This window comes from Metabacillus litoralis, from assembly GCF_020524045.1.
GTDB lineage: Bacteria > Bacillota > Bacilli > Bacillales > Bacillaceae > Metabacillus > Metabacillus litoralis_C.
This window is the reverse complement of record NZ_JAIVKL010000005.1, coordinates 230,687-288,357: the sequence shown is the minus strand read 5'-3', so window position 1 is coordinate 288,357 and position 57,671 is coordinate 230,687. Positions and strand designations below refer to the sequence as shown.

The window sequence follows — 57,671 nt, the reverse complement described above, 5'->3', positions numbered from 1 at the left end:
CACAAATAGCACATTGCTTTCTTTACATACGTTGAATGCTTCTTTAAGAAAACCATCTTCAGGAATATTAATACCAGCTTCACCTTGAATTGGTTCAAAAATAAAGCCTGCTGTTTCTGGTGTAATAGCTGCTTTTAGCGCCTCTACATCACCATAAGGAATGAGTTTAATTCCTGGTAACATTGGCCCAAATCCTCTACGATATTCCTCCTCAGAAGATAATGAAACAGCAGACATTGTACGACCATGAAAATTCCCTTCACATGCAATAATTTCTGCTTTGTTATTTTCAATACCTTTTACTTCATATCCCCAACGTCTAATTGCTTTAATCGCTGTTTCTACAGCTTCCGCACCTGTGTTCATTGGTAAAGCCATTTCTTTTTTCGTCATTCGTGAAATTCTTTCATACCAAGGACCTAACTGATCATTATGAAAAGCACGAGATGTTAATGTTACACGATCAGCTTGATCTTTTAACGCTTTAATTATTTTTGGATGTCTATGACCTTGGTTTACTGCAGAATAGGCACTTAACATATCTAAATATTTATTACCCTCAGGATCTTCTACCCAAATTCCATCAGCTTGTGAGATAACGATTGGTAAGGGATTATAATTATTCGCACCAAATTGTTCTGTTTGATTAATAACTTTTTCTGATACATTTTTCATATACATTCCTCCTATTTTAATTTAATTAGTTTCACAAAATATAATTAGCAGGTTTCAGGAAAACTTTAGGAATGAAAGCGCCTTATTTAGATTCGATTTGGTTTAATACTTAAATAACTCCTGAGTGGCTTATAACATACATCAAGACGCTAGTTAATGAACCTATTCCTATCCCATTTATTCCTAGTTTAGTAGATTACAATAAATCATGAATACTTGAAGTAATAATTAACCAAGATGGATGACGATTATCTAACTACTATAGAAAAAATTCATTATCTATTAATGATGTATATCCAATTTATACTCCTAGTAAACAAATTATTTGTGCATTCTAGGTTGAAAAGGATATAACAACGCTGAACAAATCATTCGAAATAATATTCTAAAAAAAGGAGTTATTAAATGCACATTTTATTCTATTATTGTAAGAACATAATCATAATAACTCCCAAGCTGCAAAAACAAATATATTAGTAGGTAAATTCAACTTAAAATAAACTTTTTATAAGTCTTTCCTCACCATCTTTTATGAAGGTAGGATCTGCTACTTACCTTACAGTAATTTTTCTCCGAATAAAGATCCCATTAATGCTACAGCAACAGTTGCTGTACTATTTCCATGGTCTAAAATGGGATTAACTTCAACAAATTCTGCTGATGTAATTATTTTAGATTCCTCAAGAATTTCCATTGCTAAATGACTTTCTCGATAGCTAATTCCACCTAATACAGGTGTTCCCACTCCAGGTGCATCACTTGGATCTAATCCATCTAAATCTAGGGATAAATGAACTCCATCTGTTTTGTCTTTTAAATAATCAATTGCTTCTTCCATCACCCTAGTCATCCCAAGGCGATCAATTTCGTGCATTGTATAAACCTTTATACCTTTTTCACGAATAAGTATTCTTTCTCCTTCATCAAGGGAACGTGCTCCAATAATCACTATATTCTCTGGTTTTACTTTAGGCATATAGCCTGCAATGTTGGTTAAAGTTGGATGCCCAATACCTAAACTAACTGCCAAAGGCATACCATGTATATTTCCTGTTGGAGATGTTTCAGCCGTATTCAAATCTCCATGTGCGTCATACCATATCACGCCTAAATTATTGTAATGCTTTGAAACACCAGCTAACGTTCCAATGGCGATACTATGATCACCACCAAACACAAGTGGAAAAGATCCTTCCTCTATCACTTCATCAACAGCCGAAGCTAGCTTTTCACTCGCATTTGATACAGCACTCAAAAATTTAAGATTTCCATCTGAAGCTTGTTCATCTTTACCAGGTCTACCAATCTCAATATCACCTTTATCATGAATCTCGTACTCTAGCTCTTCCAATCGTTCAACAACACCTGCATAACGAATGGCACTTGGCCCCATATCTACACCACGTCTAGATTGCCCTAAATCCATTGGTACTCCAATAATCGATATATGTTTATTTTTCACGTTAATCTCCCCCTTAAATCAATTGTATCTTATGCTTTGATAATGACTCAACTCGACATTCTTATGTATATTTATTCGTATATATACAAAAATAATTATACTGAAAAACTTATTTTAACAACAAAATCAAGTTAAAACTATTTTTTTATGTCAATAATAGATATTTCAGTAAAATAAATGAAAAACAATTTTAACCTATTTCCAACCTAATTTTATAGAGATTTTTTTCTTTCTTTAGCTGGTGTGTTTATTAACAACTAATAACTTTCCGAAAAACTACATAAGTTCCTGTTTCACTCTTATTAGGTCTCTCTTTGACATTTTTTATTAAGGCTCTTTTCTGAAAGATTGTTGCTATGTAACCAAAATTTATAGTGAAAACAGTGTTTTTCACTATAAGGGTACTATTTTATGAAGAAAAGATGCCACTAGACTTAATACAGTGCTGATTGCTTAAGGTATTTAAAAGCAACAAAGTTTGCGAAAACAGCCTTTATTAATTAGGTTAGGAATTCAAAAAACCGCTTATATCTTCAATGTGTAAAAACATGATAGAAGTTTAGATGAACTAGTGATAAACCTCACGTTTAGAATTTCTTTTTTAAAGTAAGATATAGGTATTAGAAAAGAATCAATGGAGTGTGAATTACATTGGAACAAGAAGCATTATTACTTGTTGAGGAATTAGCAAATAAAAAAAAGAAAATTTACGAAAATAGTCCATTAAGATATATACTACGATCAATTCTGGCTAGTATGTTTATCGGATTTGGAGTAATCGTCGCATTTAAAGCAGGAAATTTCTTTTATATCGAGCATTCTCCATTCGCTTACCCAATTGCAGCTTTAACCTTTGGTGCTGCTATTATTTTAATAGCATATGGTGGGGGAGATTTATTTACTGGAAATACTTTTTATTATTCTTACACAGCTTTCCGGAAAAAGATGAAATGGCCAATCGCAATAAAACTTTGGATAACAAGTTATATTGGAAACATAATTGGAGCTTGCTTTTTTGCCTTTTTCATATATTCAACTGGTTTGTTTTCTGATGCATCAACTACTAGTTTTTTATTAAGTGTAGCAGATAAAAAAGTGCATCTACCAACATCCGAATTATTTTTTAGAGGTATACTTTGTAACTGGCTCGTTTGTCTTGCTTTCTTTATACCTATGAGATTAAAAGGCGATGGGGCGAAGCTATTTACAATGATGCTATTTGTTTTTTGCTTTTTCATTTCAGGTTATGAACACAGTATTGCCAATATGTGTACGTTTGCTATTGCATTTGTGTCAAATCCTCCTGACAGCTTTACATTACAAGGTGTTATTCATAACCTTATCCCAGTTACACTTGGTAATTTAATCGGTGGTGCAGTTTTAATGGGCTGGATGTATCACTTTGTTAACAAACCTTTTATAAAAGACAAATAATTTCATTTATTTTCTAACCAAAATATTTGTAGTTGTCCGATATGTCTTTTAAAGATATAACTGTATAGGAAAGAGGCTGGGAAATAAGTATTAAAGCTAATGAAAAACCCGAATTATTAGGTGATATATCAATTAATCATTCGCCTAATAGTTCGGGTTTTTATTTGTTGTCTACAATAGATTTTTTGATTTTAGAAACCACTTTTAAGAACTAGTGGAAAGGAGCGGAAGACACTCGACTCCTACGGGAATTGAGGAAAGGCTGAGACCCCGCAGGCGCTTGCGTCGAGGAGGCTCAGCTTCCTCCCCATGGAAAGCAAGTGTCTGCAGCGCAATGAAACGAACTTGTTTCTTTCAGCTTAACTGAATTTCGATTTATTTATTCGTCTTTTTGTATGACATCTTTAATTATGTCCCAGCCTCTTTCCTATGTTGCTAATGGAGTGATATTCTTTCAATTTGTTTCAGTATGATCCCACGAAATAAAATACAGTTATTTAAGGCTCTTTTTTGAAAGATTGTGGCTAATTGCCCTAATATTGCAGTTTAAACATTGTTCTTATTACATAATAAGTACTAGTCTATTAAGAAAAGATGCCACCATGCTTGATAAAGTGCTGTTTACTTGGAGTTGTTAAAAGCAACAAAGTTTACGAAAACAGCCTTATTTAAAAACACCAAATGGCTTCCCAACTGGTAAAATCACTTTTCCAAACTGATTATTTAAAACAACTGCCGCAGATCCATAGAAAGATAATAATGCGATAATAAGCTCTGCAATAGCCGCTATCATATGAGTTGTTTCAGGCATTACTCCAAGTGTACTTAAAGATAAGCCAATAAATAAGAAATCTATAAATACAAAAATAAAGAATAATACCTTATGTGTTGCCATCGCTCCAACAGTCATAAAAACACTGAAAATTAAATAGCCGATAAATGCAACACCTAGCTGTTTAGAATCGGCATTAGCAGCTAGCTCTTCACCAAAAGCACCTAATTGAATCAACCATGTCATTCCAACACCAAACCAAAACAAACCAAATGCACCAAATGCAGTTGTTCCAAAGGTATTGTTATGTTTAGAATCCAAGATACTTGCAAATAGTTGAGCTAGTCCACCTAAGAAAAATGCCCATGGTAATATTAATGAAGTACCTTCTGTTAAACCTAATTTCTGTGAAGATGCCACAAGAGTAACCATCGCTAGCCCAAATAGACCCAAAGCTGATGGATCTGCTGTTACAATTTTCACTTGTTGTGTATTCTGATTACTCATAATTTCCTCCTAATAAAAAACATACTTACATAAGATACATAAGTTAGAATCGACTGTCAATCTCTTTTGCAGAAGTCTAATAATTGCAAAAAAGCCCTTAAAACAAAGGTTTCTTGGTACTATTGACTTGTAATCGCAATCATTTAAATTAGTTTTATAAAAAGGAGAATTCTATATCTGCGGATTTTCAAAAAATGTGAGGCACTAAAAAGTTGCTAGAGTATTTTCCATGCTATTATTCTTCTGTTTTTCATTATTATTCATACTTCCAACTCATTTTTTTCTGTTATTTGCTGTTTTTGACTATATATTTGCTGATTCGTTACATTTATTTGCTGTTGTGTTTGATTTATTTGCGGTTTTCACCATTTTATTTGCTATTTTCATGATTATATTAGTTTTTCGACAAAATCCGCCCTACTCACCCCAAAATTTTCACGAGAAAAAAGATGGAGCAGCTAAAGCCCCATCTTATCTTTGAAACTGTACTCGATGTAAATTAGCGAAAATACCGTCTTGCTTAATAAGTTCTTCATGATTTCCTTGTTCAGCAATGCCATCCTCTGTGACAACAACAATTTTATCGGCATTTCTAATCGTTGCTAATCGATGGGCAATAACAAGAGTGGTGCGATCTTTAGCAAGGTCTGTTAAAGCTCTTTGGATAATCATTTCTGTTTCTGTATCCAAAGCAGATGTTGCTTCATCCAAAATTAGTATAGGTGGATTTTTTAGGAACATCCTTGCAATAGCTATTCTTTGCTTTTGACCACCCGACAGCTTTAATCCTCTTTCACCAATTTGCGTATCATAACCGAATGGAAGTGATTCGATAAAGCTTTCTAAATGTGCTTTTTTCGCAGCTTCCTCAATTTCTTCCTGTGTGCTATCAAGTTTTCCATAAGCAATATTTTCTCTAAGTGTACCGGTAAATAAGAACACATCTTGTTGGACAATACCAATGTGTGATCTTAGTGATTGTTTGGCCATGTCTCGAATATCTATACCATCAATTTTAATTGATCCTTCATCAACATCATAAAAACGTGGTATCAGAGAACAAATGGTTGTTTTACCTGCACCCGATGGTCCAACAAAGGCTATGGTTTCACCTGAAGATATCGCCAAATCTATTCCGTTAAGAACTTGTTTATGCTCATCATAACCAAATGAAACATTTGAAAACGTAATATTTCCTTGAAGTGTATTGACTTCAACCGCATCCTTCACATCAAGAACATCTGGATCTACATCTAATAGCTCTGTAAAACGTTTAAAGCCAGCCATACCTTTAGGATACAGCTCCATTAAAGCACTGATTTTATCTATAGGTTTGAATAAGACGTTGATATATAAAACAAAACCTACTAGCTCTCCATAAGAAAGCTGTCCCGTGTAGCTTAACCATGCACCAAATACAAGCACAGCTAATGTGACAAACCTTGTCATCATATAAATACCAGATAAACTAAATGACATGACCTTATATCCACCTAGTTTAGCTTTCCGGAATTTTAAATTATTTACTGAGAAGCGATTGTTTTCAAACTCTTCATTTGTAAAAGATTGAACAACACGTACTCCTGAGACACTATCCTCTACTCTAGCATTCACATCTGCAATTTCAGTAAACATCTTCTTCCAAGCACGATTCATTTTTAAGTTACTTACGATCATAAGTAAAGCTAGAAATGGTAAGACAATTAGTGCCACTAAAGCAAGCTTTGCATTCACTGTGAACATAATCCAGAAAGCACCGATAAATGTCATAATAGAAATAAACAAATCTTCTGGTCCATGATGTGCAAGCTCACCAATATCCATCAAATCATTTGTTATTCGACTCATAATATTCCCTGTTTTTGTGTTGTCGAAAAATTTAAAGGATTGCTTTTGAACATGCTGAAATAGCTGTTTCCTCATATCGGTTTCAATATTAATTCCTAACTTATGTCCCCAATAATTAACAACAAATTGTAAAAATGTACTTATAAGATACAGCACTAACAGTCCAATACTCACCGACACAATTGCTGACCAATTTTCACTTGGAAGCAAAGAATCTATAAACCATTGAACAGCAAGTGGAAAAGCTAATTCCAAGATTGCCACTATAATTGCACTGCTAAAATCAAAGATAAAAAGCTTTTTATGTGGTATATAATACGAATAAAAACGTTTTAACATCTTCTTGTTCTCCTTTTTCAATTTTCATAAATACTATTATATTAGTAAATGATAGTAAATTGATAGCTTAAATTGTTGTTGACTCTTGCAAACAAACGATATAATGGAAAATAGCACATGATGAAAGGAGTATTTATCTTGCCAAAATTAATCGGTTATATTGGTACATACACAAAAGGAGATAGTCAGGGTGTCTATAGCTTTACATTAGATACAGATTCAGCAAAACTTGGAGATATTAAAGCTGTAGCTGAATTAGACAATCCTACATACGTAAATCTTAGTAAAGATAACAAATCTCTTTATGCCGTTGTCAAAGAAGGTGATAAAGGTGGTGTTGCTGCTTATCAAATTAACCAGCAAACAGGTGATTTAACAGCAACAAATCGAGAACTTCTAGACGGTTCTTCACCTTGTCATGTTAGTGTTGATTCTAAGAATAATCAAGTTGTAACGGCTAACTATCATTTAGGAACAATAGTTTCTCATAAAATAAATGAGGATAACACCATATCACCAGCATTATCAGTTATGCAACATGAAGGTACAGGACCTCACGAAAGACAAGAAAAACCACATGCTCACTATTCTGGATTCACTCCTGATGAAAAATATGTAGTTGCTGTTGACTTAGGAATTGATAAAATTGTGACATATAAGATCTCTGAAGGAAAATTAGAGGAGATACATAGCCTACTTGTTAAAGCTGGTAGTGGACCAAGACATATTACTTTCCACCCGAACGGAAAGTACGCTTATGTGATGACAGAATTAAGTAATGAAGTAATAACATTAAGCTACAATTCAGAAACTGGAATACTTACTGAGCTTCAGTATATTCCTGCAATTCCAGCTGACTTTACAGAAAATAGTCAGGGAAGTGCTATTCATATTTCCTCTGACGGACGCTTTGTCTATGCAGGAAATCGCGGACATGACAGTATCGCAATATACCGTGTAAATGAAGAAACCGGAGAATTATCATTTGTTGAATACACATCAACAGAAGGAAATTGGCCACGTGATTTTGCATTAGACCCAACAGAAAAATTCTTGATCGCTTCAAATCAAGAAAGCAGTAATCTTGTTTTATTCTCAAGAGATACACTAACAGGAAAACTGACTTTATTGCAGTCAGATGTAACAGTACCTGACCCTGTTTGTGTGAAGTTTTTAAATGTATAAATAGAAAATAAAAACGGATGATATCTGTATACTCATCCGTTTTTATTACTTTAAATATTAACTTATTTTAACTGGCAACCCTGTTTCAGCGGACTTTAATGCTGCAACTGTTATTTCTTGAGTTTTATATGCATCTTCATAATTTGATAAAATTTTTGATGAATCTCCAGTTTTAACCGCATGAAGAAATGCTTGATTTTCTTTTAAATAAGGGTCGGTAGAATCAACAATTGATGATTTTTTCCCTTCTTTCGATATGTCCAAAGAATGAAATCCCAACTGAAAGATTCCTTTATTAGTATAAAAATCTAACCCAACACTAGAATCTCCTTCAGGAAGTATACATGTGTTTGAAAGATTTGCTATTTCTCCATTTCTAAATTTAAGTGTCACTGTTCCAATATCTGAAACTGTTACATTATCATATTGAGTTGATAACGATCTACTTCCATAAGCTGCATAGACTTCTTCTACTTCTCCAACAGTATAGCGAAGCAAATCAACCAAATGTGTTGTTTGTTCAATAAATTGACCTCCTGATGTTTGTTGATTTCTCCACCAGGAAACCGTAGGCATAGATCCCATCCATTCACCAGTCACCATACCAAGTGTACTTTGATCAAGTTCATTTCTTAACGATTCAACAGATTCACGATAGCGAAAATGATAACCAACTGATGTAATCACTTTCTGAGCTTTTAGCTTTGTTATGACTTCATAAGGGATATCAAGATCAACACTTAGTGGTTTTTCCACTAAAAAAGGAATTCCTCTTTTTATTAACTCTAGCTCTATTTCACCATGTGCAAAGGGTGGAATACATATGTAGACTGCATTGAGATCTTCACTATCTAACATCTCTTTTACATCTCCATATCCAGTTGCATCGGGATAGTTACTAGCATATTTCTCTGCTTTATCTTTACTTGTGCCGCAAATCCCCTTAATTTGAATGTCTTCCATCTGGTTAAGAATATTTGCGTGAACTCCACTAAACCAACCTGTACCGATAATTCCTATTTTTAGCATCTGTTCGTCTCCTTTCTATTCCTCTTTTTTATCTTATTTATGTAAACACTTACAATCTTACTATAAGTTTTCTCATTACAGACTACAAAAAATATTGTTTGATTTACACTGCTTTTTTTCTCGAAGTATTATTTTCTCACATACCACGCTTTAATTTCTACACACTTACATAGATTCAAAAACTTTACTAACAAGCTGATCAAACAAATCCTCTTTACTGACAAAGTTTTTGTAAATATTACCAATTAATATATTAGCTGATTCAGCTATTTTTCTCATTGATGCTTTTTGATAGCCATGAGAAAGAAATTCTTTTTTAGCTTCCCTAATAATACTTCTTTTACTTCTTGTTTTAGGACTTGAACCATTGAATCTTCTCCTAAAGTTAATAGTAAATCTATTTTTATATGAGTCATAAATCTCCCATAAGATTTACTTTTCTACTTATAACTTAAAAAATACTTACTCTTTAAACGATCTCTAAAATATCACTTGGTTTTTTTACCATATAATCAGGATCTGCAGATTTAACGACATCTATCCCATCGTACCCCCATTCTACCCAAATCACTTTAACATTACTTTTCTTGCAAGCGATAATATCTCTGTGTTCATCACCAATATATATCATTTCTGAAGGCTCCAATTTTTTTCTCTTTAGAAATTGATTTATTGTTTTATCTTTACCAAAAATTCTCTTTGCACTAATAACATCTGTAATTAAAGTATCCGCATGGTTTCTTTTTAAAACATACTTGATATTTTCTTCTGAATTCGAAGAAATGATTGCTATCTTATATCCTTTTTTATGTAAATTTTCTAATAAATTTTTAATACCAGGAAATAAAGTAATTTCCACAACTGAATTTTTATATTGCTTAATAAGTTCAGGCATAACAATTGGTATTTTATATAAAGGAAAATTCAAAAGGATACTGCGCTCTCTCATATTTAATTTTTTAATTGTTTCTAATTGATCTAGCTCTATTTTTTTATAACGATATTTATCCGCCAGATAATTCCAGGCATACATAAAAACTTTAGTTGTATCTGCTATTGTTCCATCAAAATCAAATACTACATATTTAGTTGTCATTACTAACCTCTCCTATGAATATAATTTTCTCTTTACGTTCAGCAAAGTTAAGTATTAAGGAACAATAAAACCTTGTAGTTTCAACATCTATAAATCACATAATTGGATAATATATACAGATTATTTAAAATCTATCCAAAAGTAAACAGTTGTTTATCTTAAGGGTGAACTAAAAGGATAACTCTTAGTGAAAGCTTTCTCCACTGAGTTATCCTTAAGTCTAAAGTATTATTTTTTTAGTGCTTTCTGCTCTACATTAAATTCAATTAAATTAAAATCAGGATCATTACAAAAAATCTGTGCAAAACCACTTTTACTATTTGGCTTTTCACTAACTTCAAGATTTCTTTCTTTTAAATAAGCTAATGTTTGATCATAATCTTTTACACGAATTGCAAAATGTCCATCTCTTGAATTCAATTCATTACTTTTACGTAATGTCGTGGAATCTTCGTGTTGGATCAAGTGAAGCTGTTGATTTCCGACTTGATACCATGCTCCGGGAAAGTCAAAGTTTGGACGATCTAGTTCTTGAAAACCTAATATATTACCATAAAAATATTTTGATTTCTGCACATCAGTTACAGATAAGCTTACATGATGGATATTTTCTATATGTAACATAAACACATCTCCTTTGGTTATGAATGTTTTATTCGATAGATAATAGCAGCAAGAATATTAGCAAGTAAAAATAATGGATTTCCTTGCGCATTTTCATGCAGCATTGATTCTCCTGGATTCATTTTTTCATACATTTCTCCTTGAGTTGTTCCTTTTGTCTTGTTTTTTGCTTCCGTTTCTTTTAAAGAAACAAGGTAACGGTATTGCATTGGCAAAATAACAAGTGAAATAAGTAAATAAACGGCAATAATAATTAATATAAAACTTAAGATCATTTCTTATTACACCTCAACTACGATTTATTGTTAGCTTTTGCTTTCTTCATGTATTTTACGATCAAATCCTCCGTACCTTGTTCCCTGGAAAGTCAAAATTCCAACATCGCCTTCTGCAAGTTGACCATATTCCTTACCAGAAACTATAAATTCACTACGATCACCACTTGAAAATTCAAAGGTTACATAGTAAGAAGTATGTGAGTGATGATTTTGACCACCTGATCTTACTGAAGTACGTTTCGTTTTTAATTCTGCTGGCACAGATATTCTTGGTGACTGCTCATTTTTACTGTATGTACTAATTCCTTTTACTATATTAATAATGAAAAAACTGATAACGACAACAAAAATAATTCCAATAAATATTGGGACGATTTGAAACATCAAATCTCCCATAAAAAAGGGCTCTCCCACAACCAATTCCTCCAAATTCTTTATCTATATGTTTTTATACGATTAAAGTGGATGTAAAGTTCCATTAAGTTAAGGAATATAAATGGAGTAATTCGCATCTTCTTGTTTTTCACTATCCATCTTTCGCTTCACCCAAAGATGGCGAAAATCTGGCATTCCATATCCTGAAACTGTAATTCCATTTAAAGCTTTATGGTAGTTTTGTTCTTCTAAAGTATGATAAGTTTGGATAATGATGGCTAAATCCTTTAACCACTTCTCAACTAAGTAAAAGTGTTCAATCCTAGTTTTTAAGTCTCTTTCTACCATTATTTTTTTTAACTTACCATCAATTTTTAAACAACTTTCTTTATTTAGTACACTTCGAAGTATACTGTTTTCACTTGAATATAGCATATACAAACTCAATACTTCATTCTCTTCAAACGTTTCTCCAGTATAGATAATGTCATAACAATCAAAACGATTATTTTCATAAATATCTGTAGACTTTATCGTTGTAATCTCTATATTTAATCCTATTGAATCACATCGTCTTTTTAACCAACTCATATCCTCTATAGCTTCTTTAAATTCAAATGTAGCCAACTTCAAGAGCTCTCCCTTGTACTTACTCGCTTGAAGTATTTGTTTTGCTTTCGTTATTGAAGTTTCTAAACAATGATGGTTATTACTTTTTTCATAAATAAAACTATAAGCAGGCATTTTTCTAGGAAAGCCTAAATCCTCAACAAGCTGTTGTGAATCTATAAGTTGCTGAAATGCTAATCGAATAAATTGTTCTTGATGTGGTCCATCCTTCTGCATATTAAATACAAAGAAAAAACTACCAAGCTCCTGAAACGTTTTTAAATCATGTTCTTCAATATTAACAAGTTCATTTCGATGGATTTCATTATTTAACATTTCTGGCATATGCCAAATTTCAATTGTATCTAGAAAGGCTCTTCCTTGAAAATAGTATGGAAACACATCCAGTACTAAAAGATGTTCATCATTTTTTTCGACCTTATAAGGTCCTGTGCCAATAGGTTTCATCCTATCTATTTCACAATCATATGGAAGGATTGATGCAAAAAAGCTACTCATTATATCTAAAAACATATAATTAACTTCATCTAGAACAAACTTTATCGTAATTTCGTCAATAATTACTATGTTCTTTATGCAGCTAAATAAAGAATGATAGGGAATTTCTTTGTTATTTAAATTCCGTTGTATAGTATATTGAACATCTTTAGCAACTAACAATCGACCATGATGAAATAAGACGCCTTTACGCAAATAAAATGTCCATTCTGTTCCACCCTTTCCCTCATCCCAAGCAAGTGCAATGCCCGAAGAATAGGATTTACTGCTTTTATCATATCGAACTAGTGTATCAAAAATATGATATGCAATATGTGCTTCGTGAACGATTCCAATAAATGCAGGATCAAGTGTGTGAATTTTCGTTTGCTGAGGTATTTTCAGTGTGTCTTTTCTACCACTTGAGCGTGTTATAGATTGCAGTCCGAATTCACTCTGAATTCCATTAAGCAGAGTTTCTTTTGTCGATTGAGAAAACTTGGTTTCCATTATATATGTATATGCCTCTTCAAAACTCTTTTCTTTTAACAGACGTTTTATATTTAACGTAGCTGCATCATTTAAAGGTAAGTGAAAGATAAGTGTGGATTTCCTTCCTCTTCCTTTTTGTGGGATCCAATTCAAAAAGCCTTTCTCACTCATTTTATTAATTAAATGGTTTGTGTTCCTCATCGTGCACGAAAGATAATCAGAAATACAAGCAGTAGTGGTTTCAATTATTTCTTCTTCTTCAACATTCATAAACGCCAACCGCAAATTAATGTAATGCTCAATAACGTTCATTGCTGCCTCCTAAAATACGAAATTTCCATAATCTGATTTACGGTTTTTCTTCTCGTTTTATTTATTATAATGTAAGTATCAGAAAGAAGGTATAAGACAAATGAAATTTCGTGATTTACATCAAACTATAAAAATTAGAATTATAACAGATTTTTTTACTGATATTACTCAAATGTCAATTCTGCCTTTTATGGCAATTTACTTTAGTAGTCATGTGGGAGCAGGGGTTGCAGGAATATTGTTAATGATGAATATAATCATTTCAATCATTGTAGGGCTGTACTCTGGTTATTTATCAGATCGTATTGGCCGTAAGAAAATGCTGGTCATTGCACAAATTATCCAGGTGATTGCTTTAACTGTAATGTCTATCGTAAACTCACCCTTGATTACATCAGTATGGATGACATACTTGATGTTTATTTTTAGCAATGTTAGCTCAAGTTTAATAGGTCCTGCAGCAAGTGCAATGATTATTGATGTTAGTTCTGAAAAAGAACGACCTTATATTTATGGACTTGGGTATTGGACTGGAAACATTGCGATTGCACTTGGAGCAACACTTGGAGGATTACTTTTTGAAGAGTATAAGTTTCTATTATTTTTGATGTTTTTAATTGTAAGTATTGCCACATTGATCATCATTGTATTTTTTATAAAAGAATCATTAATAGAGGTTGATACTAATCATAATGAGCAGCCAATAAAACTTGGAATATATAAAAACTATCTAAATGTATTAAACGACCGAGGCTTTATGTTATTTGTGCTTGCAACAGTATGCATTATGTCATTAGAATTCCAGCTTGATAAATATATCGCAGTAAGATTAAAAGATCAGTTCTCTACTACTTTTTTATCATTCGAAATAACTGGGATTAAAATGTTCAGTATCATTATGTTAATTAATACTGTTACAATTGTTGTTGCAACACTACAGATCTCCAAATGGCTAGGAAGATTTAATGCAAAAGCTGTCTTAACAATAGGACTTGCTATTTATTCAGTAAGCTTTACAACATTCGCTTATAGCAATTCATTTCTTTTATTGATTATTGCCGCACTACTATTTACGTTAGGTGAATTAATGTATTCTCCAATTAGGCAAACGATATTAGCAGGAATCGTTAATGATAAATCACGCGCCTCCTACATGGCGATCGATAATCTTTCCTATAATGTTGCTATGTTAATTGGAAGTGTTGGTTTGACTTTAGGGGCATGGCTTCCTTCAAGTGTGATGAGCATTCTTTATTTTGGGTTAGGAATAAGCGGTCTCATTTGTTATCGAAAAGCTATAAAAGTAAAAGATCAACAAAAACCATCTGATAAACAAGTTCTTCAAGTTAATTAATTTCATATTTTTAATAATTCCAAAAGTTGGGACATAATTGAAAAAATCATCCTTAAAGACGATAAATTTCTAGTAATCTGTTAAGCTGAAAAATAGTTTCGTTCCATTGTGCTGATAACACTCGATTCCCCTGGGAGGAAGATGAGCCTGCATAGGCCTTAAAATCTTCCTCTAGTTCACCTAGGATTCGAGTGTCTGTCATTAAAATACAGTTAAGAAAAACTTTAATTCTTAAAAACTTACTTCCTTATTTTTTATAAAATTGATAATTTGTTGAACATTTTCTGCATTTTTTCCATAGTCAACTAATGTTGTAGGTACACGTGGTCTACTATGAATTGATATTTTCGTACTACTTGGATTTATCTCATTTAACGCAATTTCTACAACGTCTCCCCATGTTCTCCAGTTGATACCAGTCTTGAAAATTAACAAACCCTTTTCTTGATTTTCATAAGTAATTTTCGCACTGTTTAAAACTGAAACAGTTTGCTTACATAACTGAAATGCTTCACTAACAGAAAGCTGTAACTCATATGTATTTTTTTGATGGACCCCATTATCCATATCTTCCCCAATTGACTTTTTAGAGTGACGATCTATGATTGTCAGAATTAAAGCCATCAATAATCCGAAAACTAATCCCATCATAATATATAAAGCCATGCTTGGTTCATCTTTCAATAACAAAGCTTGTAAATACATAAAAAATCCGAATGGAATAGAAGTGAAGACGAAAATTTTAAAGAATGTTTTCATGTTGTTTGTACTCCTTTATTTAGTGATAACCTAGTAATATTTTACCATATCGCCCATTAATTTATCTTCTTTTTTTTACTGTATAGTTTTTTAATAAGTAACAAATTCAAACGACAATTCTAGATTCTGTGAGGAGATCGAGTAAAGAAATACCTTCAAGCGCACTTTAATTATTAAGCTTAAGCATTTGATACCGTTGTAAGAAAAATTTTTGATATAGCTACCATTAAATAAGTAAAATTCGCTTTTTCTTAGTTATTTCATAAATTTTAATCAAAAATTGTATGACTTTACCTTTTTTGATGAAAACTAACATGAGGAGGTTATTAACTTGAAGCATTCCACCCTATTATTAATTAAATTTATTACTTGTGTCATAGCATTTGGTCTTGGACTTGATTTGTTTTTTGAAGCAACGATTGTTGACATCCTTTCATTTAGTTTGTTTGTTACAGTGACATCGTACATTGTTGGAGAGTTAATTATTTTACCTCAACTAGGAAAACGTGCTGCTGCTGTTGTTGATTTTTTATTAACTTATTTAAGTGTATGGGTATTCGGAAGTATTTTATTTGAAAGCTATTTGCAAATAGCTTGGGGCAGTATTATTTCGGCACTACTTATAACTGCTGCAGAAATTTTCATTCATTTATTAGTAGAGGAAAGAGGTCCAGCAGCTAAATATTTTGAAAATAGAGGATCTATTGTGAAGCCTACCTTGGTTTACGGTACAGAATTTGCTGAAGATGAAAATGTGTCCGATCTAGCCAAAAAGGTTCAGAAAAAGTTGGAAGATGAATAATTTAACATCAAAAAAAGGAATCCACCAGAAAAAGAAGGGATTCCTTTTTTGCACCTATTTCACTTCTACTACAAATGGATATGCTGTCACCCTTCCATTTACTTGAAACTCTGCCCATAATTTATAAATACCAGCATGTGAAAATTCAGTTTGAAATACTGGTTCGTTTACATTTGGTGGATGCACATGTAAATATTCCTCTGCTTTTTCATCCAATATGACCACATGTCCCATCGCACCTAAATACGGCTCTAGTTCTGCACCGTGAACATCAAACGTTAATGTAACTGGTTCACCGACTACTAAATCGGTTGTTGTAAGTGTTACTTTGTTCTCATTGATTATCTTTTCTAATTTTTTATCAATTTCTAATGAAGCATGGTTATGTTCATTTGTTGAAGGTTTTCCTACTTTAAATGGTACAGGTTTCACTTCATAAGATAAACTCTTTGAATTTATATCTACAAACGCTTTATAATTTCCCTCTTTGAGTGGGCTTTTTACTGTAAACTGACCAGATGTTATTTCTTCTGGATGTAAATGATAATATTGATCAAGATGTTCATCAACCACAATTAAATGCAATAACTTTTCGTGATTAATTTCTAAATCATCTACAGAATGTCCTGCTAAGTCCTCTAACGTAATGATGATGTCTTTATTAGATTCCTGTACATCAACATTTATTTCATTATCTGAACTTACTTCACTTTCATGTTTATGAAGTTCATTTGATTTCTCACTTTTTAACTCACCATGTGTGTCATGATCTTCTGTTTTACTGTCTGCTGCTTTATGTTCTTCACTATGCGCTTGTTTACCTTCTAAGTTAGCAAATGAATCGTAGGCAATATAGGCAAGTACAACAATCGTTAAGTAGGCAAGAGCTGAAATTATCCATTTTTTCATCATATTGATATCCCTTCATTAAAGTTTTACTCGTTGTAATCGCAATGCATTTAAAACAACAGATACTGAACTAAATGCCATTGCAGCTCCAGCTAACCAAGGTGCTAGGAAGCCTAATGCTGCTACAGGAATTCCAAGAGTATTGTAGGCAAAAGCCCAAAATAAATTTTGTTTAATGTTTCTGATTGTTCTTTTACTCATGAAGATTGCATCAACGATACTGTTTAAATCACCGCGCATTAAGGTAATGTCAGCTGCTTCCATCGCTACGTCTGTACCAGTTCCAATTGCCATGCCAATATCAGCAGTTGCGAGGGCTGGTGCATCATTGATTCCATCCCCAACCATCGCAACGATTTTACCTTGTTTTTGTAATTTTTTTACTTCTTCTGCTTTTCCTTCTGGCAACACTTCTGCGATCACTTGATCAATGCCTGCTTCCTTAGCAATTGCTTCAGCAGTGAGTTTATTGTCACCTGTAATCATTACCACTTCAAGACCCATATCCTGTAAACGTTTGACTGCTGACTTTGAAGTATCTTTAATCGTATCAGCAACCGCTACTAAACCTGCATACTTATTATTGATGCTAATTACCATAGCAGTTTTTCCATTTGCCTCAAGCTGCTCCATCGTTTGTTGAGCTTTTTCAATCGACACGCCGAACTTAGTCATTAACTTTCTTGTACCAGCTAAAACGATCTGACCATTCACTTTAGCTTTAATGCCATAACCTGGTATTGCTTCAAATTCTTCAACTTCAACAAGCGTAATATTTTTTTCTTGAATTCCTGACACGATTGCTTGTGCTAGTGGATGTTCAGATTGCTTTTCTGCAGAACCCACTATTGCTAAAAACTCTTTCTCATCAACGTCTTTTTCAACTAAAATATCTGTTAACACAGGTTGACCATTAGTAACAGTGCCTGTTTTATCTAACAATATGGTTGTTAAACGATGTGTTCTTTCTAGATGTTCTCCACCTTTAAAGAGTATGCCGAATTCAGCAGCTCTTCCTGACCCAGCCATAATCGAAGTTGGTGTTGCAAGTCCTAAAGCACAAGGACATGCAATGACTAATACTGCGATTAACTTCTCCAATGCTTCAGCAAAATCTCCTGGAGCAACAAAGAAAAACCATACTAAAAATGTAATAAAAGCAATTGCTACAACAATTGGTACGAAAATACCTGAAATTTGGTCAGCTAAACGTTGAATTGGAGCTTTTGATCCTTGAGCCTCTTCTACAACCTTAATAATTTGTGATAGTGCTGTATCACGTCCTACTTTTGTTGCTTTAACCTTTAAAAATCCATTCTTATTAATTGTGGCTCCTATGACAGAATCACCGATTGTCTTATCAACAGGTACACTTTCACCAGTTAACATGGATTCATCTAAAGCTGATCGACCATCTATAATGACTCCATCAACTGGGACTTTTTCACCTGGTTTTACATAAACAAGATCTCCAACTAATACATCTTCAAGAGCAACTTCTATTTCAGCACCATTTCTTTCAACTAAAGCGGTTTTCGCTTGTAGGCCCATTAGCTTTTTAATAGCTTCTGAAGAACGTCCTTTTGCTTTAACTTCAAATAATTTACCTAAAATAATTAATGTAATTAAAACGGCACTTGTTTCATAATAAAGTTCAACCATGTGAGCGTTACTTCCAATTGAGATTATCGATAAATATAAGCTATAAAAATATGCTGCAGATGTTCCTAATGCAACAAGTACATCCATATTTGCACTTTTATTTCTTAACGCTTTAAAAGCACCTACATAAAACTGCTTTCCTACAATAAATTGAACTGGAGTAGCTAATGCTAACTGAACCCAAGGATTCATAAACATCTCTGGTAAATAAATAAATGATGTAAAGCTAAAATGACTAACCATAGCCCATAATAACGGAATAGATAAAATCAGTGAGAATATAAATTTGCCTTTTTGTGTTTCTAATTCTTTTGCTTTAAGATCTGCTATGTCTTCTTTTTTCTCACCTTTTTGATTGGCTTGATATCCTAACTTTTCAACTTTTTGAATCATTTGTTCAACACTTGTTTGAGCAGGATCATACTCGACTGTCGCACTCTCTAATGCTAAATTCACTGAAGCATTCATCACACCATCCAATTTGTTTAGACCTTTTTCAATTCTTGTTGAACAAGCTGCACATGTCATACCGATAATATTTAACTCGACCCTTTCATCTAATACCTCATATCCTAAATTCTTTATCTTCTTCTTTATTACATCGACATTTGCTATAGTTGAATCATATTTAATCAATGTTTTCTCAAGAGCAAAATTCACAGTTGCTTCTTCTACTCCTTCAATCTTGTTAAGTCCTTTTTCTATTCTTACAGCACATGACGCACAAGTCATTCCTGCTATAGGTAATGTAGTTTCCTTTATTGTTTGAGCCAAAATTAACCCTCCTTATACCTTTCATCTGTCCATTCAATGAATCTCAAATGCTATCTGATACAAGCATTTATCACTTTACACCATACCCCTGATCTTCAATTACTTCCTTTATCTCAACTAATGAAACAGAAGTAGTATCATATTCTACATTTACTTTTCCTTCACTTAATAAAACCTCTACATTTGATACTCCAACCAAGTCGCCGACACTGCCTTCAATTGATTTTACACAATGTCCACAAGACATTCCCTCTACAACTAACATTGTTTTTTCCATAATTTATTCTCTCCTTTATTTTCTAATTAATTTATGAATTGTTCCAAGCAATTCTTTCTTTGGTTGATCATAATGAACGCTTATTTTCTCAATATGAGTAAGAACAGAACTCTATCTCCAGTGTGTCATTTTCGTTAGCAATTTTCATTTATATTGCCTCCTTGAATATAATATACTATACCCCCCCTTACCTATGTAAAGTGTTTTTCTAGAAATTTTACCCAACATTTCTATTTAAAAAAAGATTGTTTAGTAAGCACTTTGTTGATTAAGCTATTAGAAAGGTATATTAAATGGAGAAACACTGACACAAGCTTACGATGGAGGCGCCCTGACCTAAGAAGAATTGTACTTTGAAAAAGCCGCTAATTTGGCTTTTTCATTATTCTTCCACTTGGAAAAAATGGGGCTATTTTTTCCAAAGGATTAATTGCACGAACAGATGTGGAACTTTCAATTAAATGAATTCTTACTAGCACATACGGCTTAAGTCTTACATACATTTAAAGCTATCGTACATTGATGCCTTAATTGGTTTTCTATAGAATTAACTTATATTAAGTGAATTTCTTTGAGAGAGGGTATATATAATGAAAAAATTTGTATTGTTTTTATTTTTTGCAGGTGGTTTATTGCTTTTAATTTTCACAAACACAGCATTGGGAGAAAAAGATAAAGAGCGAGCGGTATCAGATAATATAAACACCATTAACATTGATGTATCAGGTATAAGTACTACGATTATTCCAGATAATCGAGACTCGATTAAGGCTGAGTTAAAAGGAAAAGGAGAGATGACTATAAGAGAAACAGGTAATACAATAAAAGTAGAATATAAATCAAAAAATTGGTTCAATGGTCTTTCAATCTTTGATAAAAGTAAATTAACAATTTATATTCCAAAAAACTATAATCAAAACCTGTTAATTGACAGTGGATCTGGAAGTATGACGTTTGATGGAAATCACATGGAATTGAAAGAATTACTTGTTAACTTGAGTTCAGGTCATATACAACTAAGTGATTTTAAAACGAATCTATTTAAAATTGATGGCTCATCCGGTAATGTAAATATTGACTCATTAACAACGAATAAAGGTGAATTTGAAATAAATTCAGGAAATTTAGATGTGAAGGATTATAGCGGTGAAGTAAAAGTAGAGCTTTCTTCAGGTAACATGGATATGGAAATAGTGAAATTAATTAGCACAGTTGATATAAAAGTAAACTCTGGATTTGTTGAACTTGATTTACCTTCAGAAGCTAATTTCAAAATAGACGGTAAAATTGGTAGTGGAAACATCACCTCAACATTTAACTTAAGTAACTCTGAAACTACTAAACATAAAATGATGGGAGTTCATGGATCTGGAGAACATGAAGTGAAATTAGATGTTTCAAGCGGTAAAATTGAAATTAAATAACCTATCAACAATAGGATATCTTTAAGACTACCTCTTTTAGATATCCTTTCTTCTTTATTGAATACTTCATAAACAGACTACATTTAAAACAAACACAAATTTAACATAATTTAAGAGCTATAATTAATTTTCTTTTCTGGTACCCCCATTTTTCAAATTCTTGAAGTTTATTGAAGAAAACTCTCTAATAATTTCACATGTTGTCTATCTTTATCTAAGATGTTTTCAATTAGCTTTCTACTTTCTGCATCTAAGTCTCCTCGTACTAACTCTTCAGACAAGTCAATTCCATAATAACTTTCACCTTTACGAGCATTATCTATAATACCTTGAACAGAATCCGGAATCATCATTTGACTTATATAACCTTGTACTGACCCGATTAACCCTTCAGAATCAACAGGTGTTCCTCCAAGATTTTGGATTCTTTCTGCTACTAGTAGAGCATGCTGCTTATGATCTTGTTGAATTTCTTGAAACTGATTTTTTATAGATAAATCTTCAAGCTTCTCTATATAATGTTCATAAGCATGGATACCCATGTATTGTCCTTTTAAAAATTTATTTAACGTGTTTAAAACAACCTTAGAATTTTCCACATAAATATCTCCTTAATTGACCATTAATAAGGCTCTTTTCTGAAAAATTGTTGCTATTTAACCTAATTTCCTGTTAGTAACTATTTTTTTATCATATATAAGTACTATTCTAAGAAGAAAAGATGCCACTAGACTTTTTACAGTGTTGATTTCTTTATATGACTAAAAGCAACAAACTTTACGAAAACAGCCATTAATAATGACATTTTTTAAAAAGTTAACCCACTTCTTTATTATCAAAGGCTCTTTTCCGAACGATTGTTACTAAATTCTCTAATATAGCCGTTAAACATTGTTCTTATTGCATAATAAGTATTATTGCATTAAGAAAAGATGCCACCATGCTTGATAAACTGCTGTTAGTTGGAGTTGTTAAAACAAAAAAGTTTACGAAACAGCCTTATCAAAAAATTGATCCTTTAAATATTGAAAGAAATATAACAGAAGTGATTTAATCATAAACAATAATGATAAATTAATCCTTTTTAGACGAACCAAGGAACCAAGTCCCAATTTCTGAAAGATATTCATAAAATAATACGTGAATAGAGAATCGATAATTAAATTAACGATAATAAATCTCGTGAATTTTCCATATGTAAATTTCAATATCCAAAGTGAACCAATAAAGAAAGGTCCAACAATTAGTGGGATATCTCTACTAATCTTCGGGTGTACACTCTCATAAAACCACCACCACTTGCGTTTTTTTGCTATATACCCTTCGATTTTAACAACTATTGAAATGAGCAAGCTTGCAGGAAGATATCTTTTAAATGACTTTTTATCAAAAAATACGATAGAAAACCAAGGAATAATCATTACTAATGATAAAATTAACTTAGGATATTTATACATAAAGAATCTCCCCCCTATTCAGGTATAATATCTCCTGAATAGAGGATTATTATGTCACTTTTGGTTATTTTTTTATACAGTGCACCAAAGCTATGTTTAAAAAACACTAGAAGGCAAGAATTTTACAACATTAGTTCTTGCAATATTAAGACGTTTTATGTAGCCTATTTTAGAAAAGCTTCTAAATGGCTTTTTTTCTTTTTTAACAGCTGTTGATCAATCTCTGGAAAGGAGTTTATATCAATTTTCTCAAGTATATATTCACTAAATTCAACCGATTTTGTGATAATTGTTTCAGTATTACATTCTGAAATCTCCAACAATGCATCAAATATTGCTACTAAGATGGAAATGTCTTTTTGCCCATAATGACAAATTTGATAAAAGGACGACCTTACAATGTCTTCAAATGGCCTTTGTGGTATACAAAGCACGGGTCGTTTTTCATCATAATATGCCATAAAACTCCCATCAAGTTTGCTTACTTCCTTTAAACATAAACTTAAATGCCTTATACAATCTATAGCAGTATTTGGATCATTAATTCCAGGCGAAATAGCTCTAAGTGCTATCTCTGTTAATTGTTGTAATCCAAAATCTACATCTTGCATTGTAGTCCTTTCATTACCAAGTGTGATCTCTTCTAAACCCTTTTCACCTATTTCTCCATTATAATGAATGGTGATTACTTTTTTATCTAATGATAAAAAACTCCCTATTTGGTGATGAATTTCTATAAAATAATCCTCTTCACACGCATTTTTACACAGAGTTTCCTCATCAATTAGTTGTATATAACCAATAATATCCTTGTTTTTGATTTCTAATGTTTTAGAATATTGATTATGTAGTGGAACATTCTTTACAATTGATATGCCCTCATTATTTTCAATTTTTCGCTTTTGCATATGTATTGTTTTACGCACATCATCTGTCAGCTTTTCAATTAATTTACTTACCCTAACTGATGATGCAACATGATGTATGAAATATGCAAAAATACCAACACAAATAGACGCAATTACAACACTGCTTGTTGCTGCTAATACATAACTCTCCGATTTTTCCTTCATAAATAGTAACGAGAAAATTGAATAAACAAATCCCCCTATAAAAATTCCCAGTACGCGCATTGTTACCCGATCTCGTATAAAATTCTGAAGAGTTCTAGGGGAAAATTGAGATGAATATGTTGTAAGTACAACCATGATTGTTGAAAATGTAATTGTTGTCATTGTAAGAAGAGAGCCTGCAATTGTTGATAATATCGTTTTAGCAAGATCGCTATTAATTGAAAGGTATTCTTTTAAAATGGTAGTATTATGTAGAAAGCTGAACTGATCCAGAAATGACACTAATGCAGCTAAAAAAAATGCTACTATTGAAAATAGAGTTGGTAAAAGCCAAACTCTACTTTTTACAAATAAAAAAAGTTTATTAAACACTATTTTCCTCCAATTACCTTCATTTTTCTAATTCAATACCCTATTATCTCTATATTGAAACTTACCTTCTTTTTAAGAATTGGCTCTGTTAAACTTTGTTGTTGATTTTCATTGAAGGCATTCGCTTTCCCGTGAAAAAGTACCTCTTTTCCTAGGGAAGAATAATGAAAAAGCCCAACTTCCTGCTTTTTCAAAATCGTTCATTAAGTCATCATTATTCTATAAACAAAACAAACCTTTTATGTGAGAACTCAAAAAAAAGTGTACCCATAAAGAGTACACTTTTTTACGCGCCTTAGAGGATTCGAACCTCTGACCGACGGCTTAGAAGGCCGTTGCTCTATCCTGCTGAGCTAAAGGCGCAATATGAGATTTTAAAAAGTCTTTTTTGACATAAAAATGGCTCCGCAGGTAGGACTCGAACCTACGACCGATCGGTTAACAGCCGATAGCTCTACCACTGAGCTACTGCGGAACAAATAAATATGTAAAATGGTGGGCCTAAATGGACTCGAACCATCGACCTCACGCTTATCAGGCGTGCGCTCTAACCAGCTGAGCTATAGGCCCAATTATCATAATTGGAGCGGGTGAAGGGAATCGAACCCTCATCATCAGCTTGGAAGGCTGAGGTTTTACCACTAAACTACACCCGCATTTAAATTGGAGGCACCACCCGGATTTGAACCGGGGATAAAGGTTTTGCAGACCTCTGCCTTACCACTTGGCTATGATGCCTAAAGTATGGCTGGGCTAGCTGGATTCGAACCAACGCATGTCGCAGTCAAAGTGCGATGCCTTACCGCTTGGCTATAGCCCATTAAAATCTTTAAATTTATAAGTACATAAAAAATGGGGCGACTGATGGGAATCGAACCCACGAATGCCTGAACCACAATCAGGTGCGTTAACCACTTCGCCACAACCGCCACAATATATTAATGTTTAATTGGCAGGGGCAGTAGGAATCGAACCCACATCAAAGGTTTTGGAGACCTCTATTCTACCGTTAAACTATGCCCCTAAAGTATATCATTTCTTCCACTAATGAATGTTATTTTCGCTTCGCGGTACAAGATTAAATGTATGTTATTTTCGCTTCGCGAAAAAACATTGGTGGAGGGGGGCAGATTCGAACTGCCGAACCCTAAGGAGCGGATTTACAGTCCGCCGCGTTTAGCCACTTCGCTACCCCTCCATATTTGTTTCATAAAAATGGCGGTCCGGACGGGACTCGAACCCGCGACCTCCTGCGTGACAGGCAGGCATTCTAACCAACTGAACTACCGGACCAAGTTTTTTTCACAAAGTGAAAATAAACATCCTTGCACTTATAATTCGAAACTAAAGTGAAAATAAACACCCTTGCACTTCCAATTCAAAACCGAAGTGAGAAGAAATTGGTTGCGGGAACAGGATTTGAACCTGCGACCTTCGGGTTATGAGCCCGACGAGCTACCAGACTGCTCCACCCCGCGATAATATAATTAAAAAATCATCAAGTAATATATATTATAGATATCAAGATATATTTTGTGACTAATTACTTGAATTTATTATGGAGGAGGAAGGGGGATTCGAACCCCCGCGGGTTTTGACACCCCTGTCGGTTTTCAAGACCGATCCCTTCAGCCGGACTTGGGTATTCCTCCGTATAAATGGACCCTGTAGGACTCGAACCTACGACCGGACGGTTATGAGCCGTCTGCTCTAACCAGCTGAGCTAAGGGTCCAGTTTAAATAAGAACATAAAATTTTTTAAAATAGCGGCGGAGGGAGTCGAACCCACGACCTCACGGGTATGAACCGTACGCTCTAGCCAGCTGAGCTACACCGCCAAGGCTAATATGAATTTCTTTTCACTTTCATTGGTGGAGCCTAGCGGGATCGAACCGCTGACCTCCTGCGTGCAAGGCAGGCGCTCTCCCAGCTGAGCTAAGGCCCCATTAATATGGGAACTTTAGAATGGTCGGGAAGACAGGATTCGAACCTGCGACCCCTTGGTCCCAAACCAAGTGCTCTACCAAGCTGAGCTACTTCCCGTTATTAACAAGCAACTTTTGGCGCGCCCGAGAGGAGTCGAACCCCTAACCTTTTGATCCGTAGTCAAACGCTCTATCCAATTGAGCTACGGGCGCTAAGATCTTAAATTTTCTTACAAAAAACGCTTATTATTAAGGATTTCATTTCAAAAACATAGCGTTATTTTCGCTTCGCATATTAATGTACGTTATTTTCGCTTTGCGAAAAAACGTTGGTGCCGAGGACCGGAATCGAACCGGTACGGTAGTCACCTACCGCAGGATTTTAAGTCCTGTGCGTCTGCCAGTTCCGCCACCCCGGCACTATTTTTTATAGCTTTTTTGGTGCGGGTGAAGGGACTTGAACCCCCACGTCATAAAGACACTAGATCCTAAGTCTAGCGCGTCTGCCAATTCCGCCACACCCGCATGGTGTTTTTTTATTCATTCAGTTATTTTCCACTTCCGTGAAAGAAAACATGGTGGAGGATGACGGGATCGAACCGCCGACCCTCTGCTTGTAAGGCAGATGCTCTCCCAGCTGAGCTAATCCTCCATTATTTATTTATAAATATTAGTAAAACCGCCTGGCAATGTCCTACTCTCACAGGGGGAATCCCCCAACTACCATCGGCGCTGAAGAGCTTAACTTCCGTGTTCGGCATGGGAACGGGTGTGACCTCTTCGCCATCATTACCAGACAATTATTAGCGACAAATAATATTATAATTTGTTCTTAGAAAAAATCAAGAGTTTTTTTAAAAACATTTTTGAAAGCCACCATTTCGTGGCAGGAATAACAATGTACCATTTCAAGTTGAAAGTGTCAACACGTTTTCGAAATTAGCTCTTCTATTCTATTTTGTGCAAATCATCAGCAATATTTATCTTAACATCTCTTACTCTAGAGATAAAGTTCCTTTTTATCATATCTAATAAAAATAATGAAAAAACTTTATTAGGGTAAAAATATCGTTATAAGTTATGGAGGAGATTACTATGATTAACCAACATGAAAGAGATTTAATAACAGTCGTAGATGAAAAAGGAAATGAAAAACAACTGATCGTTGAGGCTTTATTTAATTTGGAAAATGAAACTTATGCTTTATTTCAAGAAAGTGAGGATTTCAATCATACGTTTATCATGCAAGTCGAAGATGAAGAAGATGGGCAGTATCTTGTTCATATAAACGATTTTAATAAAAAAAATCTCATACTAGATGCCTATGAAATAGCTGTTGATGCTAATCCAGCTGATTAGAGTTGGGAGGAATCATGAAAGAAGATAACAAAGTTATTGATGTAATTGATGAACAACTCAAAAAAAGAAAAGACAATGAAATCAATGGAATGTTTTTCACTAAAAATTTTAGATCTCCTACCGCTGAGGAATGGTATATCTTTTTACCAAGTTACAAAGATCCTTTAACAGGTGGTGCGCCAGGTAAAACAATTATCCATTACAATCTTTTCGATACAAAACATATCTTTATTAACACAACAATTATTTTTGATGACCCTGAACTACATAAAAGTCATCTCCATCATCTCGTTTACTCGATTTCAGACGAAATTGTTAATCGATTAGTTGGTTATGCTGATACTCTTTTGTCTGTTCACTCTGGAGAAAATTCCTACAACGCACTATATAAACAATAACCAGAAAAAGGTGAAAGATAGTGAACCAGAATTTAATTCAATCTATTAAAGATCATGCTGTGCCATTAAAAACTGTAAATGATTATGATGTTTTATTAACCGAAGTTACTGAACAAACTCTCGTTTTATTAGGTGAATCTTCACATGGCACTTCAGAATACTATAAAGAAAGAACCAAGATTTCAAAAAAACTAATTACTGAAAAAGGATTTACTTTCCTTGCAGTTGAAGGTGATTGGCCAGCTTGTCATAAAGTAAACAGATATATAAAAGGTTATGACAAAGAATCGACAAATGCTCGGGACGTATTAAAGTCATTTAATCGTTGGCCAACTTGGATGTGGGCAAATGAAGAAATGGTTGAATTAATTGAATGGTTAAAACAATACAATCTCACCCAACCAGCTGAAATGAAAGTTGGTTTTTATGGAATCGATATTTACTCTTTATGGGAATCGATGGATGAAATCATTTCCTATTTAGAAAAAGCGAACTCCCCCCTTATTGAAGCTGCTAAACAAGCTTTTTCTTGTTTCGAACCATTTAATCGAAAACCTGAAAAATATGGAATATCTGCTTCTTTTTATTCAGAAGGATGTCACGATGAGGTCATAAAGCTTTTAAGTGAAATCTCTTTAACTAAAACTCAAATTAAAGATAAAGAAGAAAACTCGTTAAGTCTAGAAATAAATACACTAATTACTGCAAATGCTGAAAATTACTATCGTACAATGGTTATAGATGATAATCAGTCTTGGAATATTCGTGATCAGCATATGGTACAAGTAATAAATAAAATTAGGGAATTTCAAGGTGCAAATGCAAAAGGGATTGTATGGGAACATAATACTCATGTAGGAGACGCACGTGCAACAGATATGCTAAGTGAAGGTATTGTGAATGTTGGACAGTTATTACGTGAACAAAAAGGGAATGAAAAGGTGCTAATTGTAGGATTTGGTACTCATCGTGGGACGGTAACAGCTGCTGAACAGTGGGGAGTTGACACAAAAAGCATGATCACCCCTCCTGCACAAGAAGGAAGTTGGGAAGATGCAATGCATAAAGCTGGTCCATTCGATAAAATTCTACTGTTCAACCAAGGTAATAGGGCTCTTTTCAATCAAACAATAGGACATAGGGCAATCGGGGTTGTCTATAACCCCCAATATGAACAATACGGAAACTATGTACCATCGGTCATGTCAGAACGATATGATGCTTTTATATACATTAACAACACGAAAGCTCTTCAACCATTGGAATTCGAGGAAGTTTTCTTATAATGGATTTTAGAAATGTTCCATTTTACTCCCTAATTTTTCAAAAGTAAAGTCTAGAAATAAAATCTCACCTTGTTATAATGCATATTAGATATATTAAAGCAAAAGGTGGGCACTTATGGGGAACACATGTAGGTATGTTGTTAATGCGGTTGGTAAATGTGGCGAAACATACTATACCCAAATTAATTCAAAACAAGAATTACAAAGCTGGATAAAAGATCATAGAGAAAAACTATTAATGGATGAATTAAAAATTGTCGATCGAAAAATGCCACCACTAATAAATTGGCTTTTCCGCGCTAGAGGATAAAAGAACATAAACGCAATCGCCTTGAACCTCTGGCAATCATTCAATGTAGAATTAAAATCGCTCTTTGCCTTCAATTCCAAATTGGCCCATAACCTAGGAGAGATTGCACTTTGAATTAGCTAGCTCTTAATTTCTATTATTTTCTTAGAAAAAAAGTGTTAGTTTCCCTCCTAGAGGCGCTAGGCACTGAAGATCAGTTCCAAAACTAAGTACAATTTTTCAAAATACTTTTAGTGCACAAGTCGCTTAATATTCTATTTTATTATATTAGATATCAACTCTTCTAATATTAGATATCAACTCTTCTAAAATATACAAAAGAACCGATAAATCCTACTAATGAGGTACATGCAATAATAAGATAAGATACTAAAGGATCGTAAGTAGGTAAAAGTGTATTGTTTGATATATCACCTGCAGCAGCCCACGGAAACAATCCTCTTTGTTCTGAACTGCCTCCCATCACGTTTAACATCGTAATAACAATTGTAAAAATAATCGTTGGAACATAGTTTTTTGACACTAACGTAACAAAGATGATTGGTGAGGATAAGATAAATAATAGACCTGCTCCACTACTAAATTGTCTGATGGACTTAAATAGTAGGTTAATGGTCAATCCTTCAAATTGAAAAATCACTCCTAGACTGAGCGTTAAGATCCAAGAAATGAAGGTTAACAAACATATCCATGTAAATAACAAGGTAATTTTACTTACTAAAAAACTTGTACGTGATACAGGAATGGTTAAAAGATTTTTTAACGTATCTTCCATATACTCACGTGTGATAAGGTAGGCTGTTACAACACCATACAATGGTACTCCTAGTACCAAAACAGTGTATAAATTTGTTTGATAAAATAGCTCCTCAAATGCTACATAAACATCTGCTTTTGTCTGCATATAAATATAGGAGGCAACAACAACCATAAATGGTGCCACAGCAGCACCAATTATACTTAATAAAAACATCTTTGATCGCTTTAACTTTAATAGTTCTGTCCATAATAAATTAACCAATTGTGCCACCTCCTACTAATTTTGTAAAATACTCTTCTAATCGATCTTCACTCATTGTTAATTTTGTCACTTCTATCTGATGAGCGATAAGCATAGTGTTTATTTTTCCTTGCATACCTAAATGTGAATAGATACGAATGATAGCATCATCATGGACCTCATAATCTTTTATTTCAAACTCTTTTTCTAGGAGCAACGCGGTTTTATTTTCATCATTCACTTGAAATTCCATGTATTTTCGATTCCTTTTTCTAAGCTGTTCAAAAGAAACCTCTTCAAGAAGCTTACCTTCATGAATAATTCCCATACAATCAACTAGCTGTTCAACTTCTGATAATATGTGACTAGATATAAAAATTGTCATATTTCTTTCTGTTGCTAACGTTTTAATAAGCTTGCGCATTTCTTTAATTCCAATTGGATCTAAGCCATTCGTTGGTTCATCTAAGACTAATAGTTCTGGATAATGTAATAATGCTCTAGCAATACCTAGTCTTTGTTTCATTCCCAGAGAATAGTTACCGACTAACTTTTTTGGCTCTTTTTGTAAGCTTACAATTTCTAACGCTTCTTCAATCGCATGTTTTTTGTGAACACCCATAATTTTTGCATTAATTAATAAGTTTTCTTTCGCTGTCAGATTTTCATAAAAACCTGGTACCTCAACAATCGAACCAATTCTTCTTAATATTTGTTTCTTATTCTTCTCTAACTTTTCTCCAAAAAGCTCAACTTCCCCAAATGATGGTTTTATTAATCCTAGAAGCATACGAATAGTTGTTGTTTTACCCGCTCCATTTCTACCAAGAAATCCATAAATATCGCCTTTATTAACCGTTAAATTAAGTGAGTCAACAGATTTCTGTTTTCCATAAACTTTCGTTAAATTCATTGTTTTAATAATAGTTTCCATAAGTTACCTGCTTTCTATTAGCTTATGATTTTAGTATAAGCAGGAGTTTTTAACTGCCCTTTAACTAATTCTTAACTGTTTCTTAATTTCTCTATTTTTCACACTTTGGCAAAGCAATAGCAAAGGTTGTTAAAACAGATGGAATACTTTCTGCCCAAATACGACCATTATTTTTTTCGATCAATGCCTTTGCAATAGCAAGCCCTAGGCCACTTCCGCCAGAGGAAAGGTTTCTTGAGGAATCCACTCGATACATTTTTTCAAATACATACTCTAAATCGGTTGTTGTTAAGCCTGGTCCTCTATCCCATATGATCAACTGGTATTCCTCATCATCTTCAAATAATTTTACACCAAGGACATTTCCAGACTTTCCATAGGTAATAGCATTTTTAATTAAATTCGATACAATTCTTACTACACTAAAATAATCTGCTTCTACTAAATAAACGGAGTCAGGAATTTCAATTTCAACCTTTAACTCTAAATTCTTTATTTGTGGTAGAAATTCAATAAGTATTTCTCTCGTTAGTTCCGTAAAATCAATTTGTTCCATTTTCATCGTTAGTTCATCTGCATCTAGTTTTGCAAGATTGAATAATTCTTCGATTAGACTCTTTAAATTGTTTGACTTTCTCGAGACAATCTCTAGATATTTCTCCTTTTCAGATTGTGTTGTGGCAATATCTTGTTTAATGGCATCAACATAACCAATGATCGATGTAAGTGGAGTACGAATATCGTGTGAGATACTGGAGAGAAGACTTTTTCTTGACGCTTCAGATTTAGCTTTATCCGACTGAAGATTCTCCAATTTTTCAATAAGATCATTTACTGAAAAAATAATTTCGTTAACAATCGGATCATCGTTAGCTAAAAGTTTTGTATGATAATTGCCACTTCTTGCTCTCTTTATTTCTGCATCTAATTGTTTCAACCTCTTCCTGAATTGGAAATGTATGTATACTAAAACAGATGATACAAAACTTACAATGATATATAGAAAAATTGTTAGTATGCTAACTTCTTTATACATGACAAAAAGGATCGTAATAACGATCCATTGAACACTTAGTAATATACCAATTACATTAAAATTCATTTTTTTCACCTACAAACTTGTACCCTATTCCCCACACTGTTTGAATATATTGTGGATTTGAGGGATCATCCTCGATTTTTTTTCGAAGTTTTCGAATATGTACCATAACGGTATTATCATCTTCTATATAGTTGCTATCCCATACTTGACGGAATAGTTGTTTTTTTGTAAATACCTGCTCTGGGTGGGACATGAAAAGCTTCAGTAATTCAAGTTCTTTTGCAGTTAGAGATATTTCTTGATTTTTAACACGGATCGTATATTTTTTCAAATCAATAGATAACCCTTTATAACTTAAAAGACTTTCCAATGGAGTGTTTTCACTACCTAAGACTAAAAACCTTCTCATTAACGCTTTTACTCTTGCTACAACTTCATTCATACTAAATGGCTTTGTAATATAATCATCGGCCCCTATTGTAAGACCTAAAATTTTATCAATTTCATTGTCCTTAGCCGTCAACATCAAAATCGGCACATTTGAGTGACTTCTTATTTGTTGACATACTTGTATTCCATCAAGCTTTGGCATCATCACATCTAAAATAAGCAGGTTATATGATGCTCGATCAAAGTATGTTAATGCTTCTTCACCATCACCAACAACATCCACTTGAAAAAATTCCCGCTCAAGATAAGCTTTTAGTAAATCTCGTATCTCTTTTTCATCATCAGCAATTAGCACTCGTATATTAGACATTTCTCCACCTGTTTCTACTCTCTTATTAAACTATATTACCTCTCATTTTACCGTAATTATCCACCAAGATAAGAGTGTAAATATTCGACAAATTTCGATCTGTTATCAGTAAACTCTAATTTTCTAAAGGATACGTAAGAGCTAGTTATTACATTTTTCTAAGCCATTAATTTACAATATTTTATACTTTTACTTCTTTGTCTTCCCTTTTATAATGACAAAATGGAGGTGAAACGAATGGCGGATATAAAATATTTCGTCTTTTTCGATTTTGAAATGCTATGCTCTGATAAAGGAATGTCATACGAAATGATGGAAGCCATTCGTTTAGGTGCGGTAAAATATGATCATGAAACAGAGAAAATTGACTATTTTGATCAATTTATTAAACCAATAAATACAGAGCCTCTATCAGATTTTTGTAAATCACTAACTGGTATTCAAGATGAACAATTAGCTAACGCAAATGATTTCAAAGCAGTTTTTTCTGATTTTCTTAATTGGATTGGTGGGATGAAAAAAGCCAGATATTTCTCTTGGTCTACAAGTGATTTATCAAGATTAAGATTTGATTCCATATCCCATGAAATTCCACCAGGTACAATTAGAAAAATAGAGAATAACTATATCGACTTTCAAGCGACGTTTAAGAAGAGAGTATCAAAAGGAAATATATCTGTAGAAAATGCTTTATCACTTTATCATTTACCTTTTATTGGAGAAGCACATAATCCGATGTATGATGCTTATAATACATTGCGCATTTATCTCTCGTTCTTAAATAATCCAATTGAATCTGACTTTATTATGTTCAAGCACTTCTTTAATGAAGAAATCGAACAAAAGCTAATTAACATAGAAAACATCAATATTAATCTAGCTGAGCATTTAGTGAAAGACTCTTCTATGTTAGTTAATCAATTAAGAGATACTTATCGTTTGAAAGACGCAAAGAAGTTATTAAAGCCCATAAAACGAATTGTAGAAAAATATGAAAATATCATCGTAAATCGTAGCGGAATGTTTACAAAGGAAAACATTGAATATGCAGAGCTGTTAAAAACTTTATACCATGAAGTTCTCACTCAATACGAAGAACATTATTCCTATAATTCTAGAATCATCATTTTTCATGACCATCTACTTAGCTCACTCAATCACAAATCGCATCAATAAAATAAGGCTGATGATGATCTCACCAGCCTTACTTCATTTTTTCAATGATTGCATGATAAAAACCTGTAGCATCATCTGGGCGTATATGAACTTTAGATACTTTATTTTTAAAACCGTACATATATTTGGCCTCAATAGGTTTGTAAAATTCTATTTCAAATGCAGGTTTTTCTTTAGTCAAATCAGGTAGAACCGCATCAAAGACTGTTTTACTTTCTTTTGAAGATAGTTTCTCAGGTCCATCATACGGATGTATAGACTTTATACTTTCAAACGGTACTGTTAATCTTTTTCCTAAACCTACTTGTAAATATAGATAGTTGTTTGTTATAACTACTGGATTTAAACGGATCGCTTGAATTTCCCCTATAAAATAAATAAGGGCATATATATTTAAAAATAATAAAATGTAAGCGAATATTGCATTCCAAGAATGGAATAAAAAATGTAAACCAACAGATTCAATAACAAGGGCATGTAAAAGCATAATATATAACGCAATCACACTTGTTTTTTCATGTAAAGTAAATACTTGTTGATTACTATTGAATACAACTCGTTTTGTTTTCCAAGAAAAAAAGCTATAATAAAACATCGAAATCTCTGAGGAGATAATATCTAATAAGCGGGATGGTTTTAATTGTTTAGAAAAAGATTGCTCTAAATTATTTTGGAAAAATGGCACCTGCAATTTTGTCATACGAATATGACTGATAATAGAAGGTAAATGTCTAATCAATTTGAAAATAACATAAACTTCAACGAATAAAAATGCCCCTTCTCCAGCTAATACGATATATTTCACAAAAGAGTATGATTCAAGATGTCCATAAGGAATGATTAGTAGTGCTGCACCATAGCCAACTAATGCCATTGGTAACATGTATTTCAATGAATACTTTTTTCTCATTAAAAAGAAGTAAATGATGAGGGGAATCACGATCATAAGATCTATTAATGATCCTAGTGCTATTTCATTTGGTAGCGGTTGCATAAAATCCAGACGATAAATCAGTGTATTAGACAAAACGATAAGTGCTATTACAAAAACAACTAACCACCATTTCTTTTTTTGTAAAGCAAGCATATAAAATTCCTCCTTACATAATTCTTTATAGCTTAATTATACCTTAGGTAGGTAGCGAAAAATGGAAGGAAGATTACAACTTTTTTACAATATTATGTCTTTTTTTCTATTCGTTTAAAATAGAATTTCATTCTATTCACATCACCCTTGAATTTCTATAATCGTCTCATGAAGGATTGAGGTAATTTTCTTTATTTCTTCAGAGTTAATGATAAGTGGTGGAGCTATAACAACAGTGTCCTGTCCATCAAAGGTAACAGACCGACATATAAGTCCTTTTTTCTGTGAATTTTCTACGATTAACGGGGATAAAAGATTCCTACAATTATTTTCAAATTCAATTGCTCCCATCAAACCTAACCCTCTTACCTGTTTAACAATCTTATTGTTAATTTTTAACGCTTGAAGTTCTTTAATAAGGAGGATGCCCATCATCTTAGCATTTTCCACTAAGTTTTCTTTCTCAATTAATTCAATGTTTTTTAATGCTACAGCGCAAGCCATCGGATGCCCACTATACGTATATCCATGTAAAAATGTTCCTGTTGATTGTTGCTTAAACGTATGAAAAATATCTTCTGAAATCATAACACCCCCTAGCTGTGCATACCCACTTGTCACTCCTTTCGCAAAGCACATCACATCAGGCACAACACCATAGTGATTAATTCCGAACCAGCTCCCGGTTCTTCCGAAGCCTGTAATAACTTCATCTGTTATAAATAAGATTTCATGCTCATTGCAGATTTTCCTTATTTCTTTAAAATAATTTTCATTAGCAATATGAACACCACCAGCTCCTTGAACAGGCTCTGCAATAAATGCGGCAATTGTATCAGGCCCTTCTCTTTCTATTAGTTCTTTTAATGCTTCAGATTTTAGAGAATCAACATGGAGAAAATCTGGTGCTAAAGATGTTGTGAAATCACGAAAAGGCTTTAAACCAGTGGCGCTCGTTGCACCTAATGCAACACCATGATAGGATTTGGATCTAGAAATAATCTTCTTTCGCTCAGGTTTTCCCTTTAGGAGCCAATAATGACGTGCCAATTTGTATGCAGTATCATTCGCCTCAGATCCACCAGAGGTGAAAAAAGTCGCAGTTAGATCACCTGGAGCTAATTTTGCAAGCTTATTGGCAAGTCGTATTGCAGGTTCGTGGCTAAAATTCGCAAAACAAGAACTATAAGCAAGCTTTGACATTTGTTGCTTTGCCACTTCACCAAGCTCGTTTCTGCCATGCCCAATATTCACATTCCAAAGAGAGGACATACCATCTATCAGTAGATTTCCTTTGATATCTTCAAGATAAATACCTTTTCCAGTCTTAAAGATAAATGTAGGACCAAACTTTTGTTGCTGTTCAATAGAAGAAGTCGGATGCAAAAAATATTTCTTATCGAGCTCCTCTAGCTCATGATTATAATCCATCTAATATCACTCTTTCTCTACAATGTTAGTCAATTTACATTTCGACAAAAAGAGACAAATACCAGGACGTGACAGGCACTGAGCATCAACTACACCATTCGACTATTGTTAAAGCGATTATTTCTGCTGCTTCAAACACTTTATCGATTTCGATGTATTCATTTGGATAATGGGCTTTTTCTGTAATTCCTGGACCAAATACGATTGTTGGTGTGTTTGCTACATTTGTGAGTAGGCCACCATCGGTTCCCCAGGGTGATGCCTCTATTTTTGCTTGTTCACCTGTAACTTCATGAAAGCAGGTAGATAAACAATTCATTAACTCGTGATCGATATTTATTGAACCTGGAATCCATCTTGCACCAAACCATTCTAATTCAACTGGACTTTCGTCAAACCATAGATTTATTTCACGAAGTTTTTTTAGCCAATCAGTCATTTCTTTTTTTGCTTCTTCCATTGTTTCATCAGGAGAGATTCCTATTCTTCCTTCCACCTTCACTATATCAGCTACTGAAGATGGCCAATCCCCACCTTCAATTTTCCCTACATTAATGGGAATTGGAATGGGGATATTTTCATAGAGTATATCCGTTATCTTATTATTTCTTTGTTTTTCTAATTCTCCAATATGATTGACAACTAGAAATGACTTTTCAATTGCACTTACCCCTTCATAACGAGTACCTCCATGGGCAGAACGACCATGGATAGTTATCCTAAACCATAATGAGCCTTGTTGCTTTGGGAATATTTTCATATTTGTAGGCTCAGGAATAATAGCTGCATCAGCTCTATACCCTCTTTCTATTGCTGCAAGAGTACCTAGTCCCCCACTCTCTTCTTCTATTACACTTTGAAAGATAACATCCCCTTTTAATGGTATACCTAATTCACGAATAGCAGAAATGGCTAATAATAGAGCAACATTTCCACCTTTCATATCTGTTGAGCCACGACCAAAAAGCTTTCCATCAATAATTTCTCCACTAAATGGATCATGAATCCATTGGGCAATATCTCCTTCCGGAACAACATCTATATGTCCATTTAAAATGATCGACTTTCCTCCACCAGATCCTTTCAAAACTCCAACTACATTTGGACTTTCTTTAAAATTTATTCGTGAACAAGCAAAGTAAGGATGCTTTTGCAGTTTCTCCCCATCTGGTTCCCACACATCTATTTCTAACCCGATTTTTTCTAAAGTCTTGATAACAATGTCCTGCGAGTCTTTTTCATTTTTTTGAGTACTCTTAGCTTGCACCAAGGCTTTTAATAAATTGATACCATCTTCTTGGTTTGATGTTAACCATTTGTTAATCATATCCTTTATATTTTTTCGCTGTGAGTTCAAATGAAAACACCTCTTTTCTTCATAAGCTAGTGGATGATTTTTATATTTTCAGAGATTTGCAAAGAAGCTTCTGTGCTTAAAATTACATCTTCTATAGTATTCGGACTCAACACTTCCTTTAAAAGTAGTCCCTGGTTTGTTACTTCAATGACTGCCATATCTGTCATAATCATACTTACACATCTCTTTGCTGTTAAAGGTAACGAACAGGTTTGCAGTATTTTCGGTTCACCTTTTTTATTACAGTGGTTCATAACAACTATTACTTTCTTTGCCTTTTTTGCTAGCTCCATTGCCCCACCGATTCCAGGAACTCTTTTTCCTGGAACAATCCAATTTGCTAAATCTCCTTTCTCACTAACCTCAAGTCCACCCAGAATTGTAAGATCAAGATAACCTGATCGAATCATCCCAAAAGCTGTCGCACTATCAAAAAAAGATACACCAGGAATCGTCGTAACAGGAAAACCTCCAGCATTACAAAGCATCGGGTCCTCTAACCCTTTTTGAGGAGACTTCCCTATCCCAAGAATCCCATTTTCCGAATGAAACATAACCTTGATATGTTGCGGGAGGTGATCTGGCACAAGTGAAGGTATCCCAATACCCAAATTCACAATCATACCATCCTGAATTTCTTCAGCAGCTCGCTTTGCAATTCGATTTCTTATATCATGTTTATCAATCACTTCTTACACCTCCCTTTAATTAGGCTAGTTCAACAAAAACCGGGGCGTGACAGTCACCACACCTATTGCCAAGCCCATTTCCAATCTATCCCCTTGCTCTGAATAACAAGGTCTATATATACGCCTGGTGTGATGATTGCTTCTGGATCTAGCTCACCTAATTCAACGATTTCTTCTACTTCTGCAATTGTGTAGCGACCAGCCATTGCGACAAGTGGATTCGTGTTCCTTGCACTAGTTTCATAGATAAGGTTTCCGAATGTATCAGCTTTTTTCGCGTAAACAATTGAAACATCTGCAGTTAATGCAGTTTCTATTAAATACTCTTTTTCAAGGATCATTACTTTTTGTTTTCCTTGCTCAACTATACTATCAAGACCAACATCTGTTATAATCCCTGCAATTCCTACACCACCAGCTCTAATTCGTTCAGCTAATGTACCTTGTGGACTAAACTCAACTGATAGTTTATTCTCAAGCATTAATTGACCAGCAACTGGATTTGAGCCAATATGCGAAACAATTAACTTCTTTGCTCTTCCTTGACTTACTAACTTACCTATACCAATACTAGGAAACCCCGCATCATTCCCAATTAACGTTAAATTCCTAACTCCTTTATCAAATATAGCTTTTATGAGTGTTGGTGGATTTCCAATCCCACCAAATCCACCAAACATTAATGAGGAAGAATCATTGATATGAACTAATGCTCGATCTAAGCTTCCTATTTTATTTCCGCTCACTTTTCTTCCCTCCTTAATTGGTCCAGTTCGTTTTGCACATCCAAAACAGCCTCTATAAAAATAGCAATAAGCTGATCAATTTCATGTTTTTTGATAATAAACGGAGGAGCTAGAATAACCGCGTCTCCATAAGCTCCTTCTTTTCCTGCTGCAGAAGGATAGACAAGCAGTCCTTTCTCTTTTGCTTTTTTCACGACAGAATTTGTTATTGAAATGCTTTTACTAAAGGATTGTTTTTTTTCTTTATTTGAAACAAATTCAACACCTATTAATAGGCCTATACCTCGTACCTCTCCTATTATTTCAATCACTTTTGAAGCTGTCTTTAGCTTTTCAAGCATATACTCTCCATTTGTTTTCACTAAATCTATTAAAGAATGATTTTCTATAAACTCAAGGACTGCTAAAGCAACTGCTGCTGATTGAGGATTAGCACTATACGTATGACCGCTCATAATTGAATTAGAACCTTTTATTATCGGATCCATAACTTTATCACTTACAAGTGTCGCAGCAATAGGTGCATAGCCAGCACTCATTCCCTTTCCAAGAGCAATAATATCTGCATCGACACACCAATGATCTAATCCAAGCATTTTTCCTGTTCGACCAATTCCTGTCATCACTTCATCAGATATAAACAAAATCTGATGATTATCACATATCTCCCTTATCTTCTGGTAGTAACCTTTAGGAGGAATAATCACTCCTCCTGCAGCGCCAACAATGGGCTCCACGATAAAAGCAGCTATATTTTCAGCACCCTCCCGCAATATTGCTGTTTCTAATTCTTTTGCACAAGCTAATTGGCAAGATGGGTGTGTTAAATTTAATGAACATTGATAACAGTAAGGAGCCGGGACTGTAGGATAATCTTCTAAAAGAGCTACAAAACGTTCACGTCTGCTCACATGTCCTGACATTGATAAAGCACCGATCGTGATGCCATGGTAACTAACCCAACGTGAAAGAATCTTTTGCTTTTTATTTTTTCCTTGTTCTTGCCAATACTGAAGTGCAACCTTAAGTGCTGTTTCAGTTGCTTCAGATCCACTATTAACAAAAAAAGACCAATAATCCTCATTTGCACCAACAAGTTGATTTAATTTTAAAGCAAGCTTTTCTGCTGGATCTGATGTGAATTGAGAACGATAAACAAAAGAAACATTTTTAGCTTGATCAATCATGGCCTCAATAATCTCAGGAATGGCGTGACCTATACAAGCTGTGACAGCACCAGACGATCCATCTATATACTGTTTGCCTGTATCATCATAAAGATAAATCCCCTTTCCATGTGTTGCAATGGGATATACCTCGTTCAAATTTGGCTTAATTAAAAATGACTTCACTAAAAAACCACCTCTTTTCTCCATACATCATAAATTGTTTTTCTACGTGGTATTCATAGCTTTTTTAGTCAATATGGTTTTGTAGGAAACTAATATAGATAACTTCTGCTAGAAAATCCCTTCTACCGATAACCAACAAGCTAGCGAACCTTGGGTGGTTGTTGCTACAGAAAACTATCCTTAGCACAAAGCAAAAATACACATTAAAATTTAAAATAATTTCTTTTTAATAATCTTGGCTGACTCATAAGAGATTCATATGAAATGACTTTATCAATCTTAGAAGTATCAATTAAATAAAGCTGGTCTTCAAGCTCTTCAATCATTTCTTCTGTTTGATACTGCATTCCACATACTAAGCAGCTTTTTGCAGGAGTTTCCTTAATTTCAATGGCACGAGTACCATCAGGAAGCTCCCAATAAACTGTATTCGTCATTTCTGTTAGATTTGATTCTCCACACCACTCGCATTCCATTTCATTGTCTCCTCTCTTATTTAGAAAAGTTAAAGTACATTGTTCAACCACAAGCAATAAGACAATTTGAAATAGAAGAAGTACTTTCCCTTCAATTCTAAATTGGCTTTTTAGTCTAGGAAAAAGAGTATTACTTCCCACTTGGGGCTATAACTGTTGAGAAATTTATACTATTTTGCATCTAAGAAATTATTCTTTGTTCTGCTTTTTTAATTGAGCTTGATATTTCTTTTCCTTCAACTCATCTCGCTTTTCTCGTTTTTCTTTTAGGCTAGAGTATGTTGAGCTTTCCTGAAAACTTTGTCTGCGATCATACCTTTGAAGTGAATTTGGGAGTAGATTTAATTTTTCATCATTTAATAATGAACTGATACCAGTTTGTGATAAACTCATATCATGATTTTGATAAATTTGTTGGAAATATTCATCACCACGACCTGAAACATAATTTTCTGGTTCTGGATATGTTGTGATAACACCTTCAAAATTGCGGAGAACTGTTTTTGTCGGACTTTGAGAAATTAGGTAATTTGGTTGTAGAGTGATTTTTCCTCCGCCACCAGGAGCATCAACAACAAATGTAGGGACCGCATATCCACTCGTATGTCCTCTTAATCCTTCAATTATTTCTAATCCTTTTGAAATTGGTGCTCTAAAATGACCGATTCCTTCAGATAAATCACATTGATAGATATAGTAAGGACGAACACGAATTTTCACTAAATCATGCATAAGCTTTTTCATTATCGCAACACTATCGTTGATACCAGCCAATATCACAGCTTGATTTCCTACAGGAACCCCTGCATCGACAAGCATTTCACAAGCACGTTTTGATTCTTCTGTTATTTCTATTGACGTATTAAAATGAGTATTTAACCAGACTGGATGATACTTTTTCAAAATATTGCATAGATTTTCTGTTATTCGTTGAGGAAAAACAACTGGGGCTCTTGTTCCAATTCTGATAATTTCCACATGTGGAATGTCTCGTAAATTCTTTAAAATATATTCAAGAATATTGTCATTAATTAATAAACCATCACCACCTGAAAGTAGAACATCACGTACCTCTGGAGTACTTCTAATATATTCGATGGCTCCATCCAATTGTTTTTTCGGAACACCCATTCCAATTTGACCCGAGAAACGTCGGCGGGTACAATATCGGCAATACATAGAGCATTGGTTTGTTACAAGGAATAAAACGCGATCAGGATAACGATGTGTTAATCCTGCAACAGGAGAGTCTTCATCCTCCTCTAGAGGATCTTCTAAATCATATTTTGTTTTATGAATCTCTTCACCTATAGGGACAGATTGCATTCGAATCGGACATCTTGTATCATCTGGATTCATTAATGCTGCATAGTATGGAGTAATGTTAAGTGGGATTGTTTTTGTGGAGATTCGAACTCCCTCCTCTTCTTCTGGTGTTAAATTTATCACCTTTTTTAAATCATCAAGAGTTCGAATGGTATTTGTTAATTGCCAGATCCAATCGTTCCATTTTTCTGTTGATACATCTTTCCATAATTCAATTTCTTTCCAATGTCGATTTGGTTTATATAAATCTTGCCACATCATGAATTCCCCCTTAATTTTTGTTATCACTTTATATCTAGCAAGATTCATGCCAATTATAAAAGGGGGAGAGATAAATCATTAATTAAGCTGAATGTTCTTCAATTGATCCTCAAATAGTTTTTTCTCGTTTAAATAAATTGAGAAAATAAAAAATAATTGCCAAATATCAGGCACAATTACATAAATCACCTTGCTCACTTTTCGGCAGTTACAAATTATCGGCATATCATCAACTCAAAAACCTAAAAATAAAAATACCTTAAATTGAAAAAATGACTAAAATCACTTCAACGAAAGATTTTTCACCCAAACGTTCATATTTTCTAATTTATTAAAGATATAACAGTTGTTTGTTAGTCTTCCATTATAGATATAACCTAGTTGATAAAAGGCAGCATTCATACCATAAGATAATGCTCTTGCGATAGAGTATACATGAAAAATACCCTTACTTTTTAAATCTCCCTCTAAATAAACAAGTAGTTTTTTCATTAGTCCATATTTTCTATGTTCAGGTAATGTAGCACAATCGGTAAGCTCTGCGTTATGGTATGTTTCATTTATCTCAGCTGATGCTGCACTTACAAGCTGATTGTTTTCTTCAACAACATAAAAAATAGTTCCGCTATCAATCATTTTTTTTACATATTGAGGATCATTCATAGGAGTTGGGTAAACAGCAAATACCTGTTTGTAAAGTTTTGCAAGGTTAACTGAATCTTCAGTTATCGCTTGTCTAAAGAAGTAATTTTGATTTGGTGTAGTTTTATCTGTTTTTTTTGGATTTGTTAAAATACTATTGATAATCTCATTTTCTTCAAGCCAATAATCACACTTCCTTCTACTATTCTCTCTATAGCTAGTCATAATAAAATTATCTGTGCCATTAAAAAAACCATTTATTATTGCTTCTAACTCAAATCCTTTTGTAAGTAAATTCCTCCAATGCTCAGGACGACAATAAAAGATCACCTTAGTAAAATGACCGATTTTAGATAACTCATCTATCTTCTGTACAATCATTGTCATATTTCCCCGGTAATGATCGATTCGAATTCGTTCATTAAAATAATCAAGAACCACTTCAAGGTAATAATACTCCGTATTTATTACTCTCGTTTCAGGAGTTTGTTTCATCACCAATCCCCCTCCTTAAAAATCTGTATTTACATGATATTTTTTTATTTTATACTGAAGCGTTTGTCTAGGGAGTCCTAATATTAATGACGCTTTTTGCACATTCCCTTTTGATACACTTAAAGCTTCTATTATTAAATTCTTTTCTGTTTGTTCTATTATTAATTTAAAAGGCTTTACACTTTTCTTCTCCACTTCTTTTTGTCTGTTCATATTTGTCGGAAGATGATGCAATTTTATTTCATCTTCTTCTTCGATCATATTCATTGCATATTCAATCGTATGTTCAAGTTCCCGTATATTTCCAGGCCACTCAAGTATTTTTAGCTGTGCAATCACTTGAGGATTTATTTTTATAATTAATTTACTAAATTGATAATTATATTTTTGTATAAAGTGATGCGCTAGAATGACAATATCTTCTTTCCTTTCTCTCAATGGTGGTAGTTCAATAAAAAAGACATTCAACCGATAATACAAATCTGATCGAAGAATCTTTTTTTCCAAACATACTAAAGGATGTTCATTCATAGCTACAATGACTCTAACATCGACCATATAAGACTCAATTCCCCCGACCCTTCGAATCACTCCATCCTCAAGCACCCTTAATAACTTCGACTGGAATTCCAAAGGCATCGTGTGAATTTCATCAAGGAATAATGTTCCACCATGAGCTAGTTCAAATAAACCTGCTCGATCAACAGCACCTGTAAAACTTCCTTTTTTTGTTCCAAACAAAATGCTCTCAAGTAATGATTCTGGTAATGATGAACAATTTTGTGCAATAAATGGACCCTTTTTACGGGATGAGCTATTATGGATAGCTTGAACGAGAAGTTCCTTTCCAGTTCCTGTCTCACCATACACCATAACAGGTGAAGAACTTTTTGCCGCTTTTCTGCCAAGTTCCTTTACTTTAGTCATCTTTTCATTAACTGATATGATGTCATCCCAGTTATATTTGGCTCCTAATATTGAAGTAGGTTTTGCTTTTTGACTGTTGACCTTTTCTTGAAGCTCTAACAACTTTTGCGATAATTCTTTAATTTTCGTTAAATCCTTTGCAATTTCTACAGCACCAACAATTCTATCACCTACGATAATCGGTAAAGTTGTATTTACTGTATCAATAAACTGTCCATTTGTATTTTTATAGGTTTGTGCTTGTTGATAAATTGGTTTTCCTATTTCAATCACTTTTAAAAGAGTACTTGTTTGCTTATTCAATGACGGAAAAACATCAAGTACATGCTTACCTAATACTTCTTCAATGACCATTCCATCATGCTTTGCTGCAACACTATTATAAAATATTGTAATTCCCTCTGAGTTAACTGCATGAATGGCTTCGTCAATACTACCTAAAATCGCTTCTAACATTTGTTTTGTTTCAAAACTTTTTAATATCAATTAATAACCCCTCTCATTATTAAATACACAAACAAATTTACATATATGGATTTTTATGGTTTAATATATAAGAACAAACGTTCCGTATAGGAGGTGTATTATGTGAGACCTTTACTATCAAGTAAAATGACGATTACTGAATTCCAAAATTATTATTGGTTAAAAAAAGAGCTTCATCATTTTTGTAAGGAGAATGCTTTAGCAACAAGTGGCTCTAAGCTTGAATTAACAAAACGAATAGAATTATTTCTATTAACAGGCAATAAAGAAATACCTATAAAAAAGAAAAAGTCACCTCAAAAAAAGCAACTAGAAGAACTAGGACTTGATACTGTTATTTCTAGCAATGTTACATTTAGCCAGAATGTTAGATTTTTCTTTAAATCCGTCATACCGAATTTTCATTTTTCTACATATATACAGAATTACATGAAAGAAAATGTAGGGAAAACATATCGAGATGTTGTACATGCTTGGTATGAAGAAGAAAAACGTAAGAAAGATCCTAATTACAAACGTGAAATTGCTCCTCAGTTTGAATATAATCAGTTTACTCGTGATTTTTTTAATGATCCAGCTAACAAAGGAAAGTCTAGGGAAGACGCTATAAATGCGTGGAACACGATTAAATCTCTTCCTGGAGAAAATAAGTATTGTCGATAAGAAAAGAACAAGATGCCTAGTATTTGATGATAATCACCAAACAACAGACAGGATAACTTGCCTTCTGAATAGAACGACTTATGAGCTCAAACCGATAGACTGTTGCTAAAGAAAGACGTTACTTACTCATATTCATACGTTCTTACCTTTTCTAAATGAATTTTTGAGCTATTCTCTTTCATTATATTCAGGTAATTGAGTTTGAAGAATTTATCTTGAAAATTAATCATTTCAATTTTTCAATTACGTAAGCAAAAAATTCTATATAATATTACACCTCATTTATGAACTTACAATTTAAGGGCATGATAAAAATACTTAAATAATTGAGAGGTGTAATTCTTATGGCTAAAAAAAATAAAGAGCAAGATCAACAAAGTACAGATGATGCAATTATATTAATGTTTTTAGATTTGGTTGAAAAGGATGGTATAGAATTAGATTTAACACTTAGTATTAACGGTGTGGTCGTATCAGGAACTTTAATAAGTGCAACTACCTATTATGAAGGAGTAACTGAAGCATCAAAAGAACTTCACGATGGTACGATGTCTAAAATCATCGCAAAAAAATTCAGTGATTTAAAAGAAGAGTATGCTAAACAAAAGGAAGAAGAAGAAGAATCAGAAAGTTCACCACTTACTTTTATTCACTTAAAAAACGCTACCTATTTAAACAATGGAATTCAATTACCTCCTAATCATCATGGTACATGGTGGCGAGGCAGAATTGCTTCAATAGACGGATTCTCAGTTAATGACCTGAAGTAGTAAGAAAAAGCAACACGTTTAGTCTAAAGCCCTAGGAAAATGAGTAGGAATAGAAGACGTTCTATTTGAATAGACTCAAGAACCAATGAGCCTAGAGTTAGACACCAATACTAAGTACTAATTCATCTACTTTTTTACAATAAAAATAAGTAGCGATAAAGAAAATCGCTACTTATTTTTTACTTGTTTTCTTAATAATTCCAAATAATTGGTAGAAACACTTCTTAATTAATGAAAACCTTACTATTTTCCTTTGCAGACTTTAAACAAGCATCTAAAACTCTCATGTTTAAAATAGCGTCCTCTACCTCAAATGCTAAAAGTGTTTTTTCTCGCACACTTTTGGCAAAGTCATCAAGTTGAAGTGTATATTGATTTACAGGTTGAAAATGTTCTAGTCTTTTTTCCCCTTTAATTGTTACGAAAAAGCTAGATTTTTCTTCTGGTGAACATTCAAAAGATGATGGAACATCAATCGTTCCTTCTGTTCCGACAATTTGCAATGTGTTTTGGTATTCAGCCCACATTCCACACATAAATGTAACTCCTATAGAATCTGGAAATTCTAATAATCCTGATGCCATCATATCCACATTACCATGTTCCTCTGAGAAAAAACCTTGGACAGTCGCAGCTTTTGGTTCTTTTTCAAGTATGAGTCTTGCAGAATTTATAATATAGCAACCAATATCGTACAAAGAACCTCCACCCCAATCGGAGCGATATCTTATATTCCCTTTGTCTTTAGCATTATTAAAAGTGAATGTTCCATGTAATGCTCTAATTGTACCCAGTTCCCCTGACTTCACAATCTCTTTTATTCGATCATAACGTGGATGGTGACGGTACATGAAAGCTTCACCTAGTAATACATCTCTTTCGCGAAAATAATCAGCTAATTCCTTTGATTCCTCTTCATTCAATGCAATAGGTTTTTCACAAAGCACATGTTTTCCAGCTGCAGCTGCTTTCATTGACCATTCTTTATGTAAATGATTTGGAAGTGGTATATAAACAGCATCAATTTCAGGATCTTGTAGTAATTCTTCATAACTTCCATATGCAAAAGGTATGTTGTGTGTAGCTGCTGTTTCTTTTGCCTTTTCGATTCTCCTGCTTGATATCGCTCTCAATTCATTATTCTCAGATTGACTAATTGCAGGTATGAATGCACGAAAAACAATTTCAGCACAACCGAGTATGCCCCAAGTAATTTTTTTCAAAAGTGTTTCCTCCTCATTATTTATGGATAAAAGGGGGAATCCCCGCTTATCCTGCTTCATTTAATTTTTTTATTTCTGTTTTTTTCTCCTTTAAGTAAAATAAGATAAATCCTATAAACCCTAAGAAAGAAGAAGCTGCTAGCAGTAAATATAGAAGTTTACCACCGTGATTTTCAAAGATAATGCCTCCAATTGAAGAACCAATTATCCCTGTAATTCCAAAGGTAATTCCTACAAATACCATATGGCCTGTTGCTTGCAATTCCTCTGGAATGACTTTATATAAATATTCTAGAGCTCCTAAAAATACAATAGCAAAACAGATTCCGTGTAAAATCTGTATCATTAACAGCATTGTTGGATCTTGTGCGAATGCTGTTAAAACCCATCTTATACAATAGAGAAATGAGGCTATGATTATATAAAATATTGGGCTTGAAGCTCTGAACCATTTTGCACTTAAGAAAAACAATAATGCTTCACTTGAAACGCCGATAAACCAAATCCACCCAACTAGCATTTCGTTCCCGCCAATTTCAAACAAATATAAACTAATAAACGAATCACTCGTTCGGTGTGTTAACAAAACAAGGGCTGTAAGAAAAAAGAAAACGAGTAAAGTTGGGTCTTTAAAGAAAACACCAATATCCTTATAATTTACTTTTTTAGTACCTGCCTTTGTGTCAGATAAAAGTAATGCCAAAAAGCAAGCGATAACTGCAAAAACTGTAATAGGTATCACTAAAAATCCTATTCCAAATTCAGTAAGTAAGAAACCACTTAATAACGATACTAAGGCAAACCCAATAGATCCCCACATTCTAATTGAACCAAATGTAACAGAATGGATCTGTGATTGTCTTTTTGCAAGATTGTCAGCTAATGGATGTACTGGTGAGAAAAAGAAAAAGAAAAAGATCCCTGCTATAATAATCCAAATAAATGAATCGATCTGAAAAATCCATATCACACTCAGAAAAAAACCAAGCAAACATGCAAATAAAACCTTTTTGACAGTTTTATATTTATCACTTGCATATCCCCATAGTGGTTGAGCTATTAACCCTACAAAAGGTCCAATTGCTAAAAACCAACCTATTTGTGAGCTAGAAATTCCCTTATCTTGAAAATAAATCGGCAGAAAGCTAACAACCATTGATCCAATCGCACTGACAAAGAACATAAACATTCTTAACGATAGTAATTGATTTTGTATGATCATAAAATGTTCCTTTATTCTGTATTTGCAAGATGTAATAATTCCTTTAGTACTCCTACATTGAAACCATTGAAAAGGGCAAACAAGACAATTTGTAGATGCCTTGACTCAGAAAGATAGTACAAATACTTATACCTTTTTAAATTTTTAGCTCTGTTAAACTTTGTTGTTGATTTCCGTTGTAGGCATTCGCTTTCCCGGGAAAAAATGCAGTTCGTTTTTTCCTAGGGGAAGAATAATGAAAAAGCCCAATTACCGGCTTTTTCAAAGATCAATTCTTCCTAGGTCTGGGAGCCTCCTCGGCGCAAGCGCCTGTGGTCTCCCTTCGACACGCTTTTCTAAGCAGGAGTCTCATGCCTTTCACTCCAATCAACAAAGTGCTAAAAATCAACATTAAGCTTTAACATAGCAAACTTTTTAAAAACGGCTTTTGTTATTTTAGTTATTATCTTGTTATTTTATTATAAAACATTAAATCAAAGATTGTAAGTTTTTTAGTTAACTTTATGACAAAAAACAGAAAAGTAGTCTTTAATAATAATTTCGCGATCTACTATCGGAGGATGAAATATTTAAATTAAAAACTTACCCTGAATTTTTTTTTTAGAACTTCCAAATCATGTTTTCACTTTATTAACGAGATTGATTTCACTTTTATCTTATCTAGAATTATCGTTCCCCACCTGCTAACTTTCTGAAGCTACAATAGATAACAAATAAACAGGAGATTTATTTTACTTATTGAATAGTAAAGAGAATACTATTTTAGAGAAAATGATGTTTACTAGTTTCTACTGAAAAAATAACTCTTTGTTTTAGTCGAACATCAAGAACTTGATCTACCATTATTTAAAAATGAATTACTGGAGAGTGATTTTATGATTTTAGAAGCTGTTATGCTTCATGTGAAAACAGGCTTGGAAAAAGAATATGAAGTAGCATTTCGTCAAGCATCAACAATTATTCGATCAATGAAAGGATATCATTCTCATGAGCTACAAAAATGCATAGAAGTAGAAGGCAAATATCTTCTGCTAGTAACGTGGGAAACACTTGAAGATCACACTGAGGGATTTAGATCATCTCCACAATATTTAGAATGGAAAAAGCTATTACATCATTTTTATGAACCATTCCCTACTGTTGAGCATTTTCAAAAGGTTGACCTTAATTAGAAAACGCGGTTTAAGAGGGCCGTCTTATTTGCCATATGCAAAAAAATTCTTACTTATAAAAAACCACTTTAGTATATTTCTTTCACTAAAGTGGTCACTTATTGTAAGTAAGTGAAAATCTATTTTTTATTATGGAAAACTTTTGTTTTTTTTCCCTTCATATCATTTCCAATATATCGTTCAAAGTCTTCGGTGAATCCTTCTTTGTCTAATTTGTCCTGATAATCTTCTTCATCACCAGCATAATCTGATGGTGTCTCACTTGTCCCATATTTAGCTACTTCAGCAAAGCTGTCTTCATAATCATTTATTTCCGTACTTCTTCTATTATTATTGAAAGATGGATCGATTACTTCCTCCTCAACCGGACGGAATGGTTGTGTGTTGTTCTGATTTGTATGATTGATACAGTATAATGATGTTGGCACAGCTTCTAATCGTTCGAATGTAATAGATTTTCCACATTCTTTACAATATCCATATGTGCCCTCACTCATTGCTTGCAATGCATTTTCAATCTTATTTATCTCCTCTTTAACATGATCACTAATGGCCATATCCGCTTCCTTTTCATACAACTCAGAAGCCGTATCTGCCGGATGATTATCATAATTAGATAACTCTCCAGATGATTGAGTTTCATTTGTGTGATGAAATGAGGATTTTAGTTTTTGTTTTTCTTCTTTTAAGGTATTTTTCAATAAATTTTTTTGTTCTGAAGAAATCATTTTATAACACTCCTAAATCGCTTGATTATTGTGTTATTGTTCAATTCCCTCATAAAAAAATTTAAAACAAAAAACCTACTCATTGTAGGTTTTTTGTTCCAACTTTTGTTCATGTATGGTTTATTCTTTTTCTTTTTCTTTTAAATAACTTAAATAATTTGTTTTATCTTCAAGCTCTCTTTCAAGATAGCCTATGTACGCAAAAAGCAAATTCATATCATTAGTTAAAACACTATCTTCTGACAAATATTTTTGCTTTATTTTTTTGACTTCTTTTTTAACAATCCATCTTTCCGTTTGAGCTTGATCATCTTGTTCCAATATATCAAAGCTTTTTACTTTATTTGTAGGAATGAGTTCAATCCCCATAAATCTTTTAGTAGGATTTCCTGAATTAATATTAATGCAATAAACAAACTTTTCATCTTCTAGTTCTGCTAGTACATCTGGATGAATATTTATTTTCTTTGGAATCACATCTTGATCCACAATAAATGCTTTTAATTGATCAACAACCTTCATACTATTACCTCCTTTTTTACATGCATTTCAAAAGAGATACATAGTACAACCTATTCTTATAAAGATTAAAAAAGTACAGAAAATAAAAAAGTCAAACAAAAACAAGAGTCTGACCCCCTGATACAAAAATAGCGTTAAACACTATGTATAATTGTAACTTTTTAGGGGTCAGACCCTTTGACTCATACTCTATATGGTTTTTGTCTGGTTTTATATTTTTTGAACGTTAGCAGCTTGTGGTCCTCTATTTCCTTCTTCAATATCGAAAGAAACTTCTTGACCTTCTTCTAAGCTTTTGTAACCTTCACCTTGAATTGAAGAGAAGTGAACAAATACATCATCTCCACCTTCAACTTCAATAAATCCAAAACCTTTTTCTGAGTTAAACCATTTTACTTTACCTTGTGCCATTAATCTTTTCCTCCTAAATCAATCAAACAATTTTGTTGCAATTTCGCTTATTATTATTACCTCTAGAAAAAAAAATAAACCTCTTTTTTTAAAAAATATTAAAAAATCCACAAAAAAGATTTCGTTCATCTAATTATGATAAAATAATGGTAATTAAAAAACTCTTTTGATAGGTTATCTAGTAGAGCATAGTATCACTTATCAAAAAGATTCCATAACAAGAACCAGGAGCTGAAAATGACAAATTACAAAATATTATTTTTAGACATTGATGGAACAATTTTAAAGCCTGATGACACGATTGAAGAAACAACAAAACAAGCAGTAATTGAAGCAAAAAATAAGGGAATAACTGTTTTTCTTGCTACAGGTCGCCCATTACACGAAATATCTGATATTGCAAAAGAGCTAAATATCCATTCTTATATTGGCTACAATGGTGCATACGCAATCCATGAAAATAAAGATATATTCAAAACACCAATGAGCAAATCAACCGTTGATTCTTTCGTAAACATTGCTAATAAAAAAGAACATGAGTTTGTTTTGTATACTCACGAAAAAAATATATTTTCTAACCTAGAAAACGAGGTTGTTAAAGAATTTATAGAAGCCTTCCATTTACATAAAAACAATCACTTTTCAGAAGAATTCCTTAACCAGATTCTTGGTATAACACTTATTAAATTAAAAGAAAATGAACAAAATTTATATGAAACAAAAGAGCCGTCTATTCACTTATCACAAGTGAATGTTGATGGTTTACGACACTGCTATGATGTTATACGTGATAATGTAAACAAAGGTATTGCTGTTCAACACATTCTTGAATTACTCAATATCCCTAAAGAAAATGCGATTGCTTTCGGTGATGGAATGAATGACAAAGAAATGTTAAGTGTTGTTGGCGAAGGATTTGCAATGGGCAATGCACATCCAGATCTATTTCAATATGCAAAACATAAAACAACATCTGTAAATGACTCTGGGATTTACAATGGCCTAAAAACACTCGGTATTATAAACTAATTTAAAAAGTTGGAGGTACTCACTTGTGTATGAATTAAAAACAAAACAGAACGATCATGATGTCATGGAATTCATTGAACAAGTAGAAAATCCAAAAAAACGTGAAGATGCATATAAATTGGTAGATATTTTCTCAGATACAACCGGCTATGAAGCAAAAATGTGGGGATCTAGCATTATTGGATTTGGACAATACCATTACAAATATAAAACAGGTCATGAAGGTGATGCGCCATTAGTTGGTTTTTCACCTCGCAAAGCGAAAATTAGTTTATATTTCGCAACAGGAGATACAGAACGTACTCAGTTACTCGAAAAATTCGGTAAACACACATCAGGTAAAGCTTGTGTTTACATTAATAAAATGTCAGATATTGATGTAGATGTATTAAAACAACTAATCATTCAATCTGTTCGCTTTTTACAAAAAACATATCCAGATTGATCAATTTATTGAATTTTTAGCTAAAAGAGGCATTGTGAACATTTACAATGCCTCTTCTTCTTTTCAAAATAACTTCATCTCTGTTTGATTTGTTAAAATTATAGAAAATTGTTCAACTTTGATAGATAATCGTTCAACTTCGACATATAATCGTTCATTTGATGAAACTACACTCAAACCAACAAATTAACCTGTTGAATTTTTTAGATAAGGTGGCTCTGTTTCACAAATTCACTAGAAACCGTTTTCCTTATCGCATCCATATTTCTATTGATTATCATTATTTTAGTCGGTATAATCAGGAAAGTGACCTCAAAACATTGATTAAGTCTCTTTTTTTTTGTGGTATTTAGGAAATCGTTTTCAATAAAATCATTTACTTTTATTCAGCAAATTAACTTTTGAAAGGCTTGTGACAAACATCTATGAAAACAACACCATTAAAATCATTTTTATTTTTTATCCAAGCAATTGGTTTTATATGTACTTCTTATTTACCAATCTATTTATTACATAAAGGTTACTCGGCAACTGAGGTTGGGATGCTACTAGCAATTGGACCATTTGCTTCTTTGATTTCTGAACCCATTGGGGGATACCTTAGCGACAAATTTAGAAGCATTAAAAAAGTATTGTTATTTTGTGTGGCAGGTATGCTTTTTTCAGGGTTTGTATTTTTTCAGCTCGATAGCTTCACAGCATTGGCTATATTAATTTATTGTTTATTCTTTTTCTTAGCTCCAACAGGAGGACTGAGTGATAGTTTATCTCAAAAAACAGCTATCAAAATGAATGTTACTTTTGGCAGTATTCGTATGTGGGGCTCATTAGGATATGGGATTTCAAGTATCACTATTGGTTATTTATTAAGTTATCTCGGTGTAGAAAATATTGTTATACCTTTTATGTTCTTCTGTTTTATTGTATTTATCATCTCAATTTTCTTAACTGACATAAAAGTAACAGATGGTTCTGAGAGTAAGGTCAATTTTAGAGATGCTTTTCATCTTTTAAAAAGCGTACCATTTACAGTCTTTTTAGTAATTGTTTTATTTATTACTTTAGGACATCGAGCAAATGATCTTTACCTAAGTGTGTTTATTCAAAAAGTTGGTGGAACGGAAACAACAATTGGTTGGGCGTTCTTTTGGGGAGTTACAACCGAAGTGCTGGTGTTTTTTACGAGTGGTTATTGGTACAGAAAATATAATGATCTAACGTTTATTATCTTTGCTGCAATATTATATGGGATTCGATTTATCGGTATGTCATTTGCTTCAAGTTCAGTTGAGTTAATTTTTTACCAATTGCTTCATGGAATTACATTTGGTGTATTTTTTACAGTAGCACTTTCTTATGTGACAAAAATTGTACCTGCACGCCTTCAATCAACTGGACATGTTTTATTGATTTCAGTATTCTTTGGTTACTCAGGTATGATAAGTGCATTAATAGGTGGTAAATTTATCGATACCTATAGTATTTTTTCATTATATTTATTTATTGGCTGCGCAGCAATATTTGGTGCAATACTTTTAATGATTTATAGTCATTTCGTAAAAGTAGAAAATAAAACGATTAGTGCTTAATACATGTAATAAAAGAAACAGGCATTGTTTATCACTCTGCCTGTTTTTTTATCGTTTGTAACGCCACATCAACTACAATTTTTTAGTTAACATCAAATCAAGATATAACTGACACTTTTGATTAAAATCAGAAAAATCAATTGAAGTTAATTCGGTTATTTGCTTCATTCTGTAATTCAGTGTGTTAAGATGGATAAACATTTGTTCAGCAGTAGGTTTTAGCTTACAGTTATTAACTAAATAATACTCTAGTGTTTTCACTAATTCTGTTTGACTTTCTCGATCCTTTGTCTGCAGGATTTGCAGGTTCTTGTTTTGGTAATTATTTTTTTTATTTTTCTCTTTAATCACATCCAAATAGCGAAAAATACCCATTTTATCATATTCGTAAGGTACGTTTTCCTGTGTTCCAATTTCTTCTGCAATAGTAACAACTTCCAATGCTTCATCATAGCTATGATGAAGTGAGGAAATTTGTCGATATTCATTTCCTACCCCTATATATATATTTGAATAACGTTTCTCGTCAAAGTTTGTTAATAAATTCTCGATAATTTGTAATGATGTTGCTACAGGTGAATATTTGAGTGAATAGCAGCCAACGATAATGACAATATTTGTTTGATTTATCAAAACATGACTTGTATTATCCTTTAAGTTTAAATAAGAACGAATCGTTTCTTTTAGTTCCTCTACAAGCTCTTCTTCAGCTTCAATTGCATTTACAACCATAATATTAAAGATTGAAGGTAATACAATATCTAACTGAGCAGCTTCCCATCTTAGCTCTTTTTCGTTTTTAATACTATTGGTAATAGCTCGTCTAAAAAAGTTCTCAATTTTTTCTGCTTTTTGCTGTTTGATTTTATTTTTCTTATGTATGATCTTTCCTACATGAAAAGATACTTTATACAAAAAATCCATTTCCTCATTCGTTAATTCGGCGTCAATCTCTTGAACCCAAATATAACCCATAATTGTATCCATGTATTTTGCACTAACAACTACACGTTTATTTAATCCTATATCACTCATTTCATTGATTCTAAAAGGCTTTTCTGTTGTTTTCAACGAATCAATAATACCAGTTTCTACAAACTTTTCGAAAATATTTAAAGGGCATTTCTTTGAGAAAATCGTTCTCTGATTCGCTAAATCAAAATGATCAACATAATAGGAATTATATGCTAAAAGAAAAAAGTGATCGCTCTCCAAAATCACTGGCTTTTTTAAACCGTTACTTACATAATCGATGATTTCATTAATATCTGATATTGATAAAATCCGTTCCAATAGCTCGTCCATACATCTAGCTCCTACATCGGTTATATTTACCATAATGATACTGTGCAAAAGTGAAAATGTATAGCTTGTTTGTTAGATAAAGTTACAGTGTATTCTATTTTTTTCAATAACGCATGACAAAAGAGGCTGAGACATAATGTAGTAATTAACAAAAATTCCGAACAAAGTAATAGCGAAGCGGAGTATATTTCAGGAGCGACGTAACTACACCTACACCCATTGTTCGGTTTCTATTTTGTTAAAATACTTATGTTCCAACCTCTTTATATGGTGAGTAAATCTATTATTAACTTGTTTATCTTGATCTATTGATCCTGAATCAATTTTCCATTTTCTTTTCTTCTGTATTTTCTGCTAGTAACTCATTCTCTTTTTTTGCTTCATTAACAGTAATGTGATTCGAAGTTTTATTTGTTCTGTCGGCATATGATTTTAACAAAGCTCCCATATCAATCCCTGTCATTTCCTTTAAAGGCTCTTGAATGTCTACCATTGTTTTTGTAATACTTTTTCCAAAGTTAGGTAATCCCTGACCATTACCAGAGTCGATAATTTTAACTGAATCAATATTATTAAGTGGTTGTGCAATCTTTTCTGCAAAAACAGGAAGCATTTCAATTAATTTTTCAGTGATAATAACATCTCCATGTTTCTCCATTGCTTCAGCTAAAAGCTTACGAGCTTCTGCCTCTGCCTTACCACGTTCACGGATAACATCTGCTTCTGCCG

The 57,671-nt window shown here is 33.2% G+C and carries 55 protein-coding genes, 20 tRNA genes and 1 rRNA gene (2 of these 76 running past the window's edge); 16 read left to right on the top strand and 60 right to left on the bottom strand.

Features of this window, described 5'->3' with window-relative positions; genetic code table 11:
* On the bottom strand, window positions 1-675 hold the 5' portion of the coding sequence (locus tag LC076_RS09890; protein WP_226668126.1) for an ornithine--oxo-acid transaminase. Its footprint begins 519 nt before the window's first position; only the first 675 of its 1,194 coding nucleotides appear in the window; it begins with the start codon at window positions 673-675; the stop codon falls past the left edge of the window.
* A gap of 556 nt (window positions 676-1,231) precedes the next feature.
* Window positions 1,232-2,137, bottom strand: a complete 906-nt coding sequence (gene rocF / locus LC076_RS09885; protein ID WP_226668123.1) for an arginase — start codon at window positions 2,135-2,137, stop codon at window positions 1,232-1,234.
* A 651-nt stretch (window positions 2,138-2,788) separates the two neighbouring features.
* Between rocF and LC076_RS09880 the strand changes: the two genes are divergently transcribed.
* Complete coding sequence (locus LC076_RS09880; RefSeq protein ID WP_226668120.1) at window positions 2,789-3,571, top strand: formate/nitrite transporter family protein; 783 nt, start codon at window positions 2,789-2,791, stop codon at window positions 3,569-3,571.
* Window positions 3,572-4,235: 664 nt separating this feature from the next.
* Here LC076_RS09880 and LC076_RS09875 read toward each other — a convergent pair.
* Window positions 4,236-4,850, bottom strand: coding sequence for an acetate uptake transporter (locus tag LC076_RS09875; RefSeq protein ID WP_226668117.1), 615 nt, complete (start codon window positions 4,848-4,850; stop codon window positions 4,236-4,238).
* Window positions 4,851-5,321: 471 nt separating this feature from the next.
* Window positions 5,322-7,037, bottom strand: coding sequence for an ABC transporter ATP-binding protein (locus LC076_RS09870; RefSeq protein ID WP_226668114.1), 1,716 nt, complete (start codon window positions 7,035-7,037; stop codon window positions 5,322-5,324).
* Window positions 7,038-7,175: 138 nt separating this feature from the next.
* Between LC076_RS09870 and LC076_RS09865 the strand changes: the two genes are divergently transcribed.
* On the top strand, window positions 7,176-8,222 hold the full coding sequence (locus tag LC076_RS09865; RefSeq protein WP_226668111.1) for a lactonase family protein: 1,047 nt from the start codon (window positions 7,176-7,178) through the stop codon (window positions 8,220-8,222).
* A gap of 57 nt (window positions 8,223-8,279) precedes the next feature.
* Here LC076_RS09865 and LC076_RS09860 read toward each other — a convergent pair whose 3' ends face one another.
* The 7 genes from LC076_RS09860 to LC076_RS09830 form a co-directional block, all read right to left on the bottom strand.
* Window positions 8,280-9,251: a Gfo/Idh/MocA family protein gene (locus LC076_RS09860; RefSeq protein ID WP_226668109.1), complete on the bottom strand. Its 972-nt coding sequence runs from the start codon at window positions 9,249-9,251 to the stop codon at window positions 8,280-8,282.
* A gap of 165 nt (window positions 9,252-9,416) precedes the next feature.
* The gene (locus tag LC076_RS24485; RefSeq protein WP_226668106.1) at window positions 9,417-9,530 is read right to left on the bottom strand and encodes a TetR family transcriptional regulator; all 114 of its coding nucleotides are present in this window, start codon (window positions 9,528-9,530) and stop codon (window positions 9,417-9,419) included.
* 190 nt (window positions 9,531-9,720) lie between these two features.
* Window positions 9,721-10,347, bottom strand: coding sequence for an HAD-IA family hydrolase (locus tag LC076_RS09850; protein WP_226668103.1), 627 nt, complete (start codon window positions 10,345-10,347; stop codon window positions 9,721-9,723).
* A gap of 228 nt (window positions 10,348-10,575) precedes the next feature.
* The gene (locus LC076_RS09845) at window positions 10,576-10,971 is read right to left on the bottom strand and encodes a VOC family protein (RefSeq protein WP_226668100.1); all 396 of its coding nucleotides are present in this window, start codon (window positions 10,969-10,971) and stop codon (window positions 10,576-10,578) included.
* A 17-nt stretch (window positions 10,972-10,988) separates the two neighbouring features.
* The gene (locus LC076_RS09840; protein WP_226668098.1) at window positions 10,989-11,246 is read right to left on the bottom strand and encodes a DUF3949 domain-containing protein; all 258 of its coding nucleotides are present in this window, start codon (window positions 11,244-11,246) and stop codon (window positions 10,989-10,991) included.
* A gap of 30 nt (window positions 11,247-11,276) precedes the next feature.
* A complete protein-coding gene (locus LC076_RS09835) occupies window positions 11,277-11,663 on the bottom strand; it encodes a DUF2500 domain-containing protein (RefSeq protein ID WP_226668096.1) in 387 nt (128 codons plus the stop codon).
* A gap of 69 nt (window positions 11,664-11,732) precedes the next feature.
* Window positions 11,733-13,535 carry an ABC transporter substrate-binding protein gene (locus LC076_RS09830; protein ID WP_226668089.1) on the bottom strand — a complete coding sequence of 601 codons (1,803 nt, stop codon included), beginning with the start codon at window positions 13,533-13,535 and terminating at the stop codon, window positions 11,733-11,735.
* A 100-nt stretch (window positions 13,536-13,635) separates the two neighbouring features.
* Between LC076_RS09830 and LC076_RS09825 the strand changes: the two genes are divergently transcribed.
* Window positions 13,636-14,889, top strand: a complete 1,254-nt coding sequence (locus LC076_RS09825) for an MDR family MFS transporter (RefSeq protein WP_226668087.1) — start codon at window positions 13,636-13,638, stop codon at window positions 14,887-14,889.
* Window positions 14,890-15,120: 231 nt separating this feature from the next.
* On the opposite strand, the gene LC076_RS09820 is transcribed toward LC076_RS09825, so the two are convergent.
* Window positions 15,121-15,648, bottom strand: coding sequence for a hypothetical protein (locus LC076_RS09820; protein ID WP_226668084.1), 528 nt, complete (start codon window positions 15,646-15,648; stop codon window positions 15,121-15,123).
* Between the two features lie 331 nt (window positions 15,649-15,979).
* On the opposite strand from LC076_RS09820, the gene LC076_RS09815 reads away from it, so the two are divergent.
* Window positions 15,980-16,450, top strand: coding sequence for a YndM family protein (locus LC076_RS09815; RefSeq protein WP_226668083.1), 471 nt, complete (start codon window positions 15,980-15,982; stop codon window positions 16,448-16,450).
* Between the two features lie 54 nt (window positions 16,451-16,504).
* Here the strand turns inward: LC076_RS09815 and LC076_RS09810 are convergent, their stop codons facing one another.
* From LC076_RS09810 to copZ, 3 genes are all read right to left on the bottom strand, one after another.
* Window positions 16,505-17,359, bottom strand: a complete 855-nt coding sequence (locus tag LC076_RS09810) for a hypothetical protein (protein ID WP_226668080.1) — start codon at window positions 17,357-17,359, stop codon at window positions 16,505-16,507.
* An 18-nt stretch (window positions 17,360-17,377) separates the two neighbouring features.
* Complete coding sequence (locus tag LC076_RS09805) at window positions 17,378-19,795, bottom strand: heavy metal translocating P-type ATPase (RefSeq protein ID WP_226668078.1); 2,418 nt, start codon at window positions 19,793-19,795, stop codon at window positions 17,378-17,380.
* 70 nt (window positions 19,796-19,865) lie between these two features.
* Entirely contained in the window at window positions 19,866-20,072 is a 207-nt protein-coding gene (copZ, locus tag LC076_RS09800) for a copper chaperone CopZ (RefSeq protein ID WP_226668076.1), read from the bottom strand.
* Between the two features lie 590 nt (window positions 20,073-20,662).
* Between copZ and LC076_RS09795 the strand changes: the two genes are divergently transcribed.
* Window positions 20,663-21,496 carry a DUF4097 family beta strand repeat-containing protein gene (locus LC076_RS09795; RefSeq protein ID WP_226668075.1) on the top strand — a complete coding sequence of 278 codons (834 nt, stop codon included), beginning with the start codon at window positions 20,663-20,665 and terminating at the stop codon, window positions 21,494-21,496.
* A 167-nt stretch (window positions 21,497-21,663) separates the two neighbouring features.
* Here the strand turns inward: LC076_RS09795 and LC076_RS09790 are convergent, their stop codons facing one another.
* The 24 genes from LC076_RS09790 to rrf form a co-directional block, all read right to left on the bottom strand.
* The gene (locus LC076_RS09790; protein ID WP_226668072.1) at window positions 21,664-22,095 is read right to left on the bottom strand and encodes a ferritin-like domain-containing protein; all 432 of its coding nucleotides are present in this window, start codon (window positions 22,093-22,095) and stop codon (window positions 21,664-21,666) included.
* A 387-nt stretch (window positions 22,096-22,482) separates the two neighbouring features.
* On the bottom strand, window positions 22,483-22,953 hold the full coding sequence (locus LC076_RS09785) for a hypothetical protein (RefSeq protein WP_226668069.1): 471 nt from the start codon (window positions 22,951-22,953) through the stop codon (window positions 22,483-22,485).
* A gap of 164 nt (window positions 22,954-23,117) precedes the next feature.
* Window positions 23,118-24,398, bottom strand: coding sequence for a DUF2254 domain-containing protein (locus tag LC076_RS09780; RefSeq protein ID WP_226668067.1), 1,281 nt, complete (start codon window positions 24,396-24,398; stop codon window positions 23,118-23,120).
* A 289-nt stretch (window positions 24,399-24,687) separates the two neighbouring features.
* Window positions 24,688-24,761: transfer RNA gene (locus LC076_RS09775), tRNA-Arg, on the bottom strand.
* Window positions 24,762-24,798: 37 nt separating this feature from the next.
* A tRNA-Asn gene (locus LC076_RS09770) sits at window positions 24,799-24,873 on the bottom strand.
* A gap of 18 nt (window positions 24,874-24,891) precedes the next feature.
* Window positions 24,892-24,968: transfer RNA gene (locus LC076_RS09765), tRNA-Ile, on the bottom strand.
* 12 nt (window positions 24,969-24,980) lie between these two features.
* Window positions 24,981-25,054, bottom strand: a tRNA-Gly gene (locus LC076_RS09760).
* Between the two features lie 8 nt (window positions 25,055-25,062).
* A tRNA-Cys gene (locus LC076_RS09755) sits at window positions 25,063-25,136 on the bottom strand.
* 7 nt (window positions 25,137-25,143) lie between these two features.
* Window positions 25,144-25,218 (bottom strand) — tRNA-Gln (locus LC076_RS09750).
* Window positions 25,219-25,251: 33 nt separating this feature from the next.
* Window positions 25,252-25,327 (bottom strand) — tRNA-His (locus tag LC076_RS09745).
* A gap of 21 nt (window positions 25,328-25,348) precedes the next feature.
* Window positions 25,349-25,422, bottom strand: a tRNA-Trp gene (locus LC076_RS09740).
* Between the two features lie 90 nt (window positions 25,423-25,512).
* Window positions 25,513-25,596, bottom strand: a tRNA-Tyr gene (locus LC076_RS09735).
* An 18-nt stretch (window positions 25,597-25,614) separates the two neighbouring features.
* Window positions 25,615-25,691, bottom strand: a tRNA-Asp gene (locus LC076_RS09730).
* A 108-nt stretch (window positions 25,692-25,799) separates the two neighbouring features.
* Window positions 25,800-25,876 (bottom strand) — tRNA-Met (locus LC076_RS09725).
* An 81-nt stretch (window positions 25,877-25,957) separates the two neighbouring features.
* Window positions 25,958-26,050 (bottom strand) — tRNA-Ser (locus LC076_RS09720).
* A 7-nt stretch (window positions 26,051-26,057) separates the two neighbouring features.
* A tRNA-Ile gene (locus LC076_RS09715) sits at window positions 26,058-26,131 on the bottom strand.
* 31 nt (window positions 26,132-26,162) lie between these two features.
* A tRNA-Met gene (locus tag LC076_RS09710) sits at window positions 26,163-26,236 on the bottom strand.
* Between the two features lie 31 nt (window positions 26,237-26,267).
* Window positions 26,268-26,343, bottom strand: a tRNA-Ala gene (locus LC076_RS09705).
* 21 nt (window positions 26,344-26,364) lie between these two features.
* A tRNA-Pro gene (locus tag LC076_RS09700) sits at window positions 26,365-26,441 on the bottom strand.
* An 18-nt stretch (window positions 26,442-26,459) separates the two neighbouring features.
* A tRNA-Arg gene (locus LC076_RS09695) sits at window positions 26,460-26,536 on the bottom strand.
* A gap of 117 nt (window positions 26,537-26,653) precedes the next feature.
* Window positions 26,654-26,742: transfer RNA gene (locus tag LC076_RS09690), tRNA-Leu, on the bottom strand.
* A gap of 20 nt (window positions 26,743-26,762) precedes the next feature.
* A tRNA-Leu gene (locus LC076_RS09685) sits at window positions 26,763-26,848 on the bottom strand.
* Window positions 26,849-26,899: 51 nt separating this feature from the next.
* Window positions 26,900-26,975 (bottom strand) — tRNA-Val (locus tag LC076_RS09680).
* A gap of 29 nt (window positions 26,976-27,004) precedes the next feature.
* Window positions 27,005-27,120: ribosomal RNA gene (gene rrf, locus LC076_RS09675) — 5S ribosomal RNA — on the bottom strand.
* A 298-nt stretch (window positions 27,121-27,418) separates the two neighbouring features.
* Between rrf and LC076_RS09670 the strand changes: the two genes are divergently transcribed.
* From LC076_RS09670 to LC076_RS09655, 4 genes are all read left to right on the top strand, one after another.
* Window positions 27,419-27,682: a DUF1292 domain-containing protein gene (locus tag LC076_RS09670; RefSeq protein ID WP_264191488.1), complete on the top strand. Its 264-nt coding sequence runs from the start codon at window positions 27,419-27,421 to the stop codon at window positions 27,680-27,682.
* Window positions 27,683-27,696: 14 nt separating this feature from the next.
* Window positions 27,697-28,080, top strand: coding sequence for a hypothetical protein (locus tag LC076_RS09665; protein WP_226668065.1), 384 nt, complete (start codon window positions 27,697-27,699; stop codon window positions 28,078-28,080).
* A gap of 20 nt (window positions 28,081-28,100) precedes the next feature.
* Window positions 28,101-29,366, top strand: coding sequence for an erythromycin esterase family protein (locus tag LC076_RS09660; RefSeq protein WP_226668063.1), 1,266 nt, complete (start codon window positions 28,101-28,103; stop codon window positions 29,364-29,366).
* Window positions 29,367-29,481: 115 nt separating this feature from the next.
* Complete coding sequence (locus LC076_RS09655) at window positions 29,482-29,676, top strand: hypothetical protein (protein WP_226668062.1); 195 nt, start codon at window positions 29,482-29,484, stop codon at window positions 29,674-29,676.
* Between the two features lie 289 nt (window positions 29,677-29,965).
* Here the strand turns inward: LC076_RS09655 and LC076_RS09650 are convergent, their stop codons facing one another.
* The 4 genes from LC076_RS09650 to LC076_RS09635 form a co-directional block, all read right to left on the bottom strand.
* A complete protein-coding gene (locus tag LC076_RS09650; RefSeq protein WP_226668060.1) occupies window positions 29,966-30,697 on the bottom strand; it encodes an ABC transporter permease in 732 nt (243 codons plus the stop codon).
* A complete protein-coding gene (locus tag LC076_RS09645) occupies window positions 30,690-31,610 on the bottom strand; it encodes an ABC transporter ATP-binding protein (RefSeq protein ID WP_226668058.1) in 921 nt (306 codons plus the stop codon). Before LC076_RS09645 ends, LC076_RS09650 begins: the two co-directional genes overlap by 8 nt.
* A gap of 91 nt (window positions 31,611-31,701) precedes the next feature.
* Window positions 31,702-32,712 (bottom strand): sensor histidine kinase, encoded by a 1,011-nt coding sequence (locus tag LC076_RS09640; RefSeq protein ID WP_226668055.1) that lies wholly within the window; start codon window positions 32,710-32,712, stop codon window positions 31,702-31,704.
* Window positions 32,702-33,412: a response regulator transcription factor gene (locus tag LC076_RS09635; protein WP_226668053.1), complete on the bottom strand. Its 711-nt coding sequence runs from the start codon at window positions 33,410-33,412 to the stop codon at window positions 32,702-32,704. Before LC076_RS09635 ends, LC076_RS09640 begins: the two co-directional genes overlap by 11 nt.
* A 237-nt stretch (window positions 33,413-33,649) precedes the next feature.
* On the opposite strand from LC076_RS09635, the gene LC076_RS09630 reads away from it, so the two are divergent.
* Window positions 33,650-34,588, top strand: a complete 939-nt coding sequence (locus LC076_RS09630; RefSeq protein ID WP_226668051.1) for a 3'-5' exonuclease — start codon at window positions 33,650-33,652, stop codon at window positions 34,586-34,588.
* A 28-nt stretch (window positions 34,589-34,616) separates the two neighbouring features.
* On the opposite strand, the gene LC076_RS09625 is transcribed toward LC076_RS09630, so the two are convergent.
* The 10 genes from LC076_RS09625 to LC076_RS09580 all read right to left on the bottom strand — a co-directional run bounded on the left by LC076_RS09625 (window position 34,617) and on the right by LC076_RS09580 (window position 45,833).
* A complete protein-coding gene (locus tag LC076_RS09625) occupies window positions 34,617-35,675 on the bottom strand; it encodes a hypothetical protein (protein WP_226668049.1) in 1,059 nt (352 codons plus the stop codon).
* 141 nt (window positions 35,676-35,816) lie between these two features.
* Window positions 35,817-37,106 carry an aspartate aminotransferase family protein gene (locus LC076_RS09620; protein ID WP_226668047.1) on the bottom strand — a complete coding sequence of 430 codons (1,290 nt, stop codon included), beginning with the start codon at window positions 37,104-37,106 and terminating at the stop codon, window positions 35,817-35,819.
* A gap of 85 nt (window positions 37,107-37,191) precedes the next feature.
* Complete coding sequence (locus LC076_RS09615; RefSeq protein WP_264191487.1) at window positions 37,192-38,463, bottom strand: peptidase; 1,272 nt, start codon at window positions 38,461-38,463, stop codon at window positions 37,192-37,194.
* Window positions 38,464-38,489: 26 nt separating this feature from the next.
* Entirely contained in the window at window positions 38,490-39,152 is a 663-nt protein-coding gene (locus tag LC076_RS09610) for a 3-oxoacid CoA-transferase subunit B (RefSeq protein WP_226668045.1), read from the bottom strand.
* Between the two features lie 62 nt (window positions 39,153-39,214).
* Window positions 39,215-39,898 (bottom strand): CoA transferase subunit A, encoded by a 684-nt coding sequence (locus LC076_RS09605; protein WP_226668043.1) that lies wholly within the window; start codon window positions 39,896-39,898, stop codon window positions 39,215-39,217.
* A complete protein-coding gene (locus LC076_RS09600; RefSeq protein ID WP_226668041.1) occupies window positions 39,895-41,274 on the bottom strand; it encodes an aspartate aminotransferase family protein in 1,380 nt (459 codons plus the stop codon). Before LC076_RS09600 ends, LC076_RS09605 begins: the two co-directional genes overlap by 4 nt.
* A 179-nt stretch (window positions 41,275-41,453) precedes the next feature.
* The gene (locus LC076_RS09595) at window positions 41,454-41,726 is read right to left on the bottom strand and encodes a YokU family protein (RefSeq protein ID WP_226668039.1); all 273 of its coding nucleotides are present in this window, start codon (window positions 41,724-41,726) and stop codon (window positions 41,454-41,456) included.
* 189 nt (window positions 41,727-41,915) lie between these two features.
* On the bottom strand, window positions 41,916-43,310 hold the full coding sequence (ablA, locus tag LC076_RS09590; protein WP_226668550.1) for a lysine 2,3-aminomutase: 1,395 nt from the start codon (window positions 43,308-43,310) through the stop codon (window positions 41,916-41,918).
* A gap of 285 nt (window positions 43,311-43,595) precedes the next feature.
* Window positions 43,596-44,450: a putative beta-lysine N-acetyltransferase gene (ablB, locus tag LC076_RS09585; protein WP_226668548.1), complete on the bottom strand. Its 855-nt coding sequence runs from the start codon at window positions 44,448-44,450 to the stop codon at window positions 43,596-43,598.
* 15 nt (window positions 44,451-44,465) lie between these two features.
* On the bottom strand, window positions 44,466-45,833 hold the full coding sequence (locus tag LC076_RS09580) for a sigma-54 interaction domain-containing protein (protein ID WP_226668546.1): 1,368 nt from the start codon (window positions 45,831-45,833) through the stop codon (window positions 44,466-44,468).
* A 132-nt stretch (window positions 45,834-45,965) separates the two neighbouring features.
* On the opposite strand from LC076_RS09580, the gene LC076_RS09575 reads away from it, so the two are divergent.
* Both LC076_RS09575 and gvpU read left to right on the top strand, forming a co-directional pair.
* A complete protein-coding gene (locus tag LC076_RS09575; protein WP_226668037.1) occupies window positions 45,966-46,526 on the top strand; it encodes a DUF6434 domain-containing protein in 561 nt (186 codons plus the stop codon).
* A 344-nt stretch (window positions 46,527-46,870) separates the two neighbouring features.
* Entirely contained in the window at window positions 46,871-47,296 is a 426-nt protein-coding gene (gene gvpU / locus LC076_RS09570; RefSeq protein WP_226668035.1) for a gas vesicle accessory protein GvpU, read from the top strand.
* 224 nt (window positions 47,297-47,520) lie between these two features.
* Here gvpU and LC076_RS09565 read toward each other — a convergent pair whose 3' ends face one another.
* Both LC076_RS09565 and LC076_RS09560 read right to left on the bottom strand, forming a co-directional pair.
* Window positions 47,521-48,519 (bottom strand): Gfo/Idh/MocA family protein, encoded by a 999-nt coding sequence (locus LC076_RS09565; RefSeq protein ID WP_226668033.1) that lies wholly within the window; start codon window positions 48,517-48,519, stop codon window positions 47,521-47,523.
* Between the two features lie 46 nt (window positions 48,520-48,565).
* Window positions 48,566-49,741: an MFS transporter gene (locus LC076_RS09560; RefSeq protein ID WP_226668031.1), complete on the bottom strand. Its 1,176-nt coding sequence runs from the start codon at window positions 49,739-49,741 to the stop codon at window positions 48,566-48,568.
* Between the two features lie 875 nt (window positions 49,742-50,616).
* Between LC076_RS09560 and LC076_RS09555 the strand changes: the two genes are divergently transcribed.
* The gene (locus LC076_RS09555; protein WP_226668029.1) at window positions 50,617-50,913 is read left to right on the top strand and encodes an antibiotic biosynthesis monooxygenase family protein; all 297 of its coding nucleotides are present in this window, start codon (window positions 50,617-50,619) and stop codon (window positions 50,911-50,913) included.
* A gap of 119 nt (window positions 50,914-51,032) precedes the next feature.
* Here the strand turns inward: LC076_RS09555 and LC076_RS09550 are convergent, their stop codons facing one another.
* The 3 genes from LC076_RS09550 to cspD form a co-directional block, all read right to left on the bottom strand.
* Window positions 51,033-51,641 carry a TraR/DksA C4-type zinc finger protein gene (locus LC076_RS09550; protein ID WP_226668027.1) on the bottom strand — a complete coding sequence of 203 codons (609 nt, stop codon included), beginning with the start codon at window positions 51,639-51,641 and terminating at the stop codon, window positions 51,033-51,035.
* 120 nt (window positions 51,642-51,761) lie between these two features.
* Entirely contained in the window at window positions 51,762-52,163 is a 402-nt protein-coding gene (locus tag LC076_RS09545) for a hypothetical protein (RefSeq protein WP_226668025.1), read from the bottom strand.
* A 210-nt stretch (window positions 52,164-52,373) separates the two neighbouring features.
* Window positions 52,374-52,574 (bottom strand): cold-shock protein CspD, encoded by a 201-nt coding sequence (gene cspD / locus LC076_RS09540; RefSeq protein WP_146948576.1) that lies wholly within the window; start codon window positions 52,572-52,574, stop codon window positions 52,374-52,376.
* 237 nt (window positions 52,575-52,811) lie between these two features.
* Here cspD and LC076_RS09535 point away from each other — a divergent pair, with 237 nt between their 5' ends.
* The 3 genes from LC076_RS09535 to LC076_RS09525 all read left to right on the top strand — a co-directional run bounded on the left by LC076_RS09535 (window position 52,812) and on the right by LC076_RS09525 (window position 55,637).
* A complete protein-coding gene (locus LC076_RS09535; RefSeq protein ID WP_226668024.1) occupies window positions 52,812-53,603 on the top strand; it encodes an HAD family hydrolase in 792 nt (263 codons plus the stop codon).
* A 25-nt stretch (window positions 53,604-53,628) separates the two neighbouring features.
* Window positions 53,629-54,048: a DUF1801 domain-containing protein gene (locus tag LC076_RS09530; RefSeq protein WP_226668022.1), complete on the top strand. Its 420-nt coding sequence runs from the start codon at window positions 53,629-53,631 to the stop codon at window positions 54,046-54,048.
* Between the two features lie 425 nt (window positions 54,049-54,473).
* Window positions 54,474-55,637, top strand: coding sequence for an MFS transporter (locus LC076_RS09525; protein WP_226668021.1), 1,164 nt, complete (start codon window positions 54,474-54,476; stop codon window positions 55,635-55,637).
* Between the two features lie 72 nt (window positions 55,638-55,709).
* On the opposite strand, the gene LC076_RS09520 is transcribed toward LC076_RS09525, so the two are convergent.
* Together LC076_RS09520 and LC076_RS09515 are read right to left on the bottom strand one after the other, a co-directional pair.
* On the bottom strand, window positions 55,710-56,942 hold the full coding sequence (locus tag LC076_RS09520; RefSeq protein ID WP_226668019.1) for a PucR family transcriptional regulator: 1,233 nt from the start codon (window positions 56,940-56,942) through the stop codon (window positions 55,710-55,712).
* 319 nt (window positions 56,943-57,261) lie between these two features.
* Window positions 57,262-57,671: the end of a flotillin family protein gene (locus tag LC076_RS09515; RefSeq protein ID WP_226668016.1), read on the bottom strand. It continues 1,078 nt past the right edge of the window; only the last 410 of its 1,488 coding nucleotides appear in the window; its start codon lies off the right edge, out of view; its stop codon occupies window positions 57,262-57,264.

What these genes read in the sequence shown, in the direction of transcription:
- LC076_RS09875 (WP_226668117.1), bottom strand. Translation starts at nt 4,850, where the DNA reads ATGAGTAATCAGAATACACAACAAGTGAAAATTGTAACAGCAGATCCA.
- LC076_RS09870 (WP_226668114.1), bottom strand. Translation starts at nt 7,037, where the DNA reads ATGTTAAAACGTTTTTATTCGTATTATATACCACATAAAAAGCTTTTT.
- LC076_RS09860 (WP_226668109.1), bottom strand. Translation starts at nt 9,251, where the DNA reads ATGCTAAAAATAGGAATTATCGGTACAGGTTGGTTTAGTGGAGTTCAC.
- LC076_RS24485 (WP_226668106.1), bottom strand. Translation starts at nt 9,530, where the DNA reads ATGAGAAAAATAGCTGAATCAGCTAATATATTAATTGGTAATATTTAC.
- LC076_RS09850 (WP_226668103.1), bottom strand. Translation starts at nt 10,347, where the DNA reads ATGACAACTAAATATGTAGTATTTGATTTTGATGGAACAATAGCAGAT.
- LC076_RS09845 (WP_226668100.1), bottom strand. Translation starts at nt 10,971, where the DNA reads ATGTTACATATAGAAAATATCCATCATGTAAGCTTATCTGTAACTGAT.
- LC076_RS09840 (WP_226668098.1), bottom strand. Translation starts at nt 11,246, where the DNA reads ATGATCTTAAGTTTTATATTAATTATTATTGCCGTTTATTTACTTATT.
- LC076_RS09830 (WP_226668089.1), bottom strand. Translation starts at nt 13,535, where the DNA reads ATGAACGTTATTGAGCATTACATTAATTTGCGGTTGGCGTTTATGAAT.
- LC076_RS09825 (WP_226668087.1), top strand. Translation starts at nt 13,636, where the DNA reads ATGAAATTTCGTGATTTACATCAAACTATAAAAATTAGAATTATAACA.
- LC076_RS09820 (WP_226668084.1), bottom strand. Translation starts at nt 15,648, where the DNA reads ATGAAAACATTCTTTAAAATTTTCGTCTTCACTTCTATTCCATTCGGA.
- LC076_RS09810 (WP_226668080.1), bottom strand. Translation starts at nt 17,359, where the DNA reads ATGAAAAAATGGATAATTTCAGCTCTTGCCTACTTAACGATTGTTGTA.
- copZ (WP_226668076.1), bottom strand. Translation starts at nt 20,072, where the DNA reads ATGGAAAAAACAATGTTAGTTGTAGAGGGAATGTCTTGTGGACATTGT.
- LC076_RS09795 (WP_226668075.1), top strand. Translation starts at nt 20,663, where the DNA reads ATGAAAAAATTTGTATTGTTTTTATTTTTTGCAGGTGGTTTATTGCTT.
- LC076_RS09785 (WP_226668069.1), bottom strand. Translation starts at nt 22,953, where the DNA reads ATGTATAAATATCCTAAGTTAATTTTATCATTAGTAATGATTATTCCT.
- LC076_RS09670 (WP_264191488.1), top strand. Translation starts at nt 27,419, where the DNA reads ATGATTAACCAACATGAAAGAGATTTAATAACAGTCGTAGATGAAAAA.
- LC076_RS09665 (WP_226668065.1), top strand. Translation starts at nt 27,697, where the DNA reads ATGAAAGAAGATAACAAAGTTATTGATGTAATTGATGAACAACTCAAA.
- LC076_RS09655 (WP_226668062.1), top strand. Translation starts at nt 29,482, where the DNA reads ATGGGGAACACATGTAGGTATGTTGTTAATGCGGTTGGTAAATGTGGC.
- LC076_RS09645 (WP_226668058.1), bottom strand. Translation starts at nt 31,610, where the DNA reads ATGGAAACTATTATTAAAACAATGAATTTAACGAAAGTTTATGGAAAA.
- LC076_RS09640 (WP_226668055.1), bottom strand. Translation starts at nt 32,712, where the DNA reads ATGAATTTTAATGTAATTGGTATATTACTAAGTGTTCAATGGATCGTT.
- LC076_RS09635 (WP_226668053.1), bottom strand. Translation starts at nt 33,412, where the DNA reads ATGTCTAATATACGAGTGCTAATTGCTGATGATGAAAAAGAGATACGA.
- LC076_RS09630 (WP_226668051.1), top strand. Translation starts at nt 33,650, where the DNA reads ATGGCGGATATAAAATATTTCGTCTTTTTCGATTTTGAAATGCTATGC.
- LC076_RS09625 (WP_226668049.1), bottom strand. Translation starts at nt 35,675, where the DNA reads ATGCTTGCTTTACAAAAAAAGAAATGGTGGTTAGTTGTTTTTGTAATA.
- LC076_RS09620 (WP_226668047.1), bottom strand. Translation starts at nt 37,106, where the DNA reads ATGGATTATAATCATGAGCTAGAGGAGCTCGATAAGAAATATTTTTTG.
- LC076_RS09600 (WP_226668041.1), bottom strand. Translation starts at nt 41,274, where the DNA reads ATGGAGAAAAGAGGTGGTTTTTTAGTGAAGTCATTTTTAATTAAGCCA.
- LC076_RS09595 (WP_226668039.1), bottom strand. Translation starts at nt 41,726, where the DNA reads ATGGAATGCGAGTGGTGTGGAGAATCAAATCTAACAGAAATGACGAAT.
- ablA (WP_226668550.1), bottom strand. Translation starts at nt 43,310, where the DNA reads ATGTGGCAAGATTTATATAAACCAAATCGACATTGGAAAGAAATTGAA.
- ablB (WP_226668548.1), bottom strand. Translation starts at nt 44,450, where the DNA reads ATGAAACAAACTCCTGAAACGAGAGTAATAAATACGGAGTATTATTAC.
- LC076_RS09580 (WP_226668546.1), bottom strand. Translation starts at nt 45,833, where the DNA reads ATGTTAGAAGCGATTTTAGGTAGTATTGACGAAGCCATTCATGCAGTT.
- gvpU (WP_226668035.1), top strand. Translation starts at nt 46,871, where the DNA reads ATGGCTAAAAAAAATAAAGAGCAAGATCAACAAAGTACAGATGATGCA.
- LC076_RS09560 (WP_226668031.1), bottom strand. Translation starts at nt 49,741, where the DNA reads ATGATCATACAAAATCAATTACTATCGTTAAGAATGTTTATGTTCTTT.
- LC076_RS09555 (WP_226668029.1), top strand. Translation starts at nt 50,617, where the DNA reads ATGATTTTAGAAGCTGTTATGCTTCATGTGAAAACAGGCTTGGAAAAA.
- LC076_RS09550 (WP_226668027.1), bottom strand. Translation starts at nt 51,641, where the DNA reads ATGATTTCTTCAGAACAAAAAAATTTATTGAAAAATACCTTAAAAGAA.
- LC076_RS09545 (WP_226668025.1), bottom strand. Translation starts at nt 52,163, where the DNA reads ATGAAGGTTGTTGATCAATTAAAAGCATTTATTGTGGATCAAGATGTG.
- cspD (WP_146948576.1), bottom strand. Translation starts at nt 52,574, where the DNA reads ATGGCACAAGGTAAAGTAAAATGGTTTAACTCAGAAAAAGGTTTTGGA.
- LC076_RS09535 (WP_226668024.1), top strand. Translation starts at nt 52,812, where the DNA reads ATGACAAATTACAAAATATTATTTTTAGACATTGATGGAACAATTTTA.
- LC076_RS09525 (WP_226668021.1), top strand. Translation starts at nt 54,474, where the DNA reads ATGAAAACAACACCATTAAAATCATTTTTATTTTTTATCCAAGCAATT.
- LC076_RS09520 (WP_226668019.1), bottom strand. Translation starts at nt 56,942, where the DNA reads ATGGACGAGCTATTGGAACGGATTTTATCAATATCAGATATTAATGAA.